The organism is Bacillus cereus group sp. N8 (assembly GCF_016483685.1).
GTDB classification, from domain to species: domain Bacteria; phylum Bacillota; class Bacilli; order Bacillales; family Bacillaceae_G; genus Bacillus_A; species Bacillus_A proteolyticus.
Genome location: NZ_JAEHBK010000001.1, coordinates 402,438 through 458,737 on the forward strand (window position 1 = coordinate 402,438; position 56,300 = coordinate 458,737).

Consider the following 56,300-nt stretch of genomic DNA (forward strand, 5'->3'; position numbering starts at 1 on the left):
AAAATTATCGGTAATAAGCCAGCTTCTGGAACAGAAATTCTTGATGAGCTTGGTCAAGAGCAAATGGAAACAGGCTCTTTAATCGTGTACACGTCTGCTGATAGCGTATTACAAATTGCAGCACACGAAGAAGTAGTGCCACTTGATGAGTTATATAAAATTTGTAAAATTGCCCGTGAACTAACGTTAGATGAGAAGTACATGGTAGGACGTGTTATCGCTCGTCCATTCGTTGGAGAACCAGGGAAATTCACACGTACACCAAATCGTCATGACTATGCATTAAAACCATTTGGCCGCACGGTAATGAATGAATTAAAAGATAGTGACTACGATGTAATTGCTATCGGTAAAATTTCTGATATTTATGATGGCGAAGGGGTAACGGAATCACTTCGTACGAAGTCTAACATGGATGGAATGGATAAGCTTGTAGATACATTAAACATGGACTTTACAGGTCTTAGCTTCTTAAACTTAGTTGACTTTGATGCATTATTCGGTCACCGTCGTGATCCACAAGGATATGGAGAAGCTCTGCAAGAGTATGATGCACGTCTTCCAGAAGTATTCGAAAAACTTAAAGAAGATGATTTATTATTAATTACAGCAGACCATGGTAATGATCCAGTACATCCTGGTACTGATCATACACGTGAATATGTACCGTTATTAGCATATAGCCCAAGCATGAAAGAAGGCGGACAAGAATTAGCACTTCGTCAAACATTTGCTGATATTGGTGCAACTGTAGCAGAAAACTTCGGTGTGAAAATGCCAGAATACGGAACAAGCTTCTTAAACGAGCTAAAGAAATAGGGGGATAAACAAATGAATCGTGAACTTATTACAAAATCAGCTTCATACTTAAAAGAGAAATTTCAAGAAACACCACAAGTAGGACTAATCCTTGGATCTGGATTAGGTGTATTAGCAGATGAAATCGAAAATGCGGTAACAGTGCCTTACAGCGAAATTCCTGAATTCCCAGTATCAACTGTAGAAGGGCATGCAGGTCAACTAGTATTCGGTACACTTCAAGGTGTACCTGTAGTAGCAATGCAAGGACGTTTCCATTTCTACGAAGGATATGACATGCAAAAAGTAACATTCCCAGTTCGTGTTATGAAAGAACTAGGTGTAGAAACTGTTGTTGTAACGAACGCAGCTGGTGGTGTAAATACATCATTCGAGCCAGGCGACCTTATGTTAATTTCAGACCACATCAACTTCATGGGTACGAATCCATTAATCGGACCAAATGATTCTGAAATGGGTGTACGTTTCCCTGATATGTCTACATCATATACGACAGAACTTCGCGAAATGGCGAAACAAGTTGCAGCAGACTTAAACATTAAAGTACAAGAAGGTGTGTACGTTGGAATGACAGGTCCTGTATATGAAACACCTGCTGAAATTCGTATGCTTCGTACACTTGGCGGAGATGCAGTTGGTATGTCAACAGTACCTGAAGTAATTGTAGCTCGTCATGCTGGTATGAAAGTACTTGGTATTTCTTGTATTTCAAATATGGCAGCTGGTATTTTAGATCAGCCACTTCACCACGATGAAGTAATTGAAACGACAGAACGTGTTAAAGCAAACTTCTTAGCATTAGTAAAAGCAATCGTAAAACAAATGAAGGGGTGACTTCACAATGAGAATGGTGGACCTAATTGCAAAAAAACGTGATGGACAAGCATTAACGACAGAAGAAATTAACTTTATTATTGAAGGATATACAAATGGTGATATTCCTGATTATCAAGTAAGTTCACTGGCAATGGCAATTTTCTTCCAAGATATGAATGATCAAGAACGTGCAGATTTAACGATGGCAATGGTAAATAGCGGTGATACAATTGATTTATCAGCCATTGAAGGGGTAAAAGTAGATAAGCATTCAACAGGTGGTGTTGGTGATACAACGACACTTGTATTAGGTCCATTAGTAGCTGCTTTAGGTGTACCGGTAGCGAAAATGTCTGGACGTGGTTTAGGACATACTGGTGGTACAATTGATAAATTAGAAGCAGTTCCAGGATTCCATGTGGAAATTGAAAATGATGAATTCATGCGTCTTGTAAATGAAAATAAAATTGCTGTTATCGGTCAAAGTGGAAACTTAACACCAGCTGATAAAAAATTGTATGCACTTCGTGATGTAACGGCAACAGTAAACTCAATTCCGCTTATTGCAAGCTCGATTATGAGTAAAAAAATTGCTGCTGGTGCAGATGCAATTGTTCTTGATGTAAAAACTGGAGCAGGAGCATTTATGAAAACGGATGAAGATGCAAAACGTTTAGCTGAAGCAATGGTACGCATCGGTAATAACGTTGGTCGTAATACGATGGCGGTTATTTCTGATATGAGTCAGCCACTTGGTGAAGCAATTGGTAACGCATTAGAAGTACAAGAAGCAATTGATACATTACAAGGTAAAGGACCGAAAGATTTAGAAGAGTTATGTTTAACGCTTGGAAGTCAGATGGTGTACCTTGCTGGACAAGCTTCATCTTTAGAAGATGCGCGTGAAAAGTTAATTGAAGTAATGAACAATGGTAAAGCGCTAGAATCATTTAAAACGTTCTTATCAGCGCAAGGCGGCGATGCATCTGTTGTTGATGATCCTTCTAAATTGCCACAAGCACAATTTAAAATTGAAGTAGAAGCGAAAGAAGACGGTTACGTATCGGAAATCGTTGCAGATGAAATCGGAACAGCAGCAATGCTTTTAGGAGCAGGGCGTGCAACGAAAGAGTCTGAAATTGATTTAGCAGTTGGTCTAATGCTTCGCAAAAAAGTAGGCGATAGCGTGAAAAAAGGTGACTCTCTTGTTACAATTTACGCAAACCGCGAAAATGTTGAAGATGTAAAAGCGAAAATTTATGAGAACATGAAAATCGCTAAAGACCACGTAGATGCACCAACTTTAGTACACGGTATTGTAACGAAGTAATAAAAAAAAGCTGAGGAGATTTCTCCTTGGCTTTTTTTACTATTTTTTGTTTATAATAATAATGGGTGAAATTATGATTAGAATTTGTGCAATAACGAAAAAAAATGAAGTTTTATATGATGTTTCGCTGGAAGACACGAAAAAAGAAAACATCGTATGGTATTGGCTTGATTTATATAAGCCGACGAAAGAGGAGTATACATATATTTTACAAGATCACTTCAAGTTCCATCCCCTTGCGATTGAAGATTGTGTAGAGTATGTACAGAGACCAAAGGTAGATTTTTATGATGGATATAACTTTTTAGTTCTCCATGCATTCGGAGAAGACGGATTAGAACCGCATGAAATCGATTTATTTGTTAGTGATCGATATATAGTCTCTTTCCACTTCTCTCATAATAATGCGATTGAAAGAGTATGGAAAACGCTCGGTGAGAAAAAACGTATTAAGAAGAGTCCTTTACATGTAGCACATACAATTATTGACCAAATTGTAGATGATTATTTCGCACCTGTTTATTACATTGAAGACCATTTAAATGCAATTGATGATAATTTAACGGGTGAGACAGCAGGAAGTGTGCTAGAAGAGGTATTTGATATTCGTACAGATTTATCTAAACTAAGGCGTACGATTATTCCGATGCGTGATTTATTGTACCGCATTTTAAATTCAACTCGTTTTTACGGTATAAGCGATCATGAAATTTATTTTAAAGATATACATGATCATTTGCTTAAACTGACAGAGATGATTGAAGCAAGCCGTGAATTAACAGCAGATATTCGAGATAGTTACTTTTCACTGAACTCCCACCATATGAACAATATTATGAAAACATTAACTGTTTTCTCAACTATTTTCATGCCGTTAACATTTATCGCAGGGGTATACGGCATGAACTTTTCACATATGCCAGAGCTTGGCGGGAAGTATAGTTACTTTATTTGTCTATTAATTATGGCGTTAATTGGCGGGGGCATGATGGCTTGGTTTTATAAAAAAGGTTGGTTTAAGTAAAAAACACCGAGGTTTCCTCGGTGTTTTTTACTAGCCAATAGCGTGTAATACGAACATGGCTAAGAATAAGCATGTAATGATATACATGGACGGTGCGACTTCTTTACGCTTTCCAAGAGCAACTTTCAAGATAGGATAAGCAATAAATCCGAACGCAATGCCATCAGCGATACTATATGTGAGCGGAATCATAACGATAATTAAAAACGCTGGAAATCCTTCTGAAAAGTCGTTCAGAGGAATTTGTTGAATGCTTGTAATCATCAGGCCGCCAATAATAATTAAGATTGGTGCAATGGCACTATCAGGAATTAGTTTGACAAACGGAAGAGCAAACAGTGACGCGAAGAATAACAACCCTGTAACGATAGACGTCAGACCTGTTTTTCCGCCTGCAGTAATACCTGCGGCACTCTCTACTGTTGAAACGGTAGGGCTTGTGCCAAATAGACCACATGTCATTGCTGAAATTGCATTTGCTTGGTAAGCACGTGGGAATTTACGGTCATCTTCTAATAAACCGTGCAGTAGTCCCATGTTCTCAAAAATAAGCACCATGCTTAAGGAGAATGTTGCAATCCAAAATGGTAAGGAAGAAAGTTTCCCAAATGACATAGCTCCAAACACATCGCCGTAATTAGCGAATGAAAACGAACTATTTCCCACTTGACTCGTATCAACAAGGCCAAATAGCCATGCAATACCAGTTCCAATTGCAATCGTCCATAAAAAGTTTCCACGTACGTTACGCACAAATAGCACAAGTGCCACAATAAGAGTAAGTAGTGTTGCAAGAACGACAGGACTACTTAATTTCCCCATTGCAACAGCAGTATTAGGATGCGAAACGACTAAACCACCTTTTTGCAAGCCGATGAAAGCTAAAAACAACCCGATACCGACAGTGATCGCTTCCTTTAATGACCTTGGAATCGATACCGAAAGCACGCGAGCAATCGGTGTAAAAGCAGCAATTGCAAAAATAATACCGGCGATAAAAACAGCTGCTAATGCTTCTTGCCAAGCTAGACCGAGCGTGTGCACAGCAGTGTACGTGAAGAATGCATTTACACCCATACCTGGGACAAGAATAGCAGGTGCATTTGCCCAAAATGCCATAAGTAGACATCCGACAAATGAACTAAAAACAGTTGCTAAAATTCCAGCTTCAAGAGGAATGCCGGCATCTGATAAGATTGACGCATTTACAATCATAATATAAACGATCGTGAAAAATGACGTGACTCCAGCTAAAACTTCTTGTTTTGGTGATGTTTGGTGTAAGTCTAATTTAAATGTTCTTTCAAGTATTCCTTTCATGTTAAACCTTCTTTTTCATATCCCTCTCCCACCCGTGATATCTCTTTTGTAAGAGCTCACCGTCCTTTATTATATCAGAACATCATGTTTTTACAACAACGAAAATGATAACGTTTACTTATAAACGAAATTATTTATAAATACGTAAAAATGGCTCGTATGGTTGAAATAATTTCTAGTTCTCCAGATTGAATGGGCGGGGCTGCTTGTGCATGTAAAGTAGCATAGGATGCAACCTCCCGTGGTAATTGGGCAGATTCTTCAACGAGTGAGAGGGGAACAGGATTAATGTTTAAATTGTAGGTACTCGCAATAGCACGAGCTTTTTCTACTGCTTGGTGCAGAGCCTGAATGAGAGCTTGCTCATAATATTTATTTGGATGAGATATTCGAAAACGTAACCCTTTTGCTACGTTTGCACCATTCGTAACGGCTATATCATATACTTCCCCTGCTTTTTGTACATTTAAAACGGTAATTTCATACAAATGCTCCACACGGTAGCCTTGTAGTAAGGCTTTATCATTTACATATTCGTATTGAGGGGTAATCGTATAAGAAATGGTTTCTATATCTTTATCGGCAATACCTAGCTGTTTGAGTGCATCAAGCAATTGTTTCGATTGCACTGCATTTTCTTCTTGTGCTTGTTTTACATTTTTACTATCTGTTCGAATGCCCAGTGTCAATATGACAACATTTGGTTTGGCTTTTATAATGCCTTCTCCTTGTACAGTAATAGTAGCTTCTTTACCAGTATTTGTCGTACGGATATTATGTAAATACGGATTCATTCCACTTTGCATTTATGCTCACCATCCTTTTTTACATGTATATGTGTGAACAAAAAAGAAAATCGTATGAAAAAAGTTACATAAATGAGAATGTTAAGGGAAGAAAGCATATACAACATAGGTATTTATAGATTATAATATGTATAAATATGATAAAAAAGGGACGAGGCTAGTGAACGAAAATAGAGAAACACTGATTTTAGATTTATCTGCATCATTTCGAAAGATGATACGTTTATTACAAAATGATATTAATACACGTTTTTCAGAGCATATGCCATATAATGAATTCTCTGTATTACGTGCGTTATTTTTAAAAAGTCCACAGATGGCTTCGCAAATTGCGAGTGAAGTAAACGTAACCTCCAGTCATATTACAGCTGTAACAGATCGTCTCGTGCGAAAAGGGTTTGTTGAAAGAAAGAGATCAAATTCAGACCGTCGTATCGTATACTTAGAAATTACAGAAAACGGACGAGAAGTAACTGAAAAACTTGAAGCTGTGCGTAAAGAATATTATAAAGAGAGATTTAAAGGTTGGAGCGACCAAGAGATAGAAATGGTTTTAGAACTATTTGGCCGCGTCTTATAATAAATGAGGATAGGAAGCAAGAGCTTTCCTATCCTTTTTCTTTTGAATAAAAATATTTTGAAACTCCGATACTTTAATTAAAAAGATCGGAGGAAAGATTATGAAATATATTGCGGCACTTACCGTTTTACTTGGAAGCTTTTTATGCTTTAATACATTCATGCACGCCGATACCCCTATTCAAGTGGTGCAAAAAGAAGTGAAGTATATTGAAAATGATAATACTGTCTTGTATTCGAAATTATGGGTTCGTTCTATGCAAAATGCAGTATTATTTCATCATAGTGATAACATTCGTAATCAGGACACATTACGTAATGTAACAAGTTCATCGCTCGTTAAAGCGAAGCACTTACCATTTAAGAAAGCATCAATGTACATTCCAAGATTATCGCAATACGTATCAAAAGCAGGGAAAGAAAACATTCAAGTGTACTACATTGCGGTGCACTATAATGTGAAAAAAGAAAATGCATATCAGCTAAATGGCATGAACTATTTTCTGCAAGTATTTATGAAAGAGCGCGGGGAATGGAAAATTGCTGAAAGTGTAGTTGCACCGACAGAGCAAATTGTGCAAAATGGTGATGGGTTTGGGATGAAAGAAGAGATGGTGTATGGAGATAGGAGAGAGAATGTGAAATAACCTCCTCTTAGTGAGGAGGTTATTTTATTTGAAATTCCAAGAGACCTTCAATCTCAATATTTTAGATAGAAGAAAATAGCTAATTATGCTTGTTCCGAATAAACCAACGTAAAAATTAAGCAACGAATGGGTCCCACCAATTATTAAACCGCCGCTAATTCCGATACAGAAAATAGCGCAGACCATAAATATCTTTTGAAGCTTTGGATATAGTAAGAAACTACCATTCCGCTCATTGACTGAACGAACATATAAATATATACCGAGTGGTAATAAAATAATGACATGTGCAATAGGTCCAATCAATGTTTTTACTGAAGGGATTTCTGTAAAGTTCGGTTCATTATGACGCACTCCATCATTATCGGTATAAGCATTTTGTGGATTATAATCAAATCTAATATGAAAATTTTCTGCTGGACCCGAAATGCGTATGTTTTCCATAACACGATGCATATTACCATTGTCCTCATGAAAGTCAGTATTCGAGTGAACAGCGATGACCGCTGAGATAAGGGATGGAAATAATAATGGAAACATGAATATAGCTGCAGTAAGAAGTCCCTGCGAGAGAATATTCCCAGTAATTGTTCCTATACATAATGCAAGCGTATAAATAGCGATTAACACAATTAACATGTATAGAAAATAAGTATGAAATGGTGAAAATATTTGATATTTATTATGAAAAGTTGTTTTTTTCATAATGGCGAATAGTCCCCAGTTTAATACGATGATTGCTGCGATGTTGCAGATCCCAAACAACCACTTTGTTATATAGATGTGTGAACGTTTATATGGCATAGACCATAGCAAGTCACTAGAGTTATTTTGTCTTTCCCAACCAATTAATGTACAAGCTAGAACGATAAGTACACTACCTAACAGTAGGACAGGGTCTATAAGTGTTAAATCAAAGCTGTAGTGGTATACATAGTTCCACTTTTTATTGTCATTTAGAAAGTATAGCTGTTGAATAGAAGCCATATAGTATTTATATGATAAAGTATAGAAGCTAACGAACCAAAACAACCACACAACATATTTACTTTGTTGATATGTTCTTAGCCATAGTGCTTTTTGAAACATAGGCTCCCTCCTTTAAAAAACTTTATAATTTGTTAGACGTGATAGTACAAAATAAGTAATGATTCCAGCGAGAAGCAAACTGATATAGTAGTTAAGTAAGAAATTAAATTGATTTATTTTATAGCCACCTAGTAATGCAAAGTAAATGGTTGTCCCCCATACCCATATTTTTAAATGTTTTTGGAAAATAAATATTTTTTGAGTGTTTTCATTTGGCGATCGTGTATATAAATATGCGCCAAGTAGTAAATTAACTATTGTATAAAAAATAGGGACTAACATCGATTTAGCTGAATAATAGTGATAAGATGCTGGATCTCTTAAAGTAGTTGAGTCCTTTTCTTTTTTACGTAATTCAGGATCATAATCGTAATAAATCGTGAAATTATATATTGGTGCAACTATATTTGTTTTTTGATTGATTTCATGAAGTTGTTCATACAAGTTGTTATTTCTAGTATCTGTAGCGTTTAAATGGTTTATTGTAAAAGTGTACACTAATGGAATAAATGTAAGCCCCATTAGAAGCCACGGAATACAAAAAATGATTTGCGAAACAACGCTTCCAGTAAAAGTACCGATACATAATGCAGCTGTATATACTGCAACATAAGAGACAATTGCATAAAGAAAGTATCGATGAAATGGTCCAAATGATTGATAATCAAAATGGATTGTTGTTCTATAAATAACATACATAAGGATCCAATTTATAAGTAATGAGCCTGCAATACAAAATGAACCAAAAGCCCATTTAGATAAAAAAACATCTTTTCTTTTAAATGGCATCGTCATAAGTAAAGTATTAGACTGGTTACTACGTTCCCATCCCATCAATAAACAAGCTAAAGCAATGATAAGAACAGTTAACGAAAAGCTATTACTTTCTCCTAACCCAAAAGAATAGGAATAATAGTACGTTCCCTTTTCTTGTAAATCGTGATATTCAGCAAGTTGTCGCTCGGCTGCTCTAAAGTATCCGAAAGATAAAAGATAAAGTGAACTAAAGAAAAACAGTAACACAGCATATTTCCCGCGCTTCCAATTCCACATCCACAACGCTTTATGAAACATACCCATCCTCCTCAAGTGTCGTAACGAAGACATCTTCAAGCGACATTGTTAATTCTTCAATGAGAATTGGTTGCTCTTTATAAAACTTCTCCAGTGTTGTAGCCACATTTCCCTCAATTAAGATTGTATATACTTTTCCTGTTTGGTTTAATATTTTAATATTGCTTAAATTTTCTAGTTTTTGAGGTAGTGATCGTTCGTAAGCTACTTGTATTTTGGCAAATTGTGATTTTGCATCGTCTAGTGATGTAATAGAAGATATGGTATGACCTTTTAATATAATGATTGTATCGGCAATTTGTTCAACTTCATCTAAATGATGAGTTGAGATGAAAATAGTAATCTCTTTTTCTGCAACTTCTCCAACGAGAAATTGGAGGATTTGCCTTTTAACGATAGGATCCAGCCCATTTGTCGGTTCATCTAAAATGATATATTCGGCCTTTGTAGAAACGGCTAAAATGATGGCGAGCAGTGCTTTCATTCCTTTTGAATAACTACGAATTCGTTTGTTTGGTAAGTTAAAGCGTTCTAACAGTTCATAGAAATACTGTTCATCAAATGCTGTATAAACGGCTTTATAAAACTTTACAATTTCTTTTATCGTATAGCCGTTCAGTATGTTAGTAGAATCTGGAACGTATACGATTTTTTGCTTTATTTCAGGACATTGATGAATGTTTGTATCTTCATATGTAACAGTCCCTGCATCAGGGTCTAAAATACCGACCATCGTTCGTAATAAAGTTGTTTTTCCCGCACCGTTTCTTCCTAGTAATCCGACGATACTACCTTTTTGTAATGTGAAAGAAACATCTTCTAAAATCGTTTGATTATCAATTGTTTTCTTCAAGCTTGTCACTTTCAGCATCTGCATTTCCTCCAATCTCTTTGTAGTATGAATCTATCCAATCATGAATTTTATCTTTCGTAATCCCGAGGTAAGAGGCTTCTAATAGTAATTGATGAAACAGCTTTTCAACCATAGCGATTTTCCTTTCGTCTAATGTTGGGGTAATCGATTGGGATACAAATGTTCCTTTTCCTCGTAATGTTTCAATAATCCCTTGTCGCTCTAATTCTTGATAAGCTTTGCTTACTGTATTTGGATTTATAACGAGTAAAGAAGCGAGCTCGCGTACAGAAGGGAGCTTATCACGTGGAGCTAACATGTTTTTTAATACGAGTTCTTTTATATTTTGAACAATTTGTTCCCATATCGGAGTGTTGCTTCTTGGATCAATTTGAATATGCAAGAGCAATGTCTCCTTCCTGATGAGTATTAAGTGTACTACTGTATGTAATACACTTAATACAATATAAGTAATGAATTTATTTGTCAACTGAAAATGATAGAAAAATATGGTATTAAAAATGAATAAATTGGAAAAAATAGGTCTGATATAGAATGGAGGGTTAGTCATGAAGCGAGTTTTTGGAATACTTGTTTGTTTCATGTTATTTCTTTCTGGTACTTCAGTTAGTTTTGCACAATCTGAGAAAACGAAGCAGGAGAAAACAGAAGAAACCACGCCGAAGTTAGCGGAACAAGCGTCGTCAGCAATCGTAATTGAGCAAGATACAGGTAAAGTTTTATTTGATAAAAATCCGAATGAAAAGTTACCACCTGCCAGTATGACGAAGATTATGACAATGCTATTAATTATGGAACAAGTTGAAAAAGGAAAACTAAAACTGACCGATAAAGTTAGAGCAAGTGAACACGCAGCTTCAATGGGTGGATCACAAATCTTTTTAGAACCTGGGGAAGAGATGACCGTAAATGAAATGCTAAAGGGCATTGCCATTGCATCTGGAAATGATGCATCTGTTGCAGTAGCTGAGCATATCGCTGGTTCAGAAGAAGGATTCGTAAATATGATGAACAAAAAAGCGAAAGATTTAGGACTGAAAAATACACATTTTCAAAACCCAACAGGTCTCCCGGCCAAAGATCATTATTCTACAGCAAATGATATGGCTATAATGGCGAGAGAATTGATGAAGTATCCACTTATTCGCAAATACACAGGTAAATATGAAGACTATTTACGTGAGGATACGGATAAGAAGTTTTGGCTTGTTAATACGAATAAGTTAGTACGTTTTTATCCTGGAGTAGATGGTGTGAAAACGGGCTTTACGACAGAAGCAAAATATTGTTTAACTGCATCAGCTGAAAAGAATGGAATGCGTGTCATTTCAGTTGTTATGGGAGCACCTACATCAAAAGAGCGGAACAATCAAGTAACGAAGCTTCTTGATTATGCATTTGGACAATATATGACAAAGAAATTGTATACACGTGGTGAAAAAATTAAGACTGTACAAGTAGGAAAAGGGAAAAAAGAAAAAGTAGATTTAGTTGCGTCAGATAACGTATCTCTTCTTATGAAGAAGGGCGAAAATATGGACAAAGTAAAACAAGAAGTAATCGCTGAAAAGAAAGTGAAGGCACCGATTAAAAAAGGTGACGCGCTTGGCACACTTGTCATTAAAAAAGATAAAGATGTTTTATTAAAACAAACTATTGTAGCGAAAGAAGATGTTGCTGCAGCGAGTTGGTGGGAGTTATTTAAAAGAAGTTTTGGGATGTTTTCAACATCAAAATAGCGGCAAAAATTTTGCCGCTTTTCTGTTCGTATGTACGGGAATAATTGCTGAACGGTTTCACATTATGACGAAATAGTTCTTCTTTTGTCAGTAGGAAGGATTCTTATTTTATATCACGAAAATCTTATGTTAATGAGTAAAGTTTGAGCATAAGGAGGAAATCGTGTGAGTCTTTCCATGCATTTAGAAGTAAAACGTGACGTCTTATGTGTGAGGCTGGAGGGTGAATTAGATCATCATACTGCTGAAGAGTTGCGAACGAAAGTAACAGATATGATTGAGACACATGGTGTTCATCATATTGTTTTGAGCCTGGAGAACTTATCATTTATGGATAGTTCTGGTTTAGGTGTTATATTAGGCCGATATAAACATGTAAAGGGATTAGGTGGAGAGATGGTTGTTTGTGCAATTTCACCGCCTGTTAAACGTTTATTTGAAATGTCAGGCCTATTCAAAATTGTTCGTTTAGAAGAAAGTGAAGCGCACGCGCTCGCGACGTTGGGGGTGGCATAAATGAGAAATGAAATGAACCTTCAATTTTCAGCGTTAAGTCAGAATGAATCGTTCGCTCGCGTTACAGTAGCTGCTTTTATTGCACAATTAGACCCGACGATGGAAGAATTAACAGAGATTAAAACAGTTGTGTCAGAAGCGGTTACAAATGCAATTATTCATGGGTATGAAGGAAATGCAGAAGGTGTTGTTTATATTTCAGTGATTTTGGAAGAAGCAATGGTGAAACTCACGATTCGAGATGAAGGGATTGGTATCTTTAACTTAGATGAAGCAAGACAACCCCTTTTTACAACTAAACCTGAATTAGAGCGTTCCGGAATGGGATTTACTATCATGGAAAATTTTATGGATGAAGTAGAAGTTATTTCAAACGAATCTTTCGGGACAACAATCCATTTGACAAAGTACTTATCAAATAGTAACGCTCTATGCAATTAAGGAGAATAGCCAATGGACATAGAGGTCAGAAAAGAGAAGAAGAAACCTCAGTTAAAGGACCACGAGCTAAAAGCGTTAATTCAAAAAAGTCAAGATGGAGATCAACAAGCGAGAGATACAATCGTTCAAAGTAATATGCGTCTCGTATGGTCGGTTGTGCAACGGTTTCTTAATCGAGGATACGAACCAGACGATTTATTTCAAATTGGATGTATTGGGCTCTTAAAATCGGTAGATAAATTTGATTTATCTTTCGACGTGAAATTTTCAACATATGCAGTTCCAATGATTATTGGTGAAATACAACGATTTTTACGTGACGATGGATCAGTGAAAGTAAGCAGATCCTTAAAAGAAACAGGAAACAAAATTCGAAAGATGAGGGACGAGCTTTCGAAAGAGTTCGGAAGGGCTCCAACGATTAATGAAGTAGCGGAGGCTCTGGAACTAACACCAGAAGAAGTTGTTCTGGCGCAAGAAGCGAGTCGTGCTCCTTCATCAATACATGAAACTGTGTATGAAAATGATGGAGATCCAATTACTATTTTAGATCAAATTGCAGATCAATCGGAAACGAAATGGTTTGATAAAATTGCTTTAAAAGAAGCAATTAGAGAATTGGATGAACGAGAACGTCTAATTGTGTATTTGCGTTACTATAAAGATCAAACCCAATCAGAAGTAGCGGAGCGCATAGGCATTTCGCAAGTACAAGTTTCCAGACTGGAAAAGAAAATATTGAAACAGATGAAAGATCGAATAGATGAATAGCTATCTATTCGATTTTTTTTATTGTCATGAAAAGGGGAAGGTTACAACTATTGCTAAAAAGTTTACAGAATTTATTGATAATTTAGTCAATTTAAAATATAATCCAAGTATGAACTTGTCACAAAGGGGGAAGGAAACATGGAAACGAGGCAACAATGGGGAACGAGGGCTGGATTTATTTTCGCAGCGGTCGGCTCTGCCGTTGGATTAGGAAACATATGGCGTTTTCCTTATACAGCGTATGAAAACGGAGGAGGCGCATTCTTTTTACCGTACTTATTCGCATTATTAACAACTGGTATTTCATTATTAGCATTCGAGTTTGCTCTTGGGCATCGTCATCGTGGTTCGGCACCACTTACATTCTTCCGTATTCATCCACGTGCTGAATTTATTGGATGGTGGCAAATGTGTGTAACATTTATCGTTTCAACATATTATGCAGTAATTATTGCTTGGTCTATTTCCTATACATATTTTGCAATTACTGGTGCATGGGGGAAAGACACGGAATCATTTTTATTTAAAGAATATTTACAGGTTGCAGATAAGCCAGGACAGTTTGGGGGGCTTGTGCCGGAAGTATTAATTCCGTTAGCTCTCGTTTGGATTATTGTGCTTGGTGTTGCATTTAAAGGAGTTAAAAAAGGAATCGAAGTTGTTAACCGTATTTTCATTCCTTTACTAGTTGTTATGTTTCTTATTATCGTTGTTCGTGCAGTCACGATGGAAGGTGCGATGCAAGGATTAGATGCATTCTTTAAACCAGATTGGAGCCGTATTTTTGATGGAAAGGTATGGCTTGCTGCTTACGGTCAAATTTTCTTTAGTTTATCTTTAGCATTCGGAATTATGATTACGTACTCTAGTTATTTACCGAAAAACTCAGATACAACAAATAATGCTTTTATTACTGGATTTGCAAATTCAGGATTTGAATTATTAGCAGGTATTGGGGTCTTTGCAGCGCTTGGATTTATGGCGAATAACATGGGGGTACCGGTTGATAAAGTAGCTAGTGCTGGTGTGGGACTTGCGTTCGTAGTATTCCCGCAAATTATTAATGAACTACCGATGTCATCGTTATTTGGAGTATTATTTTTCTTATCTTTAACCGTTGCTGGAATTACATCACTCATTTCACTTGCGGAAGTATGCTTTGCTGCTGTATCTGAAAAATTCAGCTTGAGTCGTCCAAAGACGATTGGAATTATGGGAACACTTCTCGTGTTAGTTTCTCTTGTTTTTGCAACGCGTGGTGGACTTATGTTCTTAGACGTTGTTGATTATTTCGCTAACAATTTTGGGCTGATTACAATTGCACTAGCTGAAGTAGTTGCAATAGGTCTTATCTTGCGCCGTTTACCAGTTTATCAAAATCATGCAAACTTTGTATCGGATATTAAGTTAGGGACGTTTTGGAGAGTGAGTTTACTCGTTATTACTCCACTTATGTTAGGGTATATGTTAATTGATGGCACAATCCAAAATATTAAAAAGAACTACGGAGATTATCCAACGGAGTTTGTTGTAACGTATGGTTGGTCAATTGCAGCAGCATTTCTTATAGTTGCACTAGTCATTAGTCTGAAGAAATGGAATGCACAAATACATTCAGACTCTGTCCAGCTTGAAAAAGAATGGAAGGATCGAGGTGTTTCATGATGAGCGGATCAGCGATTATGATGATGGTTATAGGTATGGTAGTCATTTGGGGAGGGCTCGCATTAAGCATTGCAAATTTATTTAAGAAAAAGGCTTAGCAGAAAAACATCTGTACCAAAACGGTACAGATGTTTTTTTATGAAAAAATTGTATTAGAAAAAATTCCAATAACCATACTACAACTACGAGGAAGAGTGAAGGGGTGAATGAAAATTGGAACAAACGATTTATATTAAAATGCGCAATCGATTAAAAGTGTCTCCTACGTATGAAGTAAAACTGAGCGATGTTGCTCAACTTGCTGGAGATTCTTTGGTAGTTGAGTCGTTACAAAATGAGATAATTTACAAAATAACAGCGCATGATAAAACACATGTTGTAATTGATGTTATGAAAGTGATTGAGATTGTTCAACAAAAAGCGGCTCACTTACAAATTAATTTACTTGGTTCTGGACAAACTCTTGTTGAAATTATATATGAAAAAAAGAAAGTGCATCCGGTTTTCTTCGGACTTGTATGGTTGTTACTTTTCATTGGAGCAGCACTTGCAATTATTTATTTTCATGAAGATGTAAGTATGCAACAAGTACACCAACGGTTATATTACATGATTACAGGAGAATTTAAGGCGCAACCACTTTTATTTCAAATTCCTTATTCATTAGGTCTTGGAGTAGGTATGGTTTTATTTTTTAATCATGTATTTCAAAAGCGAATTAATGAAGAGCCGAGCCCTTTGGAAGTTGAGATGTTTCAATATCAACAGTCGCTTGATCAATATGTAATTGTTCATGAAAACAAGGATAATATGAAACAGCTTACCGATGATTGAGTCTGGATTCGTGATTTTAATTGGTTTAGCTGGAGGGATTGCTGTAGGCAGCGGATATGTTGCGTTTTTAGCTGTACTTGGTATAATCCCTCGTTTAGCTCAATTAACGAGAAGTGGAAAGCATATTCAATATTTTGAGTGGGCTGTCATTGCGGGTACTTTAACTGGGGCTTGGTGTAGTTTAAAGAATATTACATTTCAAACGTCGCAATATTGGCTCGTAATATTAGGGTTATTTTGTGGCACATTCATTGGAATGCTAGCTGCGGCGTTAACGGAAGTGTTAAACGTTTTACCTATTTTAGCGAAACGAGTCGGGGTAGAGGGGAAAATTGTTGTTTTACTCGTTGCTCTTGTACTTGGAAAAGTAATAGGCTCATTGTTTCACTGGATTTATTTCGTAAAGTAGGAGGCAATATATATATGGCAGGGCGAAAACTGAAAGATGATTACATAAATAAAGTGAAAGAGTACCATCCAAAACCAAACTATTTAATAAATTGTGTGAAGGCATTTCTTGTTGGGGGATTCATTTGTACCGTCGGAGAAGTATTGATGAAATTTTATATACATTACTTTCACTTTAGTGAGCAAGAGGCAGGAAACCCTACAGTTGCAACTCTCGTTTTACTATCAGCGATTTTAACAGGATGTGGTGTTTATGATAAAATCGGGCAGTTTTCTGGAGCGGGATCAGCAGTACCAGTTACTGGATTTGCGAATTCTATGGCAAGTGCTGCGCTAGAACATAGGAGTGAAGGGATTGTTCTAGGCATCGCTACAAACATGTTTAAGCTTGCAGGAAGCGTCATTGTGTTTGGAGTCGTCGGTGCTTACATTATCGGATTAATAAGATATACATTTCAAATTTTAATGTCTTAAAGGAGGGATAGGTATGAGATTGACAGGAAAACAAACGTGGGTATTTCAAAATGATATCTTCGTGAATGCAACTGGTACCGCTGTCGGTCCAAAAGAAGCTGAAGGCCCTCTTGGAAAGGATTTTGATATTTCATATTCAGACTTACATTGTGGAGAGGAAAACTGGGAACTTGCTGAACGAAGGTTAATGTCAGACTCAATTCAACAAGCATTGCAAAAAGGAAATATAAAACCATCACAAATTGATTTCTTTTTAGCAGGTGATTTATTAAACCAAACAGTGACGGCAAATTATGTTGCTCGAGATTGTGGTATTCCTTTTTTAGGGATGTTCAGTGCTTGTGCGACGTCAATGGAAACTTTGGCGGTTGGATCAGCATTTATAGATGGTGGATTTGCGAATCGTGTCTTAGCGACAGTAAGTAGTCATAATGCGACGGCTGAAAGACAATTTCGTAATCCAACAGAGTACGGAGGACAAAAGCCTGGGACAGCAAACTCGACTGTTAGCGGAGCAGGATCCATATTAATTAGCAATGAAGAAAGCGCAATTAAAATAACAGCAGCAACAATCGGAACAGTACAAGATTTAGGAATTGCTAATCCTTTAGATATGGGATCGGCAATGGCGCCAGCTGCTGCTCATACAATTCAACAGCATTTTGAAGATTTAAGAAGAAGTGCCGCTGATTATGACCTTATTGTTACGGGTGATTTATCAGCTGTGGGGACACCAATTGCGAAACAACTTTTACTTGAGGAAGGGTATGATCTTGGGCATATTTACAACGATTGTGGATTAATGATTTACAATTCAAATCAAGAAGAAGTGTTTGCAGGTGGTAGTGGTTGTGCTTGTTCAGCTATTGTAACATACGGTCATTTATTGCGTGAAATGCAAAAAGGGAACTTACAACGAATTTTTGTCGTGGCAACTGGAGCTTTATTAAGCCCGATGATGATGCAGCAGAAGGAAACGATTCCAACGATTGCGCATGGTGTTGTGTTTGAAAGAGTTAAAGGAGAGTGAATTGTGGATTTTATATATGCATTTCTTGTAGGAGGAGCTATTTGTGTCATTGGACAAGTGTTGCTAGATTTTGCAAAGTTAACACCGGCACATTTAATGGCAACTTTTGTAGTCGCCGGAGCTATTTTAGACGGATTCGGATTGTATGATAGGCTTATAAAATTTGCAGGTGCTGGGGCAACGGTCCCTATTACAAGTTTTGGGCATTCACTATTGCACGGGGCAATGCATGCGGCAGAAAAACATGGATATTTAGGGATTGGAATCGGTATGTTTAGCTTAACGTCTGCGGGGATTTCAGCGGCGATATTGTTTTCGTTTTTTGTTGCACTTATATGTAAACCGAAAGGATAAATCAAATGAGACGAAGGGTTGTTTTGGTCACAGATGGAGATGAATATGCAAAGCGGACAATTGAGCTTTTAACAAAGGAATTTGGGGGAAGGTGTATTTCAGCATCGCAAAGTAATCCGACCAAATTGACAGGGAAGAAAGTTGTTGAGCTTATTATGCAGACGCCATATGACCCTGTATTTGTCATGTTTGATGACAGCGGATTTATAGGAGAAGGGTCTGGTGAAAAGGCGTTAAAGTATGTTGCAACACATAAACAAGTTGATGTACTGGGTATTTTAGCAGTAGCGTCGAATACACATCATTGGGAATGGGCGCGTGTAGATGTAAGTGTAGATAGAAATGGGAATTTGACAGAATACGGCGTTGATAAATTTGGACTCCCAGATGGTGAAATTGGCAGAATTAGCGGAGATACAATTTATTGTTTGGATGACTTGAATGTTCCTGTCATTGTTGGTGTCGGTGATATTGGTAAGATGTGTGGAAATGATGAATGGGAGAGAGGGTCACCTATTACTAGAAAAGCGATTCAATTAATTTTGGAAAGGAGTGGATTTTATGACGAAACCTAAAAAAATGAGTATCCCGATTTCATCTTTTTTAAGTGATAATGAAAATTACTTAAAGCAAACAGTTGGATTGGGTGTCACATACGATGTTGGTATTCGTAAATTTCAAATTTTAAATAAAGAAATTGGTGTGTTATTTGTAAATGGACTTTGTGATACGAATTATATTATCCCTATTTTAGAAGAAGCAGTGGATACAAATGAAATAAGGGATGTAGAAGAAGATACAGTAAAGCTTTTAGAAAATCGTTTAATTCACCAACAAGTAAGTAAAGTAAAAACGATGGATGATGTAATGCTCCAAGTATTATCAGGACTTATTGTTATATTTGTAGAAGGTGAAACGGAAGCGTTCGCAATAGATGTTCGTAGTTATCCGGGTCGGACACCGACAGAACCAGATACAGAAAAAGTAGTACGTGGTGCAAGAGATGGATTTGTTGAAAATATCGTTGTAAATACAGCGTTAATTCGCAGAAGGATACGCGACCCACGTCTTCGAAATGAAATGATTCGAGTAGGGGATAGATCGCAAACGGATATTTGTATTACATATGTACAAGATGTTGCAAATCCGGATTTAGTGAAGATTATAAAACAAGAATTAAATAGCATTGAAGTAGATGGGATTACGATGGCGGATAAAACGGTAGAAGAATTTGTAGTCAAACAAGGTTATAATCCATTCCCGCTTATTCGATACACAGAAAGACCAGATGTAGCAGCAAATCATCTGTTAGAAGGACATGTGTTAGTACTTGTTGATACATCACCAAGTGCCATGATCACTCCAACAACATATTTCCACCATTTACAGCATGCAGAAGAGTTTAGACAAAATCCAGCTGTAGGTACATTTTTACGTTGGGTACGTTTTTTAGGTGTTATATTTTCGCTGTTCTTGTTGCCGTTTTGGTTAGTTTTTGTATTTGATCCAACTCTTTTACCAGAAAATCTTGCTTTTATTGGACCAAATAAGATGACGCATTTACCGATTTTATTACAAATTTTGATGGCGGAAATCGGACTTGAATTTTTAAGAATGGCTGCCATTCATACGCCGACATCATTGTCGTCGGCAGCAGGATTAATTTCAGCTATATTAATTGGTCAAATTGCAATTGATGTAGGTTTGTTTGTGCCAGAAGTTATTTTATACGTAGCAGTTTCTATGATCGGTGCATATGCTACGCCGAGTTATGAACTAGGGCTTGGGAATAAGATAGGGAAATTGTTTGTAATTGTTTTAACAGGCATATTTCATGAGATGGGGTTTGTAATCGGAATGACGATACTGATTCTATTCTTAACATCTATAAAAAGCTTACAAACACCGTATTTATGGCCATTTTTACCGTTTGATTGGGGCGCGTTAACGAAAATTTTACTCCGTCCAACTATGTCTAGTTTAAAAGTACGTCCTAGTATTGTACGACCTCAAAATGTAAGAAGACAAAAATAAACGGGATTATGCTCCCGTTTATTTTTTTATCCCGTTATTTGTGGGCAGTAAGGCTCCCACCTCAAAATTTGGCGGATGCGAGGATGTTAGGTGGGAGACAACGGCCCGTAAAAGTCCGATTGGTGATTGCTAATAATCAGCGGGGGATGAACAAAACCCCCGCTGATTAAAGTTTCACTTTATCAAAAATTTATTATTTTTTAACAAAAACCCAACATTTTTTGTGTACACTTAGAGTAGATATTGTGTATGAGAGGGGAAGAGGACATGATTAAATTATTTGTAAGTGATTTAGATGACACGCTCGTTTACAATGTGAATGATATGCAAAAAGAAGATGAACGTGCACTTTGTTGGCTGGCTGAAAAAGGGACAAATATTTGTTTTGCCTCTGGCCGCTTTACTCACCGAATTGATGAAGTCGTAAAAAGGTTTTCATTCCCGTATTATACAACTGGTTTAAATGGGGCGACAATGATACTACCAAACGGAAAAATATTTCATGAATCAAATTTTGAAGATAGAGTTGCCCAGGAAATATATCGATATATACATAACAAGGGACTAGCAGATATTGTTTGTGCAAATGAGCAGCGATATACAAAAAGAAAGAATGAAAATCATCATACTTTTGAAGAGTATATGGGAGTGCATATTGCTGAAATTGAAGCGTTAGAAGAGGAATTTGGGAAAACTGTACATCCAGCAAAATTATTTGTTTTTGGTGAAGAAGAAAAAATTGTAGCATTAGATCAAGAGTTGCGAGATACATTTCATAGCGAAGCGGAAGTTTTTATATCGGGTAAGCGCTATGTTGATATTATGCCAAGAGGTGTAAGTAAAGGAAGTGCTCTGAAGCGATTAATGGAACATTTGCAAATTGAAGCAAATGAAGTTGCGTGTATTGGAGATTCTTTTAATGATATTTCTATGTTTGAAGTAACCCCGCATTCCTTCACCCTTCATCATGCTCATCCGTATGTGAAGGAGAAAGCAAATCATGTTGTTCGTTCTGTTGAAGAAGCTGTTATGAAATTACCGTTACTTGTATAAAAAAGAAGCTCGTCAGTGACGAGCTTCTTTTTTACTTGAATAAAGATTTAACGAAATCAATGATACTAGAGAAGAAATCTTTAACTTTATCTAGGAAACTTTGCCCTTCTTCAGATCCTAAAAAGGCTGAAACGTGTTCTTTTGCTTTATCTAATTGACTGCCAACTTGATTCCAATCGATATTAAGATTTTTCATTTTATCAAATAACGCTACTAAGTTATCTAACTGTTCATCTGTCAATGTAATGCCGAGTTGATCAGCGATTTTTTTAATTAATGAACGTAAATCTTCAGTTGTTTTTGGCTGTTCTTTTGCAATTTCTTCTTTAATTTTTGCAACAAGTTGAACTGCTTTTTCTTCACCGATTTTATCACCAAGCTGGGCTGTTTGTACCATTTCTTCATTGGCTACTTTTTTTACTTCCTCAGGAATTGTTTTGTTCGAGGTTGTTTCATAGGCCTTCATTAAACCTGTTAAAGCAGCAGTTCCTGAAACTTTAAATGGTGCAGTAATTTGAATCTCTGCATCTTTCACACCCGCTGTAATAAGTGCGTTTGTGTACATTGCATCTGTTATCGAATTAATGTTTTTTGAACGTACAATGAGACCAGATCCTGGTTTTGTGTATGTAATCATAGAAGAGGAAATTGCTCTCGTACCAATTTGCGCTTTTGGTACAATTCCTTCTAGAAATTTATGTTCTTCTGCATTAGACACAGTAATGATTGTAGCATCTTTTGGCGCTTTCATTTCTTTTAACAGATCTTGTTTTTGTTGTTCAGATAAGTTCTCTCCTAGTGTGACAATTGATTCTCCCTCAATGATGTCTGCAAATGAAGCTGTTGGTATCATAAATACGGCTACAGCTAATAGCAGAGCTAGTAATTTCGTTTTCACGAAAAATCGCTCCCTTTCTCTTTCTAAAATTTTCGGGCAACACAGTTATTATAGTATATATTTCTTATTTGTCACCTAGCTTTTTCCACATTTCAAAAAAGAAGTATGTAGATTGTCGGATTCTTTTTGTTTCTAGTCATGAATGTGGTAATATAGTGCTGAGATAATTGAAAGGAGACATATACGTATGAAAACTTTAGGATACATATTAATGGAAAATGGTGAAAAAATCGAATTAGAATTTTTCCCAGAAGAGGCACCAAAAACAGTAGAAAACTTTAAAAAATTAGCAGAGCAAGGATTTTATGATGGTGTGACATTCCACCGCGTTATTCCTGGCTTCGTAAGCCAAGGTGGAGACCCAACAGGCACAGGAGCAGGTGGCCCAGGTTACTCTATCCCATGTGAAACTGATGGAAATCCTCATAGACATCTTGTTGGCTCACTTTCTATGGCACATGCTGGCCGTAACACAGGTGGTAGCCAATTCTTTGTTGTTCATGAGCCACAGCCGCATTTAGATGGCGTACATACTGTATTCGGTAAAGCAACAAGCGGTATTGAAACAGTATTAAACATGCGTCAAGGCGATGTAATGAAAGAAGTTAAAGTTTGGGAAGAATAAGTTACAAGAAAAAGAGAGCGATTGTGCTCTCTTTTTTTATTTCGTATGAACAATAATTGGTATATATCTCGAAATATATGATGTAAATAGGACGGCTACTATAAAATATATTGTTCATGAGAACATAATTTTAACAAAATACATAGAATGGAGTACCAATTATATGCTTCAATAAATGGATTTCTCTTAACATATTGTTTTTAATAGAACTATTTCGTTCAAAAGTGATTAATAATTAAAATGTAATGAGCAGGGGGATTCTCCTTTTAGTTTCTATACAGTATTGTCTCTTTTCTGAGCGGTATAATAGAAAAAAATAGCGTGGAAACATATATTTGACTTTCTTCTTAACGCTTTGTATGATTATCAAGTTGTTTCAGCCTCTTCTCACTCTGTTAAAAATATTGTAGAATGAATGTGATATGAAAAGAGTGACTGAGGGGATAAATAGTTTGTAACTTTTGTAAGAAGGGATAAGGGTTATGTTAATTCGTTTTAAAAAAAGTTATGAAAAAATTGCAATGGGGCTTCTTTCATTTATGCCAACTGAAAAAGATGTGAAAACATTACAATTGACAATGAAAGAGTATGAGGCGAAAGAGGATTGGCAATTGTATTTGTGGAAACAAAATGAAGATTTTGTTGGGATAATGGGGATTATAAAAAAAGAAGATCAGGTATTGGAAATTCAGCATTTGAGCGTGAATCCGTCTCACCGTCATATGGGTATTGGGACGAAGATGGTTCAAGAGCTTAAGAGTAAATTCCTTGAGTTTACAATTTGCGGAAATGAGCAAACAGCAAGTTTTTGCAAAAAGTGTAAAGAGTTTGAACAAAATATACATTCATAAAAGCAGGGATAAGTAGTTTATTATCTCTGCTTTCTTTTTTGTAGTTGTTCGTGTCGTTCAGAAATAACTTCTGTTCGATCACGCAATGTGTGCTTATTTATGATGTATTCACCAGGAATAACGTTCGCATCTTTCCAAGAGAGGTTTTGTTTCGTACATAACTGTATGCATTGTTTTTCTAACGATACGTCTAATAATGGTAAAAATAACGGGGCGAAATTTTCCTTTTTGTGGATAGATTGTAATCTTTCATTTAATAAGACTGTAAGTTGTTTATGATCTATTCCTAATTGATGTAATTGCGCGCTGTTCTTTTCTAAAATTGTTATTGCGCTTTTTATCATCTTCTCTGCACCATTCCAATTGAATCGTCTATGATGGTATAAGGAAACAGCAATTTGAATGAGACCGACTAAGTAATTGTCACGTTCTCCTCTAGGCTTTAATTTCCAATACTCTTCTAGTATTTCATGACATTCAAAATAATCATAGTCTCCGTGAAAATGAATTAAAAATTGTATGTACTCGGTAGGATACATTTTTTTCGCTCCTGTCTAACGGTTATATGTACAGTGTATCATAGAAATATTAACAATAAGCGACTAGGGAAATATCCCTAGTCGCTTTATTGCTTCATATTAGCAGAAGCAAGCTGCTCCTACAATGATTAGTAAAATGAACAGTACAACAAGTAATGCGAATCCACCGCTAAAACCGCAATCAACGTGACCCATAGTTTTTTGACCTCCTACATTGTTCTTACTACATTGTTATCATATGAAGCGGTGGGCATTATGACATGGGCATAGGTCTATTTTTAATTAAATTTCTTAAAAAGGTTGGATAGAACATGAGTATGCTCTATACTTATGTTGTTATAGAAAAAATGTGGTGGGATGCTTTGTGCAGTATAATTTTAAAGTAGAGGCTTTTGAAGGGCCTTTAGATCTATTGTTACACTTAATACATCGTTACGAAATTGATATATATAATATTCCTGTAGCGGAAATTACAGAGCAATATCTATCTTATGTCCATACGATGAAAGAACTACAATTAGATGTTGCCAGTGAGTATTTAGTAATGGCTGCAACGTTATTACAAATTAAAAGTAAAATGTTGTTACCGAAACAAGAAGAAGATGTACCTGATAACGGTGAAGACTTTATAGATGACCCTCGTCAAGAATTGATGGAGAGGTTAATTGAATATAAGAAATATAAGCAAGTTGCTACTGAGTTAAAAGAAAGAGAACAAGAAAGAGCACAGCTATATACACGTCCGCCAATTGATTTTACATCATTTCAACAAGAAGAGGAGACAAGTTTACCTCTTGATGTTACGTTATATGATATGTTAGCGGCATTTCAAAAGCTAATGCGTCGTAAAAAAGCAAAGAAACCCGTAACAACGCGAATTACTCGCCAAGAAATACCAATTGAACAGCGAATGACTGATATTCTACAACAGTTAGAAGTAAAAGGCGGTCGTCAAAGCTTTTATGATTTGTTTGCTGATGAAGAACGTGAAATAATGGTTGTAACATTTTTAGCGGTTCTTGAGCTGATGAAAAATCAACAAATCATAATTGAGCAAGAACATAATTTTGATGAAATTTTCGTATCAAGCTCTAGTAAATCCGTATAGAGCCAGCATATGAAGATGGGGTAGAAATATTTTATCTCATGTTAGGTTTTAATGTATCGTTTGGAACGAGAGAAGAAATATTGAACCGAACGCATTTACTGTGATTCGGTTTTTTTATGTGTATTTTTATAGAAAAATAGGAGGAAGGAGTTCGTAAAATGGATAGAAAAGAACAAAAAGCGATTATTGAAGGGCTTTTATTTGTTGCAGGTGACGAAGGGATTTATCCGGAACAGATAGCTAAAGTTCTGGAAGTTGAAGTGGAAGAAGTAATAAATAGTATAGAGGAAATGCAAAAAGAATGTGAAGGATCGAATCGCGGTTTGCAAATTGTACAATATGCAAAAGTGTATCGTTTTGCAACAAAGAAAGAACATGCGGCATACTATCAAAAATTAATAGATACCCCAACAACGGCTTCACTGTCTCAAGCAGCTCTTGAAACGTTGGCAATCGTTGCGTACCGTCAACCGATTACAAGGACAGAAATGGAAGAGATTCGAGGAGTGAAAACAGACAAGGCATTACAAACGTTAGTTTCACACTTACTTATAAAAGAAATGGGAAGAGCAGAAGGGCCGGGGCGTCCTATCTTATACGGAACGACGAAAGAGTTTTTAGATACATTTGGATTGAAAACGCTAGATGATTTACCACCTCTTTCGGAAGAAAATGAACAAATGAATGAAGCAGATTTATTCTTCGGTTCTTTACAGGAATTATCAAAATAAAAGCTTAGCATTTTGCTAAGCTTTTTTTGTATATCAATTACAGAGCGTGCCATACTAAATGAAAAAAGGAGACGAGTTATGAGAGGTGTACGGAATATTCTATTGTTGGTTTCTGTTTTATTATGTTTTACGTTAAACAGCGCATCGGCTAAAAGATATATGATGTCTATTCATACTGCGTCTTCTATACATATGCAGCGGCAACATTTTGGTAAAATGAAAGTGAGTTTTTTAAAAGTTGGACAAGGTGATGCGACACTCATTACATTGCCAAATGGTCAAACGATGTTAATAGATGGGGGTCCTTATGAAGCGGGAGAGGTCATTATTCAAAAACTAATTGAAAAAAGAATTAATCATTTAGATGTGATTGTAAGTACTCATCCTGATATGGACCATATAGGAGGACTTATTCCAATTGTAGAGCAAATGCCAGTTTCCCTCGTATTAGATAGCGGGAAAACATATAGTTCATTTACTTATCATACGTATCGAAATAATATTAAAAAAAGGGGCATTCCTTTCATTTCAGTGAAGGAAGGACAATACATACCGCTAGATCCACATGTTTCTATACAAGTATTGAACAATGGGAAATCGAAAGACGAGAATAACGAATCTTCAATTGTATTAAAGATTCGTTATGGTAAAGCGGACTTTTTATTAATGGGTGATGCTGATATACGGACAGAAAAAGAAATATTAAAGCAATTTGATGTACATGCAGATATATTAAAAGTAGGGCATCATGGCTCGTATACTTCAACGAGTGAAACATTTTTAAAAAAAGTAGACCCACAATTCGCTATTCTTTCGTACGGGAGTAGAAATCCATATGGACATCCTCATCAAAGTGTTGTAAGACGATTAAAACAGCGTGGTATAATGATATACGGAACAAACAAGCGTACAGTAGAAATAGAAACAGACGGTGAACATATTACTATGGGGTCGAGCGGTCTTATGCCATTACTTAAGTAATTAATTATATAAGAAGGTATTTTCCATTTTGGAAAAAATGAATAACATATATTATAATGAAAAAGAAATAAATTTCCTTTTTTCTGCTGAATGAAGAGGAAATTTCATTAGAATGTATAGACAACTACTCGTGTGTATATTAAGATGGAATTAGGCGAATAAGGTAATAATAACAAGTAGGTATTTCATGGGAAAGGATCGATGAAAATGAAAACGCAAGTTGTCATCAATGCCAAAATTTATACAGGTAAAGAAGTAGTGGAAAACGGATTTATTCGTTACGCAGAAACAATTAAAGAAATTGGTTTGATGGCTCAATATGTATCACAAGAAAATGAAACTGTGTTAGATGCGGCAGGAAAGATTGTGATTCCAGGTATGATTGATGTTCATATTCATGGTGGATACGATATTGATGCGATGGATGCAAATAGCGATGGATTAGTAACTCTTGGTAAAGAAATGTTAAAAGAAGGAGTTACAACTTACTTCCCAACAACAATGACACAAGCTCCAGAAGCGATTGAAGCGGCGCTAAGTGCTGCGAAGGAAGCGAAAGATAAGGGAGCACATTTCGAATATATTCACTTAGAAGGACCATATGTTTCAAAAAAACGTGCGGGTGCACAACCACTTGAACATATTGTTCCTGCGAGTATCGAGCAATTTAAACAATGGCAGGAAGCAAGCGGTAATCTAATTAAATTAGTAACATATGCACCGGAAGAAGAAGGTGCGTTAGAATTTGAACGGTATCTTGCTGAAACAGGTGTTGTTGGCACAATGGGGCATACAGATGCGATTGATGCACAACTGAAAAATAGAAAAATTACACATGCAACACATTTATACAATCAAATGCGTGGATTACATCACCGTGAACCAGGAGTTGTTGGTCATGTGTTATTAAATCCAGATGTAATGGTTGAAGTAATTACAGATGGTATTCACATTCACCCTGATATGGTGAAATTAGCATATAAATTAAAAGGACCGAAAAAAGTAAGTGTCATTACAGATGCAATGCGTGCAAAAGGTCTTGAAGATGGATTATATGAGCTTGGCGGACAGCCAGTACATGTAAAAGATGGCAGTGCCCGATTAGAAGATGGAACGTTAGCTGGTAGTATTTTAAAAATGGATCAAGCTTTCCGAAATGTAATTGAATTTACAGGATGTTCAATCGAGGATGCAGTACTCATGACATCGGTTAACCAAGCAGAAGAGTTTGGATTAAATAATAAAGGTGCGTTAGCGGCAGGTAAAGATGCAGACTTTGTTGTTATGACTGAAGAATTACATGTATATGATACGGTTCGTTTAGGAATTCATATGAAGGAAGGGAAGTAATTAGATGAACATTCTTGTTGTAAAAACTCCAGAAGAATTAGCAGAAGCAGGTTTCAAGTTAATTGAAGAAGTTGTAAAATTAAAAGAAAATCCAACATTAGGAATGGCTACAGGAAGCTCTCCATTAGGTATTTATGCAGAAATGCGAAAAAATAAACTTGATACAAGTCATACAACCACTGTAAACTTAGATGAGTACGTAAATTTACCACACGAAGATAAAAACAGCTATCACTATTTCATGCAAGAACAGTTGTTTGATCATCTTCCATTTAAACAAACTTATGTACCAAACGGGATGGCAAGTGATTTAGAGGAAGAGTGCAAGCGTTATGAAGGCATTCTAGCAGCTAACCCAGTTGACTTACAGATTCTTGGAATCGGTGAAAACGGTCACATCGGATTTAATGAGCCAGGAACACCATTTAATTCTCCAACTAACATTGTGGAATTAACAGAATCTACACGCCAAGCAAATCTTCGCTTCTTTGAAAATGAAGAAGATGTGCCGACTCATGCGATTACAATGGGAATTGGAAGCATTATGAAAGCGAAACAAATTCTACTTGTTGCTATGGGATCTAAAAAGGCAGAAGCTATTAAAGAATTATTGCAAGGTGAATATAGTGAGGCGTGTCCTGCTACAGTTTTACAACGTCATCCGAATGTAACCGTAATCGCAGATCCAGAAGCTCTATCTTTATGCAGTGAGGCGATTGCTGATGAACATCGACAAGTATTCACCATTTCCGATCTATTATCAGATTCAAGAGTGGGTGAAACAGCTAATTGAGGACGGCGAATGGAAGCCGGGAGATAAAATTCCATCTGAGAATGAACTTTGTGATAAGTTCGAAGTGAGTCGTATGACAATCAGACAGGCAATTAATAACTTAGTGGAACAAGGGTATTTATACCGGAAGCGTGGAATTGGAACGTTCGTCCAACTTCCGAAAGTGGAGCAAAAGTTGCAAGGGATGACGGGATTCACAGAAGACATGATTTCTCGTGGTATGAAACCGAGCAGCCAGTTATTAAGTTTCCGCCTAGTTCCAGCTACTGCTAAAATAGCAGACCGGCTAAGAATACAAGAGGGAGAATCGGTTTATGAGGTGAGGCGTACTCGCTTAGCTGATGACGAACCGATTGCATTTGAGACGACATATTTGTCGCCAACTCTTGTGAAAGATATTAACGAAGAAATATTGCAACAATCTTTATATGAACATTTAGAGAAAAAACTGGGCTTTAAGCTAGTTCGCGCTACTCAGTCAATTGAGGCTTCAATTGCAACGGATAACGAAGCTGAACATCTGCATATTCCTAAAAAGGCGCCTGTACTTGTAATGCGTCAATGGTCTTATTCAGAAGGTGAGTTACCGTTAGAGTATGTGAAATGTATTTATCGTGGTGACCGTTATAAGTTTATTACGAACATCGCACGTAACAAGTAATATATTTCAGTTTGTGAAGTACAGTGAACTTTGATGTTTTCAACATGTAAAGAAATAAAAATACGACTCATCCTTATAAGGAGTGAGTCGTATTTTTATTATGAGCAATTACGTGGTTAACTGCATCTTTAACCGTATTTACTACATAGTGAGCGTGCTCTTTTACTGCGTCATCTGCTTGAGACATAGCAAAACTGTGAGGAGTTAAAGAGAACATTGGAATATCATTATAAGAATCCCCTATGCAAGCAATTTCCTCTGGTTGTATTTGAAATTCTTTTAATAAAATAGAAATAGCAGAACCTTTACTAATATTAGGTGGCATTACATCTAAACATTGTTCTGCTGAAATGAAGGTGCTAACTTTTCCGTGAAATTTTTCATCAATTTTTTTCTGGAGGAGTTGTAAGCTTTCCTTCGTTCCACCGACAGAAATTTTATTTGGAAAAATTGTATCATCAATTTTCTGTAATAGATTAGGTTCTTCAACAGAAGTCATCGTTACTTGTTGTTCAAGTTCATGAATAAACGGTGTTTTTTCTTCAATGTAGTAGTTATGTTCATCACTTACATAACGGAAATAAGGGTCTTCATTTGTCATAGCTAACAAATCTGGAAGAATGCTGGAATCGAAAGTTGCAGATAATAGCTGCTTATTTTCATGTGTATATACAAAAACACCATTTACACTAATGCGATGGAAATTTGTATTAACCGCTCTCATTAAGTCTGCAATTTCATTATCAAGTCTTCCAGAAGCGAAACAAAGAATTACATTTTGTTCAGCTAAGCTGCGTAAAGCGATAACATCTTGTTCGTCAATAAAACCTCCGTGTTGCATCATCGTTCCATCAATATCACTTACAAACATTTTAATCATGTTGCAATCTCCTTTCTATGTACAGTTGCCCTTACATTATACGCATCATATACAAACATGTCTAAAAAATGAATTTTTATTAAATGGTAGATGTTTTACATTGACGACAAAGAAGAATATTCTGTAACATAAAAGTAGGCTATTTAAGTACGAGGGTGGTGTTATATGAGTAATTATCTAGAAATTAAAAAAGTTTTAAATAATAATGTCATCATTGCTAGCCATCCTGAACACGAGGAAGTAGTAGTGATTGGTAAAGGAATTGGATTTGGGAAAAAGGCTGAAGATGTGTTGGAGCAAGAACAAATTGAGAAAATGTTTGTTTTAAAAAATGAACGTGATCGTGAACAATACAAACTTTTAGTACCACATGTGAGTGAAAAGCTAATTGAATTGATGAATGATATTATGTTCTACATTCAAGAAAAGGCAAAATCGCCATTAAATGAACATATTCACATTGCTTTAACAGATCATATTTCTTTTGCAATTAAAAGGCTGAAACAAGGACTTACAATAGATAATCCTTTTTTAGTTGAAACGAAAATGCTATATCCAGAGGAATATGAAATCGCTGAAGGTGTTGTAGATCTTTTAAATTCTCGTTTGCAAATTACATTGCCAGAAGGGGAAGTTGGCTTTATCGCACTTCACATTTACAGCTCGCTTACAAACTCTGATTTATCTTCTGTTAATCAAAATTCTCGTCTTATTGCACAACTTGTGTCTTTAATTGAGACAAGCCTACAAATTACATTAGACCAAGAAAGCATTCATTATTTACGCCTTATTCGCCATTTACAATATGCTATTGAGCGGGTGAAAAAAGGAGAAAAAGTAGAAGAAGCACAGAGTTTTGCTGATTTATTAAAGTTGGAATATCCAGTTTGTTATAATTTGGCGTGGAAACTAGTCAAAGTAATGCAGAAAGAATTGCAACTTCCTGTATATGAAGCGGAGAGTATTTATTTAACGATGCACCTGCAACGATTAGTGAAAGCAGAACATGTGTAAAAAGACATATATTTTTGTCTAAAATGAAAACGTTAAAAAAAATGATTGAATCGCTTACAATAGTTATGTATAATAACTATTGCAAAGTTATACAAAATTCGACAAACATATTAAGGTAAGTAACGAAAACGTTTGCCTTAATTATAGTGAACTTATACGTAATCCTATTTTTGACACGTGTTACTGATTCGATCAGGCATGAGTGGAGAAAAGTTGGGAATGTAAGCTAAATAAAGGGACATACTACCCTTTGTATAGCTATCGTTCTATCTTTTTTTCCTCATGCCTTTTTGGCGTTTGTCGAAAAGTATCAATATAGATAAGAGAGGAAGGGTTTCCATGTTTAAGAAGATCTTTGGTGTTCTTCAAAAAGTCGGAAAAGCGCTTATGCTTCCAGTAGCGATTTTACCGGCAGCAGGTATTTTACTTGGATTTGGTAATGCATTTCAAAATCCACAGTTAACAAATGTTATTCCTGCTTTAAAAGCAGATTGGTTCGTAATGGTTGCAAAAATTATGGAACAATCGGGTGATATTATTTTCGCTAACCTTGCATTATTATTTGCAGTTGGGGTAGCGATCGGTTTAGCTGGTGGAGACGGAGTAGCTGGTTTAGCAGCATTCGTCGGCTACTTAATTATGAACAAAACGATGAGTGTGTTCTTAGAAGTAGATAAGCTAGTGAAAGTAACAAGTTCTGGAGCAGACCCAGTGAAAATTGGATTTGCAGATCCGGCATATGCAAACGTATTAGGAATTCCAACGCTACAAACAGGAGTATTTGGTGGTATTATCGTCGGTATAGTAGCTGCATATTGCTATAATAAATACTTCAACATTGAATTACCATCATACTTAGGTTTCTTTGCAGGTAAGCGTTTCGTACCGATTGCAACTGCAACATTCTCTTTAGTAGTAGGTATTATCATGTGCTTCGTTTGGCCATACATTCAAGGTGGCTTAAATACGTTCTCACATCAAATGATTGATGCAAATAGAACGTTAGCAGCATTTATATTCGGTTTAATTGAACGTTCATTAATTCCATTTGGATTACATCATATTTTCTATTCACCGTTCTGGTTCGAATTCGGTCAGTATACAAATGCAGCTGGTGAATTAATCCGCGGTGACCAAAAAATCTTTATGGCACAGTTAAAAGATGGTGTAGAATTAACAGCAGGTACATTTACAACTGGTAAGTATCCGTTCATGATGTTCGGTCTTCCAGCTGCCGCTTTAGCAATGTACCATGAAGCACGTCCAGAAAATAAAAAATTAGCAGCAGGTATTTTAGGTTCTGCTGCATTAACATCTTTCTTAACAGGTATTACAGAACCACTTGAATTTTCATTCTTATTCGTAGCACCAGTATTATTCGGAATTCACGCAGTATTCGCTGGTCTATCATTTATGACAATGCAAATTTTAGGTGTTAAAATTGGTATGACATTCTCTGGTGGTTTAATCGACTTTATCTTATTCGGTGTACTACCAGGCCGTACAGCATGGTGGTGGGTAATTATTGTTGGTCTTGTACTAGCAGTGATTTACTACTTCGGATTCCGCTTTGCAATTCGTAAATGGGATTTAAAAACACCTGGTCGTGAAGTAGCAAATGCTAATGACGGCGCAGGAAAAACAGAAGCAGGTGAACTTCCACGTGAAGTATTAGTAGCACTTGGTGGTAAAGAAAACATCGCTTCTTTAGATGCTTGTATTACTCGTTTACGTGTACAAGTTAACGAACAAAAGAATGTAAATAAAGACCGCTTAAAAGAGCTTGGAGCAGCTGGTGTACTTGAAGTTGGAAATAACATTCAAGCTATTTTCGGACCGAAATCTGATACATTAAAATCACAAATTCATGATATTATGTCAGGTCGTACACCTCATGTTGAAAAAGAAGAGCCTGTAAAAGTGGAAGAAACTCCTCAACAAGTTGATGAAAATGAAACAATCGTTTCACCAATTGAAGGGAAAATCTTACCGATTACAGAAGTACCTGACCAAGTATTCTCAGGGAAAATGATGGGAGATGGATTTGCGATTGAGCCAACAGAAGGAACAGTAGTTTCTCCAGTTAATGGTGAGATTGTAAATGTATTCCCTACAAAACATGCGATTGGTATTCAGTCTGAAGGCGGAAAAGAAATTTTAATCCACTTTGGTATTGATACTGTAAAATTAAATGGTGAAGGCTTTGAAGCGCTTGTAGCACAAGGTGATAAAGTGAAGCAAGGACAACCATTATTAAAAGTAGATCTTGCATTTGTAAAAGAAAATGCACCATCTATTATTACACCAATCGTCTTTACGAATTTACAACAAGGGCAACAAGTCGAATTGAAAAAAGATGGAAATGTTAAAAATGGCGAAAACGCTATTATTGACATTCAATAGGAATTTGACGCAAAATGTTTATAATTATAATAGGCGATGTGGTTGACCGAACATCGCCTATTATATACAATAGATGATGTAGTACTCACGTCTATACAACTAAAAAAATACGTAATTTAAAGGAGATAAATTATCATGGAAAAAATCTTTAAAGTAACTAGCGATTCAGGAATTCATGCTCGTCCAGCAACTCTACTTGTAAACACTGCAAGCAAATTTGGTTCTGACATTAACTTAGAGTATAACGGAAAAAACGTTAACTTAAAATCAATCATGGGTGTTATGTCTTTAGGAATTCAACAAGGCGCGGAAATTAAGATCACTGCAAATGGTGATGATGCAGCTCAAGCACTAGCAGCTATCGAAGAAACTATGAAAAACGAAGGATTAGGAGAATAATGACTCTTAATATCCAAGGGATCGCTGCATCAAGTGGGATTGCTATTGCAAAGGCTTTCAGACTTGAGAATCCTGAATTTAACATTGAAAAGAAATCAATTACGAACGAAGCTGCTGAAATTGCACGCTTAGACGCTGCGCTTGAGAAAGCAAAATCTGAACTAGAAGCTATTAAGGACCACGCTTTTGCTGAGCTAGGTGCTGATAAAGCTGCTATCTTTGAAGCACATTTATTAGTATTAAATGATCCAGAATTAGTAAATCCAGTAAAAGATAAAGTAAATAGCGAAAAAGTAAATGCTGAATTTGCAATGGATGAAGTTGCATCAATGTTTATTTCTATGTTTGAAAACATGGATAACGAATATATGAAAGAACGTGCTGCGGATATTCGCGACGTAACAAAACGCGTTCTTGCACATTTACTAGGCATTAACTTCTCAAATCCTGGTACAATTTCTGAAGAAGTAATCATCATTGCTGAAGATTTAACACCATCTGATACAGCTCAGTTAAACCGTAAGTATGCAAAAGGTTTCACTACTGATATCGGCGGACGTACATCTCACTCTGCAATTATGGCTCGTTCTATGGAAATTCCAGCTGTTGTTGGTACGAAAGTTGTTATGGAGAAAATCCAAAACGGCGATATCGTAATCATTGACGGTTTAGATGGAGAAGTAATTGTAAATCCATCAGAAGAAACTCTTCGTTCGTTTGAAGAAAAGAAAGCGAAATTTGAAGAGCAAAAAGCTGTATGGGCAAAATTAAAAGACCAAGCTACTGTAACAAGCGATGGACATCACGTTGAGCTTGTTGCTAATATCGGAACACCAAATGATGTACAAGGTATTATCGATAATGGCGGAGAAGGCGTTGGTTTATACCGTACAGAATTTTTATACATGGGCCGTGACAATCTTCCAACAGAAGAAGAGCAGTTCGATGCGTATAAAGCAGTTCTTGAAGGTGTAAAAGAAGGTCAACCTGTCGTTGTTCGTACACTTGACATCGGTGGAGATAAAGAGCTTCCATACTTACATTTACCAAAAGAAATGAACCCATTCTTAGGATACCGTGCAATTCGCTTATGTCTTGATGAGCAAGATGTGTTCCGTACACAACTTCGTGCATTACTTCGTGCTAGCGTATACGGTAACTTAAAAATTATGTTCCCAATGATTGCAACTCTTGATGAGTTCCGTCAAGCGAAAGCGATCTTATTAGAAGAGAAAGCGAAACTTGTAGAAGCGGGTACAACTGTTTCTAATTCTATTGAAGTTGGTATGATGGTTGAAATTCCAGCTTCAGCAGTATTAGCAGATCAATTCGCAAAAGAAGTTGATTTCTTCTCTATCGGAACAAATGACTTAATTCAATACACAATGGCTGCGGACCGTATGAACGAACAAGTAGCTTACTTATACCAACCATATAACCCATCTATTTTACGTCTTGTAAAAATGGTTATCGATGCTGCTCATAAAGAAGGCAAATGGGCTGGTATGTGCGGTGAGATGGCGGGAGATTCACTTGCTATCCCATTATTATTAGGATTAGGCTTAGATGAGTTCAGTATGAGTGCAACATCTATCCTTCCTGCAAGAACACAACTAAGCAAGTTGTCAAAAGCAGAAATGGAAACATTAGCAGAAAAAGCATTAACAATGTCAACTGCTGAAGAAGTTGTTGAGTTAGTTAAAAGCATATAATAGTAAAAAAACCTGAGTCGATTTGAAATCGGTCTCAGGTTTTTTCTAGGAGAAAAGTAAATCTTATTTTCTTACTATAGAGGATAAGGAACAGAATTAGATAGCGATTGCAACGATATCAGTTGGGCATACACGTAAAATACCAGTAAAAGTATTTTTATTTTGATTGTTCTTATCGTCTTTATTGTTATCTTTGTTATCGTTATTACGAGCTAAAGCAGAGAAAAGAGCAACGCCGTTAGCGAAACCTTCAAAAATTACATTGTTGAAGGTTCCGTTACCTCTAATGCTTAAAAGAGAAAGCTCTGTTCCAACTGAAATGCTAGCAAGCACGTTACATACAGCAGGTCGTTGTTGTTTAACTTCTTCTCTCTCTTTCTCGCGATGGTCGCGATGGTCACACTCTCTTTCACGATGATGACAGTCTCTAAAGTTATCACAGCATCCAAATGATCCAAACATAATCCTCATCACCCCCTTCACACTTATAATCTATGTAAGTTCGGTAGTCGGTGACTGGACAGATAATGAAAATTTTTCTAGGGGATTTTCTCATTTTAAATGACTAGATGGGTATTTAGTATGAGATGATGTTTAAAATAGGGGAAATATCACAAAAAAATGTAAAGACCACCAAAATGAAATAAATTAGGTAGCCTTTACACTTTTTTGCTTTTATATAAAACGATGATATATACAGGAAGAGCTAGGAGTAGCGGTGCAATGGATCGTGCAGTATGTTTTTCTGCTTCTAATTGGAACACTTCTTCTTTTGGGAATTGTAACACTGATATGTTTGCAGCATCGCCAATAAAATATAGCAGTAGTACAGTTACTATGTAACTTAAAAGTGCGATAAAGCTTCCGTATGAACTCAATGAAAATCCCTCTCTTGTTATCTATTTGTTATCATTGTATCACAATTGTAACAAAAACACACGGTTATCTTTCGGTGGTTTAACAAATTTCGACACAAAACGCCATATTTGTTTATGGGGATAGCATGAAAATTACGATTTTTCTATGTATAGATGTCGAATAATACATTGTAATATTACGGATGTGTAACAGAATATAAAAAAACGAAGGTAATGAAATTACCTTCGTTTTTCTATTATTTCGCCCATTCACTCACTTGTTCTACGCTCATGCGTGGTGCAGGGTGACCTTTTAAAGTGGATTCACCAATTGTAATAAGCATAATTGGTACGTAACGAGATGAAACATTAAATTCTTCCATTAGTGCCTGTGGGTTGAAGCCACCAATAGCGCAAGTATCCCAACCAGTTGCTTTAGCAGCAAGCATAAGTTGCATTGCTGCTAAAGCAGTATTTGAAAAGGCAGCATCTCGTGGGTATTGCTCACGAGTATATGCAGATTCAATGTTTTTAGCTAAGCGCTCTTTTGCTTCTTCTTTCATAAATCCTTGTTCAACAATTGGACCGTAAACAGGTTCAACATTTTTATATGCTTCTAAATCACCTAAAATAGCGACTACGGCAGAAGCATCAAGAATTTGTTGTTGGTTATAAGCAATTGGATGTAATCGTTTTTGTACGTTTTCGCCTTGGAAAACAAGGAATTTCCAGTGTTGCAAGTTCCAAGCAGAAGGTGCTTGTGCAGCGGCTTTTAAAATTTCATGTAATTCTGTAGATGAAATTTCTTTTTCAGGGTTGAATGCACGTGTAGATGTGCGTTCATATAAAACGTTAAAAAAGTCATTGTTTGTCATTATATATCCTCCAAATTACATATCAACTTAATATGAAATAAATGTAATATATTCTACTTACATTTTGTAAGTTATTGAATTTAAGGATATAATAACTTTATTTTAATTGTCAAGTTTTAAGTGACGAGATGGGGCATTCATACAAACGATACAATTCCTATAATCATACACTAAAAAAGGAATTTCTAGAGTAGATAAGCGAAGATAACATTCTCAATTAGCTTGTTAATATGCATTCCTCACTAATCGGATTTTTTTGAGAACTATTTTTTTATAAAATGATTACGAGGAATTCAGTAGAACAAGATATATGAAGTGAGTGAAGACTAGTGATGAACATACTACATTTTTTATTAGAGAATACTGTTTTCCAAAATGTATTACAAGATCTTCAGTTGAATGTCCTTTATATAGAAGATGGATGTACACATCAACAAACGATAGAAAACGTCCATCCAAAATGTATGTTTATAGCAAATAGTTTTGAAGAAGGAGAAATGTTGTTTCATAGAACTAGACCGCATATTGTAATTATGTATGTAACAGATTTTGCTCAAATAAAATATATAAAGAATATATATAATTCACAGAGCACATTCATTATCATTTGGGATCAACAGATAAACAATGAGTTTGCAGATTTACTACTGTTAGGAATACGTAATATTGTTATAGCACCAGTAACCCCACAAGTAGTATTGGAGGAAGTGAATAAGAGTTTATATCAGCTTTCTTTAGTGCGACAAGTAAGTTTGCAGCAGGAATTACTTCAAACGATGTTTGATTTTCAAAATGATTTATTATTTATAGTAGAAGATGATGAGATTGTTGATTGTAATACAAATTTTTTAGAGTTTTTCGGATATGATAATTTATTTACCTATCGTGAACAACATCTAGTGTTTGCAGAACATCTTATAAGAGAGACTGGATATTATTCGACGACTCACGATGTAACATGGCTGGATGATACTTTATCAAATGGAAGAAGAATTAAGATGCACAATTATGAAGGGGAAGCTTCTACCTTTTTATTACGTGCGACACCATTACCAGAAGACTTATCGCGATTTATAGTAAAATGCACAGAGATTACAGAATTAGATGAAATCTATCAAGAGCAAGAAAGACTGGCTATGATAGATTCATTGACAGAAATATATAATCGTTTGAAATTCCAACAAATATTGGAGACAGAGTGGGAGAATGTAATACGTAATGATAAAAAAATAGCACTTATTTTGTTTGATATAGATAACTTTAAATCAGTAAATGACACATATGGTCATGATTTTGGCGATTTAGCATTAGTACAACTTGCAGATCTTATGAAATCTAAAGTTGAACATCAACATATATTTGCAAGGTGGGGAGGAGAAGAATTTATAATATTAGTGACAGATACGGTAGAAAAAGAAGCGTTTCAAGTTGCGGAATCGTTACGATTTTTCATTGAAACAAAGCAGTTCTCTGGAATTTCGAAATTAACAGCGAGTTTTGGAGTTGCGTTATATGAGCAAGGAATTACTAAAGAGGAATTAATGCAAAGAGCGGATATTGCATTATATGAAGCAAAAAAAAATGGGAAAAATCAAGTATGTATATATAGAAAGGAAAAAATGTGATTTTTCGCAACAAATTGTTGCGATTTTTTTTTATTGCCTGATAATAGAATATGGGGGACCATTCTTCACGAAGTAATTATGGAGGAACAATATGAAAAAAAAAATAATGATTATGGCTTCACTGTCTGTTGTAGTTTGCAGCGGAGTATACTATTTTCTCTATAGTCCCGATCTAAAGGAACAAGCAGTATTAACAACAAAGGTAACTCCCGCTATTGAGTCAGAGGTACAGGATAATATAGAAGAAGTACAAAAAATTGATTATGCTAGTATATCTCAAAAGTTAGATCAATATTTAGTAGGAAAGCAATTTAATGGGACAGTTTTGGTGACAGATAAAGAGCATGTTATATTGAATAAAGGATATGGATATGCTGATGTTCAAAATAAAATAGAAAATACGCCTCAAACAAAATATCGTATCGGTTCTATTACGAAAACAGTTGTTGCTACGTCCATTTTACAGTTGCAAGAACAAGGGAAGTTAAATATTCAAGAGAATGTAAATAAATACATTCCTTCATTTCCAGCAGATAAAAACATTACGTTATATCACTTATTAACGCATACATCTGGTTTACCGGAAAATGGGAAAGGAAAGGTTAATGTAGCTTCACGTATAAATTTAATAAATTGGATTGGAAGTCAAAAGTTAGATTTTCCACCAGGGACAGGTTGGAAGTATACGGATTATAATTATATGGTGCTCGCTTATATTATAGAAAATATAACGAAAAAGCCTTTAGGAGATTATATAAAAGAAAATATATTTACAAAGGCAGAGATGCATGAATCAGGTATGGGAAATATGGTACCTGGAGATGAAAATTTCACGAAGGGTTATGTGAAGAAAGATCAAGAACTTGTACCAGCGCAAAAATTAGGAATGGACTGGTTATATGGATCTGGTGAGATGTATACGACAGTAGGGGATATGAAAAAATTAGATGAAGCGATTATAAATGGAAAGCTTCTTTCTGAACAAAGTATACAAGCGATGTTTACACCTTCAGCAGAACGGAAATATGCATTTAGTTTTTATATATATCCGGACTATTTTCATAATCATGGTGTATTATCTGGTTGGAATACGTTTAATAATTTCAATAAAGAAAAAGGAACGTTTGTTATTTTATTCTCAAATGTGAAGAATGGTTTGGATGATGATTTTAATAAGGAATTTCGAAAGATGGTAAATGATTTATTAGAACAAAGGGGATGAGAAGATGGAAAATAAAAATTTATCAATAGGTTTCATTGGTATAGGTGTGATGGGAAAAAGTATGGTTAACCATTTAATGCAAAGTGGTTATAAAGTATATGTGTATAATAGAACGAAAGAAAAAGCGGATTCTTTAGTACAAGAGGGTGCGATTTGGTGTGATACACCGAAAGTGTTAGTAAAGCAAGTTGATGTTGTAATGACTATGGTTGGATATCCACATGATGTAGAAGAAGTGTATTTTGGGATAGATGGGATTTTGGAGAATGCAAATGAAGGCACGATCGCAATTGATTTCACGACATCTACACCAACATTGGCAAAACGTATTAATGAGGCTGGTAAAAGTAAGAATATATATACGTTAGATGCGCCTGTATCTGGAGGAGACGTCGGTGCGAAAGAAGCAAGACTCGCAATTATGGTCGGTGGAGAGAACGAAATATATGATAAATGTTTACCGTTATTTGAAAAACTAGGAACAAATATTCAGCTGCAAGGACCAGCAGGGAGTGGACAACATACAAAAATGTGTAATCAAATTGCGATTGCTTCCAACATGATTGGAGTATGTGAAGCTGTTGCTTATGCGAAAAAGGCTGGACTAGATCCAGATAAAGTATTAGAGAGTATTTCAACAGGAGCAGCAGGTAGCTGGTCATTAAGTAATTTAGCTCCTCGAATGTTAAAGGGAGATTTTGAACCTGGTTTTTATGTAAAGCATTTTATGAAAGATATGAAGATTGCTTTAGATGAAGCTGAAAAACTACAATTACCAGTACCGGGTTTAACCTTAGCGAAGGAATTGTATGAAGAACTAATCGCAGCTGGAGAAGAGAATAGCGGAACGCAAGTGTTATACAAAAAATACATAGGGGGTAAGTGAGATGGATCTCCAAAAATTTGATGAGATGATTGATGCTGTGCAGCAATCAACTTGTGTACAGATTAATGATAAGCAAAAAGAAGCTTTTAAACAAAAATACGATTTTGAGCCAAGTTTCGAATATGGACGAGATGAGAAAGGGCATTATGTTATCCGAACTTCGAAAAAGATGTTAGAGGAAATGGATTTTTATTTGGCATTGAAATATGATCGAGATGGAATTGCCCTTTATATGCATGCTGAGATTGAAGGGACATGTCACGTATCCGTTAGCTATAGTGAAGATGCACTTCATTTGCAAGAATTGTTTCAATTTCTAGAAGAAAATAAATAAAAAGTCCTCAGATGAGGACTTTTTATTTATTTAGGCAGGCATAATATTTAAGTTGGATAATTTATAGGCTGGAAGCGCGGCGGCATCGTTCAATTGGGAATGGAATAACTTGTGCAATGTGATTAGGACCAAACTGTTTCGCGCGAGCATGGCGTAGTATATAAAATGCGCACAGGATAGAAACAGGAATAGCACCGTACAAACCAAAAAATAAAGCGCTTACACAAGATGCTGCAAAACCTAAAACACCAACTTCTAATTCTTCCATAATAGCTCCTAAAATGACAGGAATAGCTCCACATGAAACTCCTAGTATAAGTGCGATAAGTAAACTCATGATTATCCCCCTCTGCTTGCAATATTCTTTTCCTTCTTATTAGTTGTAGTATATCATACGTAAAACAGAATTTTCAGAAAAAATTCAAAAAAAGTTCAATAAATGTTCAAAAAGTATTCCGAAATGTACTTGATAAAATGGAAGTGTGATTTGAATAAACGAAAGGGATAAATTATTTTAGTGAATAAAAAATCAGGCTTACTTCAATGTTATGAAATAAGCCTGTTCCATAGGAGGATGTATATATGTAGAGTGAATAAAAGATTGGAAAAGGGGTTCCAATCTTTTATTCAACTAGCTACCTTAATAAATTGGAACCCAACCTTCTGTTGTAACAAAAATACGAATAGCTACAACTTGGCAATCATCTTGTAAGGTAAAATAATGTCTTGCATTTTCAGGTACAGATATAAGATCACCAGGCTCAAGTTCAACGTCAAAGAATCGACCATCTTTTCCTTCAATAGCGAAGATGCCATGACCGCTGACAATAAAGCGAACTTCATCGTCAGTATGATGGTGTTCTTTTTGGAAATTAATTAATAACTCATCAAGGTTAGGTGTGCTACTAGAAAGTGAAATCACATCATATGCTTTATAACCTCGGCGCCCTGAAACATCAGCGATTTCTTTTGAAAACACCGCTAATATTTCAGCTTTGTTTTCATCTGTTAATGAATAATTTTCATTTAAATGAGTAGGAAGTTTAGAAATATTCCATTTCTCATATAAAACGCCTTCTTCTTGTAGAAATTTTGATACTTCCACCTCATTTTCAATGCGAGTATTTACTTCATGAATACGAATTTGCGCCATTAGAAACGCCTCCTTGAATTGATAATAGTTTTATATGAAATTGGAATAAAAACTCATAAGCTTCTAATCTTTTCTTTGCATCAAAGCTATCTCGGCCCCATACGGTAATACCATGATTACGGATTAATACTGCTCCCGAATCTCCTTGTATATGTTTTCGGAAGTCCTCTCCAAGTGTTGGGATATGAGCATGGTTTTCAATAATAGGAATGTGAATCGTTGCACCTTCTTCCCAAATATCAAGAGCTTTAATAATTTCTTGATTTTGAAGGGTGACTGCATCACCATACAGATTTGTGATGACGTTGTTATCAGTTGTATGAACATGAAGTACGCATCCGGCATTCGTATTGTTATAAATATGTGTATGCAATATGGTTTCTGCTGAAGGGCGTAATTCAGTCTCTAATACGGGAACCCCTAGATGATCTACTAATAGAAAATCATCTGGAGTAGTTTTTGTTTTATCTTTACCGCTTGCTGTAATAAGAAAAGTAAGTGGCTCATGACTAACTTTTATAGAAATATTACCACTTGTTGCTGGAAACCAATTTCGTATTGTTAACTCTTTTTTAATCTCGCTTAAGTCATACCATTGACGAAAAAGTTGTTTCATAATTTCACCTCCAACAAATGTTTTAATTCAGCTTGAACATCGTGAAATGTTTCAAACGGTGTATAAGCAATACGATTTTCTTCACATTTGGTAATAAGAAAGTCGCGGGCGAACACTTTATCTGCGTGTTTCGCAGCTTGTAAATCAGTAATAGAATCTCCAATCACAATATGGAAGTCATTTGTATCACTTAATTTACGGATTAAAGATGATTTACATAATCCGCAATTATTTTGACAGTGATGATCACAAGGGTGAGGCCAATTCACTGTGATGTGTTCATCTGAAAAGTCTGTTTTATTACAGTAAATTTGCTCTTTGGGAATGATTCCTTGCAAGAGTGGATAGACGAAGAAATCCATTCCACCTGATATAACGTAAAAAGAAATATTATTTTCATTTGTAAATTGTATAAATTCATGAAAGCCACTACGGATTTCGGCAGTTTCTTTTAAAAATTGAATCATATCATCGTGCAAATTAGTAGGTAGCAATTGAAATAATTGAGAAACACCTTCTTGAATAGATAGCTCTTGTGATAAAATTCTATTCTTTACTTCTTCTGCTTCTGGTGGTGCGAATTTTTCCATAATGGACATAATGTTATCATTATTTGTAATCGTACCATCGAAATCACAAAATACTTGAATACTCATAATTTCACCTCATGAGAGGGATTTCCCCATATTTGTAGTGCGCTATGCAAATTTATTTCATCTACTTCATGGAGTGGCTTGCTTTGTAAAGTAGCATCAATTGCAGTGCGGAAAGCTTTTCCACCACCTTGTGCTCCATTCGGATGCCCATGTATCCCGCCACCAGCATTAATAACAACATCTTTACCGAAATCTCGCAAGATAAAGGGAACGAAACCAGGATGAATGCCAGCAGATGGGACAGCAAAGCTCTTCTTGAAAAATGTGTCTTCCTCAGTTAAATACTTTGAAATGTTGAGAGCTTCTTCCTTCTCTAACGCAACGCTCCCATATGGAGATGGGAATAAAGAAAAATCTGCACCAGCATAACGTAATAGCTTTCCGAGTAATAATGGAGATGAGACTCCATATAGCTTGGATGATGAATAAGCACCACTCACAGCAGGGTGAGCCATAATAGGAACTGGAATTTCAGCATCTTCTGCAAGTGATTGTAGTACATCTAGTCCGTAAGCAAATACATTAAATAATAGAATATCAGCACCAGCTTGTACTGCGCGCTTCGCATTTTCTTTTAAGTCAAAAGTTCGTCCTGTTAAATTTACGGCATATAACGTTTTATGGCCGTATGTTTCATATACTGCTTGTAAAACTTCTTTTCCAGATATAATGCGCTTTGTTAGTGGTGTTAATGAATTCTCAAATAATACCTCATCATCTTTTACGATATCTACACCACCAATAGCTTGATCGCGTAATTGCGTTTTTAAATACCCAATATTTCGTCCGATCATGCCTTTAAAAATACTCATTAAAAGGGGACGATCATGCACTTGTAAAAGATTTCGAATACCGTCTATCCCGAATTTTGGACCAGGGAAATACTGTTTTAAGTCGTCTGAAAATGTTAAGTCAATTAATTTCACTTCGCCATCAAGTGATAGCTTTCCGAATGTAGTTGTTAAAATCGCTGGTAAGTCTGGACTGAAATTTAATAACGGGTATTCGATTTTAATAATCCCGCGTTTTACTTTTTTACCTAGATACAAATTGGTATGCTCTTGTTCGTCTAATTCCTCAACATGAATGACATTGCCTTTATGCTGTTTTAATTGTTCTTGCAATAAGTGTGGCAAATGAGTCCAAGAGCCAATTGTTAACCCAAGTGCAATTTGCTCAGCTTTTTTTTCTAAGTTATGTGAATCGTCATGGATTAAATACGTCGCTATAATTCCGCTCATTGTTATAACCTCCTAGTTAAATAAAAAAACCTCTCAGCTAAGGAGAGGTTTTTTTACAACCAGCTCCTTATCTGTCAGCGTAATGCTGCGAGAATTAGCACCGTGTCTACAATTATGTAGATCGGTTGCCGGGCTTCGTCGGGCTCGTCCCTCCACCTGCTCTTGATAAGAAGTATTTAGAAATGTTTTAATTTTTAAGATAACTGAATTTTGTCAGATATTTTTCATGTTGTCAATGACTTTTTGAAAAAATTCAAATTATCAATTCGATTAATGGCTTCTCGTAATCGTTCTTCTGTATGCAAGAGACCAACGCGGACATACCCTTCGCCGTGCTCACCAAATCCAATACCAGGAGCAACTGCAACGTGTGCTTTTTCTAGTAAAATATTAGAAAACTGCTCAGATGTATATCCTTCTGGTACAGGAAGCCATGCAAAGAATGATCCTGTTGGAATATCTACATTCCAACCAATTGAATGACAAGCTGAAATAAGAGCGTTTCTGCGAGATTCGTAACTATTTACAAGGTCTACGACGCAAGATTGTGAACTTAATAGTGCTTCACGGGCAGCATCTTGAACTGCACCAAATATACTAACATACATATGATCTTGTAATAAGTTAATTGTTTCAATGACACTTTCATTCCCCACTGCAAAAGCAATACGCCATCCGGCCATATTAAAAGTTTTTGATAATGTGTAAATTTCAATTCCTGTATCTTTGGCGCCGTCTGCTTGCAAGAAACTAACTGGTTTTTGACCATCAAATCCAATAGCACCGTAAGCAAAATCGTGAACAACTAATATATTATGTTTATTAGCAAAATGAATGGTTTCATCAAAGAAATCTTTTGATGCAGTAGCACCAGTAGGATTGTTTGGATAGTTTAAAAACATTAACTTTGCTTGTTTCGCAATAGAGTCATCAATTTTTGTATAATCCGGTAAAAAGTTATTTTCTGCAATAAGCGGTATTGTTTCAAATTGTGCTTTTGCTAAAGCAACTCCGGATAAATAATCTGGATAGCCTGGATCTGGAACGAGAATAGTATCACCAGGGTTTGTAAAACAAATTGGTAATTCTACTAATCCAGCTTTTCCACCAAACAAAATAGCAACTTCCGTTTTTGGATTTACTACTACACCATATTCACGTTGATAGAATGTTGCCACGGCTTCTTTTAAACTTTCATGTCCGCGAAATGGCGGATATTTATGATGAATAGTCTTTTCTGCAGCATCTTGTAAAGCTTTTACGATATGCTGCGGTGTTGGTTGATCTGGATTACCTTGACCTAGATTAATAACATCGTGACCAGCTGCAACGACTTTGTTAACTTTTGCAACAAGTGAAGCGAAAAATTGTGTTGGCAATGATGTTACTATCTCAGAAGGTTGAAATAATTTCATACTTTCCACCTCTTTTGAAAGTTGTTACAATTCTAGTGACAAATGATATAATCTTTCCAGTATTTTGTAAAGAAAAAAATTAAGAATGGGGCTGACAAAATGAAAGTCGCATGTATTCAAATGGATATTGTCTTTGGAGATGTAGAAAAAAATATTGAGAATGCTAAAAATAAAATAAGTGAAGCGATGAAGGAAAGGCCAGATGTTATCGTCTTACCAGAACTATGGACAACAGGATATGATCTAACGAGACTTTCTGAAATTGCAGATAGGGATGGAGTAGAAACGAAAGAAAAGTTGAAAGAATGGTCGAAACAATATGGTGTACATATTGTTGGTGGTTCCATAGCGAAGCAAACAGAGCAAGGTGTTACAAATACAATGTATGTTGTAACTAATAAAGGTCAGCTAGTCAATGAATATAGTAAAGTGCATTTATTTCAGCTTATGGATGAACATAAATATTTAATCGCTGGAAATAGTACAGGCGAATTTAAGTTAGATGATGTCGACTGCGCTGGCACCATTTGTTATGATATTCGTTTTCCAGAGTGGATGCGCGTTCATACTGCTAAAGGTGCAAAAGTTTTATTTGTTGTAGCAGAATGGCCATTAGTTCGTTTAGCGCATTGGCGCTTGCTATTGCAAGCAAGAGCAGTTGAAAATCAGTGTTATGTTGTTGCATGTAATAGGGCAGGAAAGGATCCGAATAATGAGTTTGCAGGTCATTCTCTAATTGTAGATCCTTGGGGTGAAGTTGTAGTAGAGGCAAATGAAGAGGAATCCATTTTATTTGGAGAAATTACATTCGAGAAGATTAAAGAGGTACGTAAAGGAATTCCAGTTTTTGCAGATCGACGTCCAGAATTATACAAATAAAATGTTGACAAGTGATTTTTATTCTTGGTATAGTCTTCAACATAAAGTTAAAAATTCTAAAAAATTATACAACTCTTATCAAGAGCAGGTGGAGGGATTTGGCCCGATGAAGCCCAGCAACCGACCGTAATACCATTGTGAAATGGGGCGTTTATGACGCCAAAAGGCACGGTGCTAATTCCAACAGAAGGTTTACTTTCTGGCAGATAAGAGGGGAGAAGATAAACTTCAAACCTCTTTCTTTGTGGAAAGGGGTTTTTCTATTTTAGAAAAACCTCTGAATGAAAAGGAGGAGAAGACGATGGGATATTATTCATTAACTGAAACAACAGCTATACAATATGCGAAGGAACACGGTTATTTTGAAAAGAAAGCAAATGTAGTTTGTCATGAAATTGGAGATGGAAATTTAAATTACGTGTTCAAATTAGATGATGGAGAGAAGTCTATTATAATAAAACAAGCACTGCCATATGCGAAAGTCGTTGGTGAGAGCTGGCCACTGTCTATAAAAAGAGCGACGATTGAAAGTAAAGCATTACAAATTTTCGCGAAGTATGTGCCGGAATATGTGCCGGTAGTGTACAGTCATGATGAAGAGTTAGCAATAACAGTCATAGAAGACTTATCAAGGCTAACAATTACAAGAAAAGGATTAATAGATGGAGAAGGATATCCACTTTTATCCCAACATATTGGTCGTTTTCTAGCACATGTGTTGTTTTATACTTCAGATTTCGGTTTACAGTCAGAAGAGAAAAGGGTACTAGAAGGTACATTTGTAAACCCAGACCTTAGCAAAATTACAGAAGATTTAGTGTTTACAGATCCGTTTAGTCATTATGATACAAATGATTATGAACCAGAGTTACAACTAGTGGTTGATGAACTATGGAGTGATAAAACTTTAAAATTAAAAGTAGCACAGTATAAGTATAAGTTTTTGACGAGAAAAGAGGCTCTCATACACGGAGATTTACATACTGGTAGTATATTTTCATCACCTTCTGAAACGAAAGTAATTGATCCAGAGTTTGCAACGTACGGTCCATTTGGATTTGATATCGGTCAATTTGTTGCAAATTTATTATTAAATGCTTTATCAAGAGAAGAAGAGCAGAGAAATATACTATTTTTCCATATAGAGAAGACATGGAGTTATTTTGTAGAAGCTTTTACGAGGTTATGGATTGGAGAAGGGGTAGAAGCATATACGAAAGAAAAACAATGGTTACCAATTATTTTGCAAAATATCTTTACTGATGCCGTCGGGTTTGCCGGATGTGAACTGATTCGTAGAACAATTGGCTTAGCTCATGTAGCTGATTTAGATGAAATAGCAAATAAAGAAAAAAGAATTCAAGCTAAGAAGCAAGCTCTATACTTAGGAAAAGAACTAATAAAATATGAATCTAAGAGTGCTGATATTCAACTCTTCCGAACACTATTTCAACAGACAGTTTCTGGAGGGGTAAAAGCATGAGTACAATTGTTACTGTTCCGAGATCTGTAAGTTGGAAAGGCGATGCCATTGCGGTATTAAACCAAACAAAACTACCGCATATTACTGAGTTTAAAACATTAACGACTATTGAAGAGGTATGGAAAAGCATTGTTATGTTAGAAGTACGCGGGGCACCTGCAATTGGAATTGTAGCTGCGTTTGGTTTGGCGCTTGCGGCAAAGAAATACGATGCTATAAATATCGATGAGTTTCAAAAGAAGTTTAATAGAGATTGTAACTATTTAGGAACATCACGCCCGACAGCAGTCAATTTATTTTGGGCAATCGATCGTATGAGAGAATCTATTCGAGAGATTACTACAATAAAAGAAGCTCAAAAAATATTAGAAGAAGAAGCGCTTCGCATTCAGCAAGAGGATGAAATAGTGTGCCGAAATATTGGAGAACATGGTTTAACGTGTTTTAAAGACGGTGATAAAATTTTAACAATTTGTAATGCAGGGAGTATCGCGACTGCTAGATATGGTACTGCATTAGCACCGTTTTATATTGGGAAAGAGAAAGGTGTACATTTACATGCGTATGCATGTGAAACAAGACCAGTTTTACAGGGGGGACGTTTAACGACTTGGGAGTTGAAACAAGCGGAAATTGATGTAACGCTTATTACAGATAATACGGCAGCTCATGCAATTCGTACGAAAGAAATTGATGCGATTATCGTAGGAGCAGATCGAATCGTTGAAAATGGTGATACTGCGAATAAAATAGGAACATTGAATTTAGCTATATTAGCAAAGTATTTCGGTATCCCATTTTACGTTGCAGCGCCGTTATCTACATTTGATATTACGAAACAAACAGGCGCTGAAATTGTTATTGAAGAAAGAGATGAAACAGAAGTTACGAAAATTTTTGGGAAACAAGTAGCACCACTTGGAACGCCTGTATTTAACCCTGCATTTGACGTAACACCGCATGAATTAATTACAGGGATTATTACTGAGAAAGGTATTTTACATGGAGATTATAAGCGAGAAATTGCATCATTGTTTGAAAAAACAAGCTAATCACAAATAGCTTGTTTTTTTATGCCTAAGAATCTTTTGTTCTCTTATTTATGTAATGAAGGGAGGAGAGAAAGATGGAAGAGTGGATTAGGATGATAGGTAATGTGGGGTTTCCAATTGTTGTAACGCTATATTTACTACATCGCATTGAAAGTAAATTAGACGGAGTGATTGTTGCAATTGAGAAACTCCCTAAACAATTACTAAAGTAGAAAGATCCTCGCGATAGAAAGTAAAATAAAGTTTGCTCGCGAAGAGCAAACTTTATTTTTTATCCCGCTATTTGTGGGCAGTAAGACCCCACTGATTAAAGTTTCACTTTATTGAGCAGTATATCCACCATCGATAACAACAGCTTGACCAGTTATGCCTTTTGCTTTTTCGCTTGATAAAAACATAGCGTAATCCGCAATTTCTTGTACTTGCAACAAGCGCTTTTGCGGTACGAGAGGATAAATAACATCTTCTAAAACATTTTCAAGTGGTACATTTCGCGTAGTTGCTAAGTCTTGTAGTTGATTTCGTACAAGAGGGGTATCAACATATCCAGGACAAAGAGCATTTACAGTAATTCCATGAGTTGCTCCCTCTAAAGCAGCCACTTTTGTTAATCCGATTACACCATGTTTCGCACTATTATAAGCAGCTTTTCCAGCAAATCCGACAAGGCCGTTAATAGAAGCGACATTAATAATCCGACCATATTTTTGTTTTTTCATAATCGGAAAGGCATGCTTAATTGCGATGAAAGGAGCGATTTGCATAATTTTGATTAACAGCTCGAACTTTTCAGTTGGAAAATCTTCAATCGGTGAAACATGTTGCATTCCTGCGTTGTTAATTAATATGTCTAATGAGCCGGAGTGAGTAACTGTTTGAGAAATTGCTGCTACAATTTCTTCTTCAACTGTAACGTCACATTTTAAACCGATAGCTTGATAGCCTTCTTTTTGCAATTGTTCAGCAGCTTTTTTTGCACGATCTTCAAGGCGATCACTAATGACAACTTTAGCACCCTCTTTGGCGAAAGCACTTCCCATTTCATAACCAATACCGCTCGCAGCACCTGTTAAAAAGACAACTCGATTTGTAACCATGATGAAAAACACTCCTTTATAATAAAAGTTCTCTTATTGCTCTATTTAGAGAGTGGATAATAAAAATCCTGCAAAAATTTGGAAAAATATTGCCAGCTATCTTGTTTTGCAAAATAGTCTTTGCTATACTATTTTGTAAAGCAAGATACTTACGCTTATCTATCTTGTAAAACAAGATAGCGAGAGGATTTGAATTATGTCGACAAGTCAAATGCTGAAAGGGATTTTAGAAGGATGCTTACTTGCTATTATTTCTGAAGGTGAAATATACGGTTATGAAATGAGTGAAAAGCTAGCGAAGTATGGTTTTACAATGGCGAGTGAGGGGAGTATTTATCCTTTATTAATACGAATGCAAAAAGAAGGGTTAATAACAAGCGTAATGAAGGAGTCACCATCTGGTCCAAAGAGAAAATATTATACATTAACAGAAAAAGGCGAGGAAGCACTGGATGAATTTATGGGTCGCTGGGAAGCGATGCAAAGTAGCGTAGAACGTTTGCTTGAAGGGAAGGGGAGAAAAAAATAATGCTATCAAGTGAAGCACGAAATTTTTTGTTAGATATGAGATTGTTTTTGACTGCAAAGAGTGTGAAAGAAAGTGATATTGAAAGCTTTTTAGAAGATGCAGAGTTGCATTTAATAGAAGGTGAGAGTGATGGGAAAAGTGTAGAAGAAATTTTCGGAAGCTCACCGAAAGAATACGCCAATGAACTTGTAAAAGTGATGGAAAGAGATAGGCAGGAAACGTGGAAGCAAATTGGTTTTACAGTAATGAATATCGTAGCATTTTGGATTATTGCTTCTATTGTAATAGTGAATAATGGAGTTTTACAGATTTCACTTATTCAGTGCATTGGGTATAGTTTTTCATTGATTTTAGTTGTTATGGGTCCTAATTTTTTACTTCGTAAAATGACCTTCGTAACAAGTTTTACAAAAACATGGTTTGCTATGTGGTCTTTAGTCATGATTGTACCAATGTTTCTAATAGGGGCTGTAACGATATTAGATGTGATATATCCTACAAAAATGTTTATATTCACTCAAACGCAAAGCTATATATTAGCTGGAGGTATATTTATCATCACAGTAGCGATAAATATATATTTTGAAGGATGGTTTAAAAACTTATATTTAATCATTCCGCTTTCTATTATGTTAGTGTTTCAAATATTTACATCGGAAGATCTCGTGCCAATGTTATTTCAAATTATATGTTTATACGGAAGTTTGTTTATTTTAATTTTCCTTGAAATTATGATGAAGACGAATAGAAGAGAGACGGTTAAATAAGGGAGAGGTTATCATGCGGATTTCTAAAGAAGGAGAAAAGTTTTTAATCGATACGAAAGTGTATTTAATAACAAAAGGAATTAAAGAAGAAGATGTGGATGCTTTTCTAGAAGATGCAGAACTTCATTTAATAGAAGGCGAGAAAGAGGGAAAGACGGTAAGGGATATATTCGGTGATTCACCAAAAGAATATGCGGAAGAATTGGCGAAAGAGATGGAGAAAGATAAGGGCGGGAGTATAAAAAGTATTCTTGCAATGGTAATTGGTATTGGTGGATATTGGTTACTTACAAATGTTTTATTTGGAAGTCCGAATCATGAATTTACATTAACGAATGTACAATTGATTGGATACCCAATTGTTTTAATGATTACTATTGTGGGTATTATTGTTGCTTTTAAGATGTCATCATTTAAAAGCAAAATAAAAGAATTTAGCATTATTTATGTAGCAGCTTTGCTACCGATTTTATTACTAGTATTATTAATGTTTATGAATAAATGGTACGGGACACCTGTATTGCAATTAACTACTATGCAAAGTTATATACTAGCTGGAATTGTCTTATTAGTGTTGTTAATTGGTGAAGCGTACATACTTGGATGGATTGGAATATTAGCTGTTATCGTACCGTTATTCATTATGTTTGTATTTAAAGGATTAGGAGAGAAAAATCCATACTGGGGAATGTTAGAATCTTTACTTCTGTACGGAAGTTTATATGTATTAATGCGATGGTCTTTGAAAAATGAGGAGAAAAAAACTGTTAGCTAGTTTTATATTAATAGTGAACGAACTGAATTTTTTATTAAGAGGGAACAAATATGCAAAGTACATTTCTAGGTATATTGTCTATTATATTTTTAGGTTTAACGATTTTTGGGCTATATACTACCTTTTCGAAAAAGGTACATGATAACTATTTCGATACTTAATTAGATGACACATCGGGTTATGTTTTGTTCTTCGGTTTAATAGGAAAATGGCTGCTTTGGATATGCAAAAAATTATTTCCAAAGAAATATTATATAGGGATTTTTAGAGGTATTACGTTTATGTTTAGTTGCCTATTTTTATTTCTAGCAGCCGGGTTTTGGTTTGTGGATTGGAATACATTGTTTTAAAACAGTAACAAAATCGTTACTGTTTTTTTCTTTGCAATAAAGAGCTTTGTAAAGAGAGTGCTTTTTGTTCGTTCGTTAATAGAGACTGAATATGAACATTTTCAGGGCGCGGGACTATCGGATACATAAGATTTGATGGAGAAGGATGGTGCTCCGAGCCAGTTGGGGAATGAGGATCTGCGTGAGTAAGTTTTCCATGAATACGTCTTGTAAATAAAATATGACCGACTTCGTGAGCAAGCGTATATATATTTTTCATGAGAGCAGCCGAATTTGTTAAAACGATGTAACCAGTAATTTGTTGTTGTTTTGCTAAAGAATAAGCGCAGGCAATTACGGCTGTTTCTTTGAAATAATCACTGCCAATATAACAAATATAAAGATCACATTCTGGAGCTTCATTTACACACGTTTGGAAAAAGGATGCTAATTTTTCCTGACTTTGAATGGAACTTTTATAACTAATCTCACGGTCAGAAAAACGGAAAAGCTCATTTAACACAATTACTTCTTGAATTTGAAATGTAATGGGATGCCAAATTGATTCTGCAACTGCTAAATCTTTTGCGATGCGGTCGTCAGAAACATTAGCGCCTGGAGTAATGCAAATACATATATTGACGTATGGATCCATAAGGAACACCTCAAATGAAAAAATTCTTCCTATAATATATGTGGGGAAAAGATGCTATGTATGGATAAACGCCTTGTTTATTACATGAAAATATAGACTACAAGTCGAAAAAATTTCATAGTTCTATAACGTAGTGTGGTCATCTTTTTGATATAGTAAAGGAAAGGGGGAGAATATATGTATACATTAAAAATCGTTTCAGACAGAGAAGCACTTTATCAATTTGCGAGTTACGTAAGAGTTGTGCAAGGGGTTGAAGATGTATATGTAGAGGTGGGAGAACCTTTATATGAACATCCATTAATGAAATTTTATGTACATATTACAATTGAAGAAATATATGATCAGCATAAAGCGTTACAGGAAATAGCTAGATTAGTAGAATTAGGGCGTTTTACATATGTCCATTATAGCAATGAGGAAATTGAAGAAGCTTTTGAAGCTGTAAAGTACGAAAGCTTTAAGAAATAAAGTGAAACTTTTAATCAGTGGGGTGGTTCTTCATCCCTCACTGATTATCAGCCCTCACCAATCGGGCTTTTACGGGCAGTTCATTCCCCACCTAACTTCTTTATTTTCGCTGAATTTTGAGGTAGGGGTCTTACCGCCCGCAAATAGCAAGGTAACGGTAAAAAAAGGAAGCGAAAGCTTCCTTTTTTGTTGAAAATTACATCAACAAAAGGAAGAGAATTTTGTTATGATAAGGAAGGATGAGGAAAGGAGAGTTTACATATTGGGGTATATTGAAGAGTTACGCAAAGTAGTTGGTACGAGACCACTTATTTTAGTAGGGTCAGCAATTATTATATTAAATGATAATCAAGAAGTATTGCTTCAATATCGTTCAGATACATATGATTGGGGTGTGCCTGGCGGGGCAATGGAATTAGGAGAAACGACGGAAGAAACTGCTCGTAGAGAATTATTCGAGGAGACGGGGCTAAGTGCAAAAATAATGCAATTTCTTGGTGTTCTTTCGGGAAAAGAAGTTTATTTCCGTTATCCAAATGGAGATGAAGTTTTTAATGTAATTCATCTGTATCAGGCACATTATGTGAGTGGAGACATGAGGTTGGATCATGAAGGGTTACAACTTCAATATTTTCCGGTAGATAAGTTACCGAAATTGAATGAAACGACAGAGAAGATATTGCAAAAATTCTTATATGCATTAACAGAATAGAAGGTTAATTCCTTCTATTTTTATTATAT

Annotated in this window: 66 protein-coding genes, 1 pseudogene and 2 riboswitches (1 of these 69 only partly in view); of the genes and pseudogenes, 46 read left to right on the forward strand and 21 right to left on the reverse strand. The window is 35.8% G+C overall.

The genetic code is table 11. From position 1 onward, the window contains the following. The 4 genes from deoB to corA all read left to right on the forward strand — a co-directional run. Positions 1–819, forward strand: partial view of a phosphopentomutase gene (deoB, locus tag JDS80_RS02180; RefSeq protein WP_199636944.1) — the 3' portion only. The gene continues 366 nt to the left of window position 1, outside the view; 819 of the gene's 1,185 nt are visible here — the last part of the coding sequence; its start codon lies beyond the left edge, outside the window; its stop codon occupies positions 817–819. 12 nt (positions 820–831) lie between these two features. Further along, positions 832–1,653 carry a purine-nucleoside phosphorylase gene (locus JDS80_RS02185; RefSeq protein ID WP_071746972.1) on the forward strand — a complete coding sequence of 274 codons (822 nt, stop codon included), beginning with the start codon at positions 832–834 and terminating at the stop codon, positions 1,651–1,653. Between the two features lie 7 nt (positions 1,654–1,660). After that, the gene (locus tag JDS80_RS02190; RefSeq protein ID WP_071746971.1) at positions 1,661–2,965 is read left to right on the forward strand and encodes a pyrimidine-nucleoside phosphorylase; all 1,305 of its coding nucleotides are present in this window, start codon (positions 1,661–1,663) and stop codon (positions 2,963–2,965) included. A gap of 61 nt (positions 2,966–3,026) precedes the next feature. Then, positions 3,027–3,989, forward strand: a complete 963-nt coding sequence (gene corA, locus JDS80_RS02195) for a magnesium/cobalt transporter CorA (protein WP_071747015.1) — start codon at positions 3,027–3,029, stop codon at positions 3,987–3,989. A gap of 30 nt (positions 3,990–4,019) precedes the next feature. On the opposite strand, the gene JDS80_RS02200 is transcribed toward corA, so the two are convergent. Then, positions 4,020–5,309 (reverse strand): NCS2 family permease, encoded by a 1,290-nt coding sequence (locus JDS80_RS02200; RefSeq protein WP_199636946.1) that lies wholly within the window; start codon positions 5,307–5,309, stop codon positions 4,020–4,022. Positions 5,310–5,443: 134 nt separating this feature from the next. Beyond that, positions 5,444–6,115 carry an SIMPL domain-containing protein gene (locus JDS80_RS02205; protein WP_071746969.1) on the reverse strand — a complete coding sequence of 224 codons (672 nt, stop codon included), beginning with the start codon at positions 6,113–6,115 and terminating at the stop codon, positions 5,444–5,446. A gap of 160 nt (positions 6,116–6,275) precedes the next feature. Here JDS80_RS02205 and JDS80_RS02210 point away from each other — a divergent pair, with 160 nt between their 5' ends. Together JDS80_RS02210 and JDS80_RS02215 are read left to right on the forward strand one after the other, a co-directional pair. Next, on the forward strand, positions 6,276–6,695 hold the full coding sequence (locus JDS80_RS02210) for a MarR family winged helix-turn-helix transcriptional regulator (protein ID WP_001004995.1): 420 nt from the start codon (positions 6,276–6,278) through the stop codon (positions 6,693–6,695). A 100-nt stretch (positions 6,696–6,795) separates the two neighbouring features. Then, positions 6,796–7,341, forward strand: a complete 546-nt coding sequence (locus tag JDS80_RS02215) for a hypothetical protein (RefSeq protein ID WP_199636948.1) — start codon at positions 6,796–6,798, stop codon at positions 7,339–7,341. A gap of 24 nt (positions 7,342–7,365) precedes the next feature. Here the strand turns inward: JDS80_RS02215 and JDS80_RS02220 are convergent, their stop codons facing one another. The 4 genes from JDS80_RS02220 to JDS80_RS02235 are packed head-to-tail and all read right to left on the reverse strand — an operon-like array spanning position 7,366 to position 10,760. Beyond that, positions 7,366–8,430 carry an ABC transporter permease subunit gene (locus JDS80_RS02220; protein ID WP_199636950.1) on the reverse strand — a complete coding sequence of 355 codons (1,065 nt, stop codon included), beginning with the start codon at positions 8,428–8,430 and terminating at the stop codon, positions 7,366–7,368. Between the two features lie 12 nt (positions 8,431–8,442). After that, positions 8,443–9,504, reverse strand: a complete 1,062-nt coding sequence (locus tag JDS80_RS02225; protein WP_199636952.1) for an ABC transporter permease — start codon at positions 9,502–9,504, stop codon at positions 8,443–8,445. Further along, the gene (locus JDS80_RS02230; RefSeq protein ID WP_199636954.1) at positions 9,494–10,375 is read right to left on the reverse strand and encodes an ABC transporter ATP-binding protein; all 882 of its coding nucleotides are present in this window, start codon (positions 10,373–10,375) and stop codon (positions 9,494–9,496) included. The genes JDS80_RS02225 and JDS80_RS02230 overlap by 11 nt, the downstream gene beginning before the upstream one ends. Beyond that, positions 10,341–10,760 (reverse strand): GntR family transcriptional regulator, encoded by a 420-nt coding sequence (locus tag JDS80_RS02235; RefSeq protein ID WP_199636956.1) that lies wholly within the window; start codon positions 10,758–10,760, stop codon positions 10,341–10,343. The genes JDS80_RS02230 and JDS80_RS02235 overlap by 35 nt, the downstream gene beginning before the upstream one ends. Positions 10,761–10,926: 166 nt before the next feature. Here JDS80_RS02235 and dacF point away from each other — a divergent pair, with 166 nt between their 5' ends. The 14 genes from dacF (at position 10,927) to JDS80_RS02305 (ending at position 21,697) form a co-directional block, all read left to right on the forward strand. Further along, a complete protein-coding gene (gene dacF / locus JDS80_RS02240) occupies positions 10,927–12,117 on the forward strand; it encodes a serine-type D-Ala-D-Ala carboxypeptidase DacF (protein WP_071746963.1) in 1,191 nt (396 codons plus the stop codon). A 165-nt stretch (positions 12,118–12,282) separates the two neighbouring features. Continuing rightward, entirely contained in the window at positions 12,283–12,633 is a 351-nt protein-coding gene (gene spoIIAA / locus JDS80_RS02245; RefSeq protein WP_000059128.1) for an anti-sigma F factor antagonist, read from the forward strand. Next, complete coding sequence (spoIIAB, locus tag JDS80_RS02250; protein ID WP_001243400.1) at positions 12,634–13,074, forward strand: anti-sigma F factor; 441 nt, start codon at positions 12,634–12,636, stop codon at positions 13,072–13,074. Positions 13,075–13,086: 12 nt separating this feature from the next. After that, positions 13,087–13,845 carry an RNA polymerase sporulation sigma factor SigF gene (sigF, locus tag JDS80_RS02255; RefSeq protein ID WP_071746962.1) on the forward strand — a complete coding sequence of 253 codons (759 nt, stop codon included), beginning with the start codon at positions 13,087–13,089 and terminating at the stop codon, positions 13,843–13,845. 138 nt (positions 13,846–13,983) lie between these two features. Then, positions 13,984–15,510 carry a sodium-dependent transporter gene (locus tag JDS80_RS02260; protein WP_071746961.1) on the forward strand — a complete coding sequence of 509 codons (1,527 nt, stop codon included), beginning with the start codon at positions 13,984–13,986 and terminating at the stop codon, positions 15,508–15,510. Next, positions 15,510–15,608 carry a methionine/alanine import family NSS transporter small subunit gene (locus tag JDS80_RS02265; protein ID WP_000016829.1) on the forward strand — a complete coding sequence of 33 codons (99 nt, stop codon included), beginning with the start codon at positions 15,510–15,512 and terminating at the stop codon, positions 15,606–15,608. The genes JDS80_RS02260 and JDS80_RS02265 overlap by 1 nt, the downstream gene beginning before the upstream one ends. 115 nt (positions 15,609–15,723) lie before the next feature. Beyond that, entirely contained in the window at positions 15,724–16,344 is a 621-nt protein-coding gene (locus JDS80_RS02270) for a stage V sporulation protein AA (protein ID WP_000438373.1), read from the forward strand. Continuing rightward, positions 16,337–16,753 carry a stage V sporulation protein SpoVAB gene (gene spoVAB / locus JDS80_RS02275; RefSeq protein ID WP_071746960.1) on the forward strand — a complete coding sequence of 139 codons (417 nt, stop codon included), beginning with the start codon at positions 16,337–16,339 and terminating at the stop codon, positions 16,751–16,753. The genes JDS80_RS02270 and spoVAB overlap by 8 nt, the downstream gene beginning before the upstream one ends. 14 nt (positions 16,754–16,767) lie before the next feature. Continuing rightward, positions 16,768–17,226: a stage V sporulation protein AC gene (gene spoVAC, locus JDS80_RS02280; protein ID WP_000918878.1), complete on the forward strand. Its 459-nt coding sequence runs from the start codon at positions 16,768–16,770 to the stop codon at positions 17,224–17,226. A 13-nt stretch (positions 17,227–17,239) separates the two neighbouring features. After that, the gene (gene spoVAD / locus JDS80_RS02285) at positions 17,240–18,256 is read left to right on the forward strand and encodes a stage V sporulation protein AD (RefSeq protein WP_199636958.1); all 1,017 of its coding nucleotides are present in this window, start codon (positions 17,240–17,242) and stop codon (positions 18,254–18,256) included. A 3-nt stretch (positions 18,257–18,259) separates the two neighbouring features. Further along, positions 18,260–18,610 (forward strand): stage V sporulation protein AE, encoded by a 351-nt coding sequence (gene spoVAE, locus JDS80_RS02290; protein WP_071746957.1) that lies wholly within the window; start codon positions 18,260–18,262, stop codon positions 18,608–18,610. A gap of 5 nt (positions 18,611–18,615) precedes the next feature. Further along, on the forward strand, positions 18,616–19,185 hold the full coding sequence (gene spoVAEA, locus JDS80_RS02295) for a stage V sporulation protein SpoVABEA (RefSeq protein WP_071746956.1): 570 nt from the start codon (positions 18,616–18,618) through the stop codon (positions 19,183–19,185). Beyond that, the gene (spoVAF, locus tag JDS80_RS02300; protein ID WP_199636967.1) at positions 19,172–20,644 is read left to right on the forward strand and encodes a spore germination protein SpoVAF; all 1,473 of its coding nucleotides are present in this window, start codon (positions 19,172–19,174) and stop codon (positions 20,642–20,644) included. The genes spoVAEA and spoVAF overlap by 14 nt, the downstream gene beginning before the upstream one ends. 249 nt (positions 20,645–20,893) lie before the next feature. Then, positions 20,894–21,697, forward strand: a complete 804-nt coding sequence (locus tag JDS80_RS02305; RefSeq protein WP_071771575.1) for an HAD family hydrolase — start codon at positions 20,894–20,896, stop codon at positions 21,695–21,697. A 31-nt stretch (positions 21,698–21,728) separates the two neighbouring features. Here the strand turns inward: JDS80_RS02305 and JDS80_RS02310 are convergent, their stop codons facing one another. Next, entirely contained in the window at positions 21,729–22,595 is an 867-nt protein-coding gene (locus JDS80_RS02310; RefSeq protein WP_071771574.1) for a DUF1002 domain-containing protein, read from the reverse strand. A 187-nt stretch (positions 22,596–22,782) separates the two neighbouring features. Here JDS80_RS02310 and JDS80_RS02315 point away from each other — a divergent pair, with 187 nt between their 5' ends. Together JDS80_RS02315 and ribT are read left to right on the forward strand one after the other, a co-directional pair. Next, the gene (locus JDS80_RS02315; RefSeq protein ID WP_000853789.1) at positions 22,783–23,220 is read left to right on the forward strand and encodes a peptidylprolyl isomerase; all 438 of its coding nucleotides are present in this window, start codon (positions 22,783–22,785) and stop codon (positions 23,218–23,220) included. Between the two features lie 482 nt (positions 23,221–23,702). Then, complete coding sequence (ribT, locus tag JDS80_RS02320) at positions 23,703–24,071, forward strand: GNAT family N-acetyltransferase RibT (protein ID WP_071746952.1); 369 nt, start codon at positions 23,703–23,705, stop codon at positions 24,069–24,071. Positions 24,072–24,091: 20 nt separating this feature from the next. Here the strand turns inward: ribT and JDS80_RS02325 are convergent, their stop codons facing one another. Both JDS80_RS02325 and JDS80_RS02330 read right to left on the reverse strand, forming a co-directional pair. Continuing rightward, a complete protein-coding gene (locus JDS80_RS02325; protein ID WP_199636969.1) occupies positions 24,092–24,610 on the reverse strand; it encodes a DUF309 domain-containing protein in 519 nt (172 codons plus the stop codon). 99 nt (positions 24,611–24,709) lie between these two features. Further along, the gene (locus JDS80_RS02330; protein WP_000510194.1) at positions 24,710–24,805 is read right to left on the reverse strand and encodes a YjcZ family sporulation protein; all 96 of its coding nucleotides are present in this window, start codon (positions 24,803–24,805) and stop codon (positions 24,710–24,712) included. A 169-nt stretch (positions 24,806–24,974) separates the two neighbouring features. Between JDS80_RS02330 and scpA the strand changes: the two genes are divergently transcribed. The 6 genes from scpA to phnF all read left to right on the forward strand — a co-directional run bounded on the left by scpA (position 24,975) and on the right by phnF (position 30,234). Further along, positions 24,975–25,718, forward strand: coding sequence for a segregation/condensation protein A (gene scpA, locus JDS80_RS02335; RefSeq protein WP_001199766.1), 744 nt, complete (start codon positions 24,975–24,977; stop codon positions 25,716–25,718). Positions 25,719–25,876: 158 nt separating this feature from the next. Further along, entirely contained in the window at positions 25,877–26,449 is a 573-nt protein-coding gene (scpB, locus tag JDS80_RS02340; protein WP_000375161.1) for an SMC-Scp complex subunit ScpB, read from the forward strand. A gap of 78 nt (positions 26,450–26,527) precedes the next feature. Then, positions 26,528–27,430 (forward strand): ComEC/Rec2 family competence protein, encoded by a 903-nt coding sequence (locus tag JDS80_RS02345; protein ID WP_199636971.1) that lies wholly within the window; start codon positions 26,528–26,530, stop codon positions 27,428–27,430. A 207-nt stretch (positions 27,431–27,637) separates the two neighbouring features. Beyond that, positions 27,638–28,780 carry an N-acetylglucosamine-6-phosphate deacetylase gene (gene nagA / locus JDS80_RS02350; protein ID WP_071747014.1) on the forward strand — a complete coding sequence of 381 codons (1,143 nt, stop codon included), beginning with the start codon at positions 27,638–27,640 and terminating at the stop codon, positions 28,778–28,780. A 4-nt stretch (positions 28,781–28,784) separates the two neighbouring features. After that, positions 28,785–29,573: a glucosamine-6-phosphate deaminase gene (gene nagB / locus JDS80_RS02355; RefSeq protein WP_071746947.1), complete on the forward strand. Its 789-nt coding sequence runs from the start codon at positions 28,785–28,787 to the stop codon at positions 29,571–29,573. Continuing rightward, on the forward strand, positions 29,503–30,234 hold the full coding sequence (gene phnF / locus JDS80_RS02360; RefSeq protein WP_071746946.1) for a phosphonate metabolism transcriptional regulator PhnF: 732 nt from the start codon (positions 29,503–29,505) through the stop codon (positions 30,232–30,234). Before nagB ends, phnF begins: the two co-directional genes overlap by 71 nt. Positions 30,235–30,307: 73 nt before the next feature. Here phnF and JDS80_RS02365 read toward each other — a convergent pair whose 3' ends face one another. After that, complete coding sequence (locus JDS80_RS02365; protein WP_071771571.1) at positions 30,308–31,114, reverse strand: Cof-type HAD-IIB family hydrolase; 807 nt, start codon at positions 31,112–31,114, stop codon at positions 30,308–30,310. 165 nt (positions 31,115–31,279) lie between these two features. On the opposite strand from JDS80_RS02365, the gene glcT reads away from it, so the two are divergent. The 4 genes from glcT (at position 31,280) to ptsP (ending at position 36,642) form a co-directional block, all read left to right on the forward strand. Next, positions 31,280–32,128, forward strand: coding sequence for a glucose PTS transporter transcription antiterminator GlcT (glcT, locus tag JDS80_RS02370; protein WP_071746944.1), 849 nt, complete (start codon positions 31,280–31,282; stop codon positions 32,126–32,128). A 339-nt stretch (positions 32,129–32,467) separates the two neighbouring features. Next, positions 32,468–34,531 carry a PTS glucose transporter subunit IIABC gene (gene ptsG, locus JDS80_RS02375; protein ID WP_199636979.1) on the forward strand — a complete coding sequence of 688 codons (2,064 nt, stop codon included), beginning with the start codon at positions 32,468–32,470 and terminating at the stop codon, positions 34,529–34,531. 135 nt (positions 34,532–34,666) lie between these two features. Beyond that, the gene (ptsH, locus tag JDS80_RS02380; protein ID WP_000411079.1) at positions 34,667–34,930 is read left to right on the forward strand and encodes a phosphocarrier protein HPr; all 264 of its coding nucleotides are present in this window, start codon (positions 34,667–34,669) and stop codon (positions 34,928–34,930) included. After that, positions 34,930–36,642 carry a phosphoenolpyruvate--protein phosphotransferase gene (gene ptsP / locus JDS80_RS02385; RefSeq protein WP_071771570.1) on the forward strand — a complete coding sequence of 571 codons (1,713 nt, stop codon included), beginning with the start codon at positions 34,930–34,932 and terminating at the stop codon, positions 36,640–36,642. Before ptsH ends, ptsP begins: the two co-directional genes overlap by 1 nt. A 96-nt stretch (positions 36,643–36,738) precedes the next feature. On the opposite strand, the gene JDS80_RS02390 is transcribed toward ptsP, so the two are convergent. The 3 genes from JDS80_RS02390 to JDS80_RS02400 all read right to left on the reverse strand — a co-directional run bounded on the left by JDS80_RS02390 (position 36,739) and on the right by JDS80_RS02400 (position 38,374). Further along, entirely contained in the window at positions 36,739–37,104 is a 366-nt protein-coding gene (locus tag JDS80_RS02390; protein WP_199636981.1) for a DUF3915 domain-containing protein, read from the reverse strand. A 197-nt stretch (positions 37,105–37,301) separates the two neighbouring features. Then, positions 37,302–37,520, reverse strand: a complete 219-nt coding sequence (locus tag JDS80_RS02395) for a hypothetical protein (protein WP_071746940.1) — start codon at positions 37,518–37,520, stop codon at positions 37,302–37,304. A 236-nt stretch (positions 37,521–37,756) separates the two neighbouring features. After that, positions 37,757–38,374: a nitroreductase family protein gene (locus JDS80_RS02400; RefSeq protein WP_199636983.1), complete on the reverse strand. Its 618-nt coding sequence runs from the start codon at positions 38,372–38,374 to the stop codon at positions 37,757–37,759. A 332-nt stretch (positions 38,375–38,706) separates the two neighbouring features. On the opposite strand from JDS80_RS02400, the gene JDS80_RS02405 reads away from it, so the two are divergent. The 4 genes from JDS80_RS02405 to JDS80_RS02420 all read left to right on the forward strand — a co-directional run bounded on the left by JDS80_RS02405 (position 38,707) and on the right by JDS80_RS02420 (position 42,441). Beyond that, entirely contained in the window at positions 38,707–39,999 is a 1,293-nt protein-coding gene (locus tag JDS80_RS02405) for a GGDEF domain-containing protein (protein ID WP_199636985.1), read from the forward strand. 91 nt (positions 40,000–40,090) lie between these two features. Then, on the forward strand, positions 40,091–41,221 hold the full coding sequence (locus tag JDS80_RS02410) for a serine hydrolase domain-containing protein (RefSeq protein ID WP_071746937.1): 1,131 nt from the start codon (positions 40,091–40,093) through the stop codon (positions 41,219–41,221). A gap of 4 nt (positions 41,222–41,225) precedes the next feature. Beyond that, positions 41,226–42,107 (forward strand): NAD(P)-dependent oxidoreductase, encoded by an 882-nt coding sequence (locus JDS80_RS02415; RefSeq protein ID WP_071771565.1) that lies wholly within the window; start codon positions 41,226–41,228, stop codon positions 42,105–42,107. 1 nt (position 42,108) lies between these two features. Beyond that, the gene (locus JDS80_RS02420; RefSeq protein ID WP_071746935.1) at positions 42,109–42,441 is read left to right on the forward strand and encodes a DUF3909 family protein; all 333 of its coding nucleotides are present in this window, start codon (positions 42,109–42,111) and stop codon (positions 42,439–42,441) included. 61 nt (positions 42,442–42,502) lie between these two features. Here the strand turns inward: JDS80_RS02420 and JDS80_RS02425 are convergent, their stop codons facing one another. From JDS80_RS02425 to JDS80_RS02450, 6 genes are all read right to left on the reverse strand, one after another. After that, entirely contained in the window at positions 42,503–42,778 is a 276-nt protein-coding gene (locus JDS80_RS02425; RefSeq protein WP_071746934.1) for a hypothetical protein, read from the reverse strand. Positions 42,779–43,081: 303 nt separating this feature from the next. Further along, positions 43,082–43,594, reverse strand: a complete 513-nt coding sequence (locus JDS80_RS02430) for a 1,2-dihydroxy-3-keto-5-methylthiopentene dioxygenase (RefSeq protein WP_199636987.1) — start codon at positions 43,592–43,594, stop codon at positions 43,082–43,084. Then, a complete protein-coding gene (locus JDS80_RS02435; protein ID WP_199636989.1) occupies positions 43,572–44,210 on the reverse strand; it encodes a methylthioribulose 1-phosphate dehydratase in 639 nt (212 codons plus the stop codon). Before JDS80_RS02435 ends, JDS80_RS02430 begins: the two co-directional genes overlap by 23 nt. Then, positions 44,207–44,866, reverse strand: coding sequence for a 2-hydroxy-3-keto-5-methylthiopentenyl-1-phosphate phosphatase (locus JDS80_RS02440; protein WP_071771563.1), 660 nt, complete (start codon positions 44,864–44,866; stop codon positions 44,207–44,209). The genes JDS80_RS02435 and JDS80_RS02440 overlap by 4 nt, the downstream gene beginning before the upstream one ends. Next, complete coding sequence (mtnW, locus tag JDS80_RS02445; protein ID WP_098888620.1) at positions 44,863–46,107, reverse strand: 2,3-diketo-5-methylthiopentyl-1-phosphate enolase; 1,245 nt, start codon at positions 46,105–46,107, stop codon at positions 44,863–44,865. The genes JDS80_RS02440 and mtnW overlap by 4 nt, the downstream gene beginning before the upstream one ends. A 64-nt stretch (positions 46,108–46,171) precedes the next feature. Next, positions 46,172–46,279, reverse strand: a riboswitch (SAM riboswitch). A gap of 52 nt (positions 46,280–46,331) precedes the next feature. Next, on the reverse strand, positions 46,332–47,522 hold the full coding sequence (locus tag JDS80_RS02450) for a pyridoxal phosphate-dependent aminotransferase (RefSeq protein ID WP_199636991.1): 1,191 nt from the start codon (positions 47,520–47,522) through the stop codon (positions 46,332–46,334). Positions 47,523–47,621: 99 nt separating this feature from the next. Here JDS80_RS02450 and JDS80_RS02455 point away from each other — a divergent pair, with 99 nt between their 5' ends. From JDS80_RS02455 to JDS80_RS02470, 4 genes are all read left to right on the forward strand, one after another. Beyond that, positions 47,622–48,401, forward strand: a complete 780-nt coding sequence (locus JDS80_RS02455; protein WP_199636993.1) for a carbon-nitrogen family hydrolase — start codon at positions 47,622–47,624, stop codon at positions 48,399–48,401. Between the two features lie 72 nt (positions 48,402–48,473). Further along, a riboswitch (SAM riboswitch) is annotated at positions 48,474–48,614 on the forward strand. Between the two features lie 88 nt (positions 48,615–48,702). Continuing rightward, positions 48,703–49,884, forward strand: a complete 1,182-nt coding sequence (gene mtnK, locus JDS80_RS02460; RefSeq protein ID WP_071746927.1) for an S-methyl-5-thioribose kinase — start codon at positions 48,703–48,705, stop codon at positions 49,882–49,884. Beyond that, positions 49,881–50,936 carry an S-methyl-5-thioribose-1-phosphate isomerase gene (gene mtnA / locus JDS80_RS02465; RefSeq protein WP_199636995.1) on the forward strand — a complete coding sequence of 352 codons (1,056 nt, stop codon included), beginning with the start codon at positions 49,881–49,883 and terminating at the stop codon, positions 50,934–50,936. The genes mtnK and mtnA overlap by 4 nt, the downstream gene beginning before the upstream one ends. Before the next feature lie 74 nt (positions 50,937–51,010). Then, a complete protein-coding gene (locus tag JDS80_RS02470; RefSeq protein WP_000393342.1) occupies positions 51,011–51,148 on the forward strand; it encodes a YvrJ family protein in 138 nt (45 codons plus the stop codon). 108 nt (positions 51,149–51,256) lie between these two features. Here the strand turns inward: JDS80_RS02470 and JDS80_RS02475 are convergent, their stop codons facing one another. Further along, complete coding sequence (locus JDS80_RS02475; RefSeq protein WP_199636997.1) at positions 51,257–52,033, reverse strand: 3-hydroxybutyrate dehydrogenase; 777 nt, start codon at positions 52,031–52,033, stop codon at positions 51,257–51,259. 196 nt (positions 52,034–52,229) lie between these two features. Between JDS80_RS02475 and JDS80_RS02480 the strand changes: the two genes are divergently transcribed. The 4 genes and pseudogenes from JDS80_RS02480 (at position 52,230) to JDS80_RS02495 (ending at position 54,454) form a co-directional block, all read left to right on the forward strand. Continuing rightward, complete coding sequence (locus JDS80_RS02480) at positions 52,230–52,562, forward strand: PadR family transcriptional regulator (protein ID WP_071771557.1); 333 nt, start codon at positions 52,230–52,232, stop codon at positions 52,560–52,562. Then, the gene (locus tag JDS80_RS02485; RefSeq protein WP_199636999.1) at positions 52,562–53,329 is read left to right on the forward strand and encodes a DUF1129 domain-containing protein; all 768 of its coding nucleotides are present in this window, start codon (positions 52,562–52,564) and stop codon (positions 53,327–53,329) included. Before JDS80_RS02480 ends, JDS80_RS02485 begins: the two co-directional genes overlap by 1 nt. Positions 53,330–53,342: 13 nt before the next feature. After that, positions 53,343–54,104, forward strand: a complete 762-nt coding sequence (locus tag JDS80_RS02490) for a DUF1129 domain-containing protein (protein ID WP_199637001.1) — start codon at positions 53,343–53,345, stop codon at positions 54,102–54,104. A 50-nt stretch (positions 54,105–54,154) separates the two neighbouring features. Next, positions 54,155–54,454: pseudogene (locus JDS80_RS02495) on the forward strand (DNA-binding protein). A 16-nt stretch (positions 54,455–54,470) separates the two neighbouring features. Here the strand turns inward: JDS80_RS02495 and JDS80_RS02500 are convergent. Beyond that, positions 54,471–55,088 carry a DUF955 domain-containing protein gene (locus tag JDS80_RS02500; protein ID WP_199637003.1) on the reverse strand — a complete coding sequence of 206 codons (618 nt, stop codon included), beginning with the start codon at positions 55,086–55,088 and terminating at the stop codon, positions 54,471–54,473. A gap of 177 nt (positions 55,089–55,265) precedes the next feature. Between JDS80_RS02500 and JDS80_RS02505 the strand changes: the two genes are divergently transcribed. Both JDS80_RS02505 and JDS80_RS02510 read left to right on the forward strand, forming a co-directional pair. Then, positions 55,266–55,559: a DUF3928 family protein gene (locus JDS80_RS02505; RefSeq protein WP_071746919.1), complete on the forward strand. Its 294-nt coding sequence runs from the start codon at positions 55,266–55,268 to the stop codon at positions 55,557–55,559. Positions 55,560–55,821: 262 nt separating this feature from the next. After that, a complete protein-coding gene (locus tag JDS80_RS02510) occupies positions 55,822–56,271 on the forward strand; it encodes an NUDIX hydrolase (protein ID WP_071746918.1) in 450 nt (149 codons plus the stop codon). Positions 56,272–56,300: the final 29 nt, after the last annotated feature.

Excerpts from the sequence above, each read along its gene's own strand:
- JDS80_RS02185 (WP_071746972.1), top strand. The coding sequence starts at position 832 with ATGAATCGTGAACTTATTACAAAATCAGCTTCATACTTAAAAGAGAAA.
- JDS80_RS02190 (WP_071746971.1), top strand. The coding sequence starts at position 1,661 with ATGAGAATGGTGGACCTAATTGCAAAAAAACGTGATGGACAAGCATTA.
- corA (WP_071747015.1), top strand. The coding sequence starts at position 3,027 with ATGGGTGAAATTATGATTAGAATTTGTGCAATAACGAAAAAAAATGAA.
- JDS80_RS02200 (WP_199636946.1), bottom strand. The coding sequence starts at position 5,309 with ATGAAAGGAATACTTGAAAGAACATTTAAATTAGACTTACACCAAACA.
- JDS80_RS02205 (WP_071746969.1), bottom strand. The coding sequence starts at position 6,115 with ATGCAAAGTGGAATGAATCCGTATTTACATAATATCCGTACGACAAAT.
- JDS80_RS02215 (WP_199636948.1), top strand. The coding sequence starts at position 6,796 with ATGAAATATATTGCGGCACTTACCGTTTTACTTGGAAGCTTTTTATGC.
- JDS80_RS02220 (WP_199636950.1), bottom strand. The coding sequence starts at position 8,430 with ATGTTTCAAAAAGCACTATGGCTAAGAACATATCAACAAAGTAAATAT.
- JDS80_RS02225 (WP_199636952.1), bottom strand. The coding sequence starts at position 9,504 with ATGTTTCATAAAGCGTTGTGGATGTGGAATTGGAAGCGCGGGAAATAT.
- JDS80_RS02230 (WP_199636954.1), bottom strand. The coding sequence starts at position 10,375 with ATGCTGAAAGTGACAAGCTTGAAGAAAACAATTGATAATCAAACGATT.
- dacF (WP_071746963.1), top strand. The coding sequence starts at position 10,927 with ATGAAGCGAGTTTTTGGAATACTTGTTTGTTTCATGTTATTTCTTTCT.
- spoIIAB (WP_001243400.1), top strand. The coding sequence starts at position 12,634 with ATGAGAAATGAAATGAACCTTCAATTTTCAGCGTTAAGTCAGAATGAA.
- sigF (WP_071746962.1), top strand. The coding sequence starts at position 13,087 with ATGGACATAGAGGTCAGAAAAGAGAAGAAGAAACCTCAGTTAAAGGAC.
- JDS80_RS02260 (WP_071746961.1), top strand. The coding sequence starts at position 13,984 with ATGGAAACGAGGCAACAATGGGGAACGAGGGCTGGATTTATTTTCGCA.
- JDS80_RS02265 (WP_000016829.1), top strand. The coding sequence starts at position 15,510 with ATGAGCGGATCAGCGATTATGATGATGGTTATAGGTATGGTAGTCATT.
- spoVAB (WP_071746960.1), top strand. The coding sequence starts at position 16,337 with ATGATTGAGTCTGGATTCGTGATTTTAATTGGTTTAGCTGGAGGGATT.
- spoVAC (WP_000918878.1), top strand. The coding sequence starts at position 16,768 with ATGGCAGGGCGAAAACTGAAAGATGATTACATAAATAAAGTGAAAGAG.
- spoVAD (WP_199636958.1), top strand. The coding sequence starts at position 17,240 with ATGAGATTGACAGGAAAACAAACGTGGGTATTTCAAAATGATATCTTC.
- spoVAEA (WP_071746956.1), top strand. The coding sequence starts at position 18,616 with ATGAGACGAAGGGTTGTTTTGGTCACAGATGGAGATGAATATGCAAAG.
- spoVAF (WP_199636967.1), top strand. The coding sequence starts at position 19,172 with ATGACGAAACCTAAAAAAATGAGTATCCCGATTTCATCTTTTTTAAGT.
- JDS80_RS02305 (WP_071771575.1), top strand. The coding sequence starts at position 20,894 with ATGAGAGGGGAAGAGGACATGATTAAATTATTTGTAAGTGATTTAGAT.
- JDS80_RS02315 (WP_000853789.1), top strand. The coding sequence starts at position 22,783 with ATGAAAACTTTAGGATACATATTAATGGAAAATGGTGAAAAAATCGAA.
- ribT (WP_071746952.1), top strand. The coding sequence starts at position 23,703 with ATGTTAATTCGTTTTAAAAAAAGTTATGAAAAAATTGCAATGGGGCTT.
- JDS80_RS02325 (WP_199636969.1), bottom strand. The coding sequence starts at position 24,610 with ATGTATCCTACCGAGTACATACAATTTTTAATTCATTTTCACGGAGAC.
- JDS80_RS02330 (WP_000510194.1), bottom strand. The coding sequence starts at position 24,805 with ATGGGTCACGTTGATTGCGGTTTTAGCGGTGGATTCGCATTACTTGTT.
- scpB (WP_000375161.1), top strand. The coding sequence starts at position 25,877 with ATGGATAGAAAAGAACAAAAAGCGATTATTGAAGGGCTTTTATTTGTT.
- JDS80_RS02345 (WP_199636971.1), top strand. The coding sequence starts at position 26,528 with ATGAGAGGTGTACGGAATATTCTATTGTTGGTTTCTGTTTTATTATGT.
- nagA (WP_071747014.1), top strand. The coding sequence starts at position 27,638 with ATGAAAACGCAAGTTGTCATCAATGCCAAAATTTATACAGGTAAAGAA.
- nagB (WP_071746947.1), top strand. The coding sequence starts at position 28,785 with ATGAACATTCTTGTTGTAAAAACTCCAGAAGAATTAGCAGAAGCAGGT.
- phnF (WP_071746946.1), top strand. The coding sequence starts at position 29,503 with ATGAACATCGACAAGTATTCACCATTTCCGATCTATTATCAGATTCAA.
- JDS80_RS02365 (WP_071771571.1), bottom strand. The coding sequence starts at position 31,114 with ATGATTAAAATGTTTGTAAGTGATATTGATGGAACGATGATGCAACAC.
- glcT (WP_071746944.1), top strand. The coding sequence starts at position 31,280 with ATGAGTAATTATCTAGAAATTAAAAAAGTTTTAAATAATAATGTCATC.
- ptsG (WP_199636979.1), top strand. The coding sequence starts at position 32,468 with ATGTTTAAGAAGATCTTTGGTGTTCTTCAAAAAGTCGGAAAAGCGCTT.
- ptsH (WP_000411079.1), top strand. The coding sequence starts at position 34,667 with ATGGAAAAAATCTTTAAAGTAACTAGCGATTCAGGAATTCATGCTCGT.
- ptsP (WP_071771570.1), top strand. The coding sequence starts at position 34,930 with ATGACTCTTAATATCCAAGGGATCGCTGCATCAAGTGGGATTGCTATT.
- JDS80_RS02390 (WP_199636981.1), bottom strand. The coding sequence starts at position 37,104 with ATGTTTGGATCATTTGGATGCTGTGATAACTTTAGAGACTGTCATCAT.
- JDS80_RS02400 (WP_199636983.1), bottom strand. The coding sequence starts at position 38,374 with ATGACAAACAATGACTTTTTTAACGTTTTATATGAACGCACATCTACA.
- JDS80_RS02405 (WP_199636985.1), top strand. The coding sequence starts at position 38,707 with ATGAACATACTACATTTTTTATTAGAGAATACTGTTTTCCAAAATGTA.
- JDS80_RS02410 (WP_071746937.1), top strand. The coding sequence starts at position 40,091 with ATGAAAAAAAAAATAATGATTATGGCTTCACTGTCTGTTGTAGTTTGC.
- JDS80_RS02415 (WP_071771565.1), top strand. The coding sequence starts at position 41,226 with ATGGAAAATAAAAATTTATCAATAGGTTTCATTGGTATAGGTGTGATG.
- JDS80_RS02420 (WP_071746935.1), top strand. The coding sequence starts at position 42,109 with ATGGATCTCCAAAAATTTGATGAGATGATTGATGCTGTGCAGCAATCA.
- JDS80_RS02425 (WP_071746934.1), bottom strand. The coding sequence starts at position 42,778 with ATGAGTTTACTTATCGCACTTATACTAGGAGTTTCATGTGGAGCTATT.
- JDS80_RS02430 (WP_199636987.1), bottom strand. The coding sequence starts at position 43,594 with ATGGCGCAAATTCGTATTCATGAAGTAAATACTCGCATTGAAAATGAG.
- JDS80_RS02435 (WP_199636989.1), bottom strand. The coding sequence starts at position 44,210 with ATGAAACAACTTTTTCGTCAATGGTATGACTTAAGCGAGATTAAAAAA.
- JDS80_RS02440 (WP_071771563.1), bottom strand. The coding sequence starts at position 44,866 with ATGAGTATTCAAGTATTTTGTGATTTCGATGGTACGATTACAAATAAT.
- mtnW (WP_098888620.1), bottom strand. The coding sequence starts at position 46,107 with ATGAGCGGAATTATAGCGACGTATTTAATCCATGACGATTCACATAAC.
- JDS80_RS02450 (WP_199636991.1), bottom strand. The coding sequence starts at position 47,522 with ATGAAATTATTTCAACCTTCTGAGATAGTAACATCATTGCCAACACAA.
- JDS80_RS02455 (WP_199636993.1), top strand. The coding sequence starts at position 47,622 with ATGAAAGTCGCATGTATTCAAATGGATATTGTCTTTGGAGATGTAGAA.
- mtnK (WP_071746927.1), top strand. The coding sequence starts at position 48,703 with ATGGGATATTATTCATTAACTGAAACAACAGCTATACAATATGCGAAG.
- mtnA (WP_199636995.1), top strand. The coding sequence starts at position 49,881 with ATGAGTACAATTGTTACTGTTCCGAGATCTGTAAGTTGGAAAGGCGAT.
- JDS80_RS02470 (WP_000393342.1), top strand. The coding sequence starts at position 51,011 with ATGGAAGAGTGGATTAGGATGATAGGTAATGTGGGGTTTCCAATTGTT.
- JDS80_RS02475 (WP_199636997.1), bottom strand. The coding sequence starts at position 52,033 with ATGGTTACAAATCGAGTTGTCTTTTTAACAGGTGCTGCGAGCGGTATT.
- JDS80_RS02480 (WP_071771557.1), top strand. The coding sequence starts at position 52,230 with ATGTCGACAAGTCAAATGCTGAAAGGGATTTTAGAAGGATGCTTACTT.
- JDS80_RS02485 (WP_199636999.1), top strand. The coding sequence starts at position 52,562 with ATGCTATCAAGTGAAGCACGAAATTTTTTGTTAGATATGAGATTGTTT.
- JDS80_RS02490 (WP_199637001.1), top strand. The coding sequence starts at position 53,343 with ATGCGGATTTCTAAAGAAGGAGAAAAGTTTTTAATCGATACGAAAGTG.
- JDS80_RS02500 (WP_199637003.1), bottom strand. The coding sequence starts at position 55,088 with ATGGATCCATACGTCAATATATGTATTTGCATTACTCCAGGCGCTAAT.
- JDS80_RS02505 (WP_071746919.1), top strand. The coding sequence starts at position 55,266 with ATGTATACATTAAAAATCGTTTCAGACAGAGAAGCACTTTATCAATTT.